This window comes from Natrinema sp. LN54, assembly GCF_052439245.1.
GTDB lineage: Archaea > Halobacteriota > Halobacteria > Halobacteriales > Natrialbaceae > Natrinema > Natrinema versiforme_A.
This window is the reverse complement of the sequence record NZ_JBQVRP010000002.1, coordinates 110734-165660: the sequence shown is the minus strand read 5'-3', so window position 1 is coordinate 165660 and position 54927 is coordinate 110734. Positions and strand designations below refer to the sequence as shown.

The 54927-nt window shown below is 67.2% G+C and carries 58 protein-coding genes and 1 pseudogene (2 of these 59 cut by a window edge); 30 read left to right on the top strand and 29 right to left on the bottom strand.

All coding sequences use genetic code 11. The features are described from left to right. Positions 1–803, bottom strand: partial view of a D-aminoacyl-tRNA deacylase gene (locus tag ACT4ML_RS05935; RefSeq protein WP_444720035.1) — the 5' portion only. Its footprint begins 580 nt before the window's first position; only the first 803 of its 1383 coding nucleotides appear in the window; its start codon is at positions 801–803; its stop codon lies off the left edge, out of view. Between the two features lie 143 nt (positions 804–946). Here ACT4ML_RS05935 and ACT4ML_RS05930 point away from each other — a divergent pair, with 143 nt between their 5' ends. Beyond that, positions 947–3388, top strand: coding sequence for a PAS domain S-box protein (locus ACT4ML_RS05930; RefSeq protein ID WP_444720034.1), 2442 nt, complete (start codon positions 947–949; stop codon positions 3386–3388). Between the two features lie 67 nt (positions 3389–3455). Further along, a complete protein-coding gene (locus ACT4ML_RS05925; RefSeq protein WP_444720033.1) occupies positions 3456–4799 on the top strand; it encodes a DUF7344 domain-containing protein in 1344 nt (447 codons plus the stop codon). Between the two features lie 52 nt (positions 4800–4851). Here the strand turns inward: ACT4ML_RS05925 and ACT4ML_RS05920 are convergent, their stop codons facing one another. Continuing rightward, a complete protein-coding gene (locus ACT4ML_RS05920) occupies positions 4852–5796 on the bottom strand; it encodes a calcium/sodium antiporter (RefSeq protein WP_444720032.1) in 945 nt (314 codons plus the stop codon). Between the two features lie 159 nt (positions 5797–5955). Here ACT4ML_RS05920 and ACT4ML_RS05915 point away from each other — a divergent pair, with 159 nt between their 5' ends. From ACT4ML_RS05915 to ACT4ML_RS05895, 5 genes are all read left to right on the top strand, one after another. Next, positions 5956–6759 (top strand): shikimate dehydrogenase, encoded by an 804-nt coding sequence (locus ACT4ML_RS05915; RefSeq protein ID WP_444720031.1) that lies wholly within the window; start codon positions 5956–5958, stop codon positions 6757–6759. 75 nt (positions 6760–6834) lie between these two features. Next, positions 6835–7650 (top strand): helix-hairpin-helix domain-containing protein, encoded by an 816-nt coding sequence (locus ACT4ML_RS05910; protein ID WP_444720030.1) that lies wholly within the window; start codon positions 6835–6837, stop codon positions 7648–7650. A 159-nt stretch (positions 7651–7809) separates the two neighbouring features. Continuing rightward, positions 7810–9408: an aminodeoxychorismate synthase, component I gene (gene pabB, locus ACT4ML_RS05905; protein WP_444720029.1), complete on the top strand. Its 1599-nt coding sequence runs from the start codon at positions 7810–7812 to the stop codon at positions 9406–9408. Beyond that, positions 9401–10117, top strand: coding sequence for an anthranilate synthase component II (locus ACT4ML_RS05900; RefSeq protein WP_444720028.1), 717 nt, complete (start codon positions 9401–9403; stop codon positions 10115–10117). Before pabB ends, ACT4ML_RS05900 begins: the two co-directional genes overlap by 8 nt. Further along, on the top strand, positions 10114–10986 hold the full coding sequence (locus tag ACT4ML_RS05895) for an aminotransferase class IV (RefSeq protein WP_444720027.1): 873 nt from the start codon (positions 10114–10116) through the stop codon (positions 10984–10986). Before ACT4ML_RS05900 ends, ACT4ML_RS05895 begins: the two co-directional genes overlap by 4 nt. A gap of 24 nt (positions 10987–11010) precedes the next feature. Here the strand turns inward: ACT4ML_RS05895 and ACT4ML_RS05890 are convergent, their stop codons facing one another. Then, positions 11011–11397, bottom strand: coding sequence for a hypothetical protein (locus ACT4ML_RS05890; protein WP_444720026.1), 387 nt, complete (start codon positions 11395–11397; stop codon positions 11011–11013). A gap of 104 nt (positions 11398–11501) precedes the next feature. Continuing rightward, positions 11502–12605 (bottom strand): saccharopine dehydrogenase family protein, encoded by a 1104-nt coding sequence (locus tag ACT4ML_RS05885; RefSeq protein WP_444720025.1) that lies wholly within the window; start codon positions 12603–12605, stop codon positions 11502–11504. A 96-nt stretch (positions 12606–12701) separates the two neighbouring features. Here ACT4ML_RS05885 and ACT4ML_RS05880 point away from each other — a divergent pair, with 96 nt between their 5' ends. Next, complete coding sequence (locus ACT4ML_RS05880) at positions 12702–13163, top strand: Rieske (2Fe-2S) protein (RefSeq protein ID WP_444720024.1); 462 nt, start codon at positions 12702–12704, stop codon at positions 13161–13163. On the opposite strand, the gene ACT4ML_RS05875 is transcribed toward ACT4ML_RS05880, so the two are convergent. Together ACT4ML_RS05875 and ACT4ML_RS05870 are read right to left on the bottom strand one after the other, a co-directional pair. Continuing rightward, positions 13160–13528: a DUF7344 domain-containing protein gene (locus tag ACT4ML_RS05875; protein WP_138246166.1), complete on the bottom strand. Its 369-nt coding sequence runs from the start codon at positions 13526–13528 to the stop codon at positions 13160–13162. The genes ACT4ML_RS05880 and ACT4ML_RS05875 overlap by 4 nt on opposite strands. A gap of 186 nt (positions 13529–13714) precedes the next feature. After that, on the bottom strand, positions 13715–14005 hold the full coding sequence (locus tag ACT4ML_RS05870; protein ID WP_444720023.1) for a transcriptional regulator: 291 nt from the start codon (positions 14003–14005) through the stop codon (positions 13715–13717). A 151-nt stretch (positions 14006–14156) separates the two neighbouring features. Here ACT4ML_RS05870 and ACT4ML_RS05865 point away from each other — a divergent pair, with 151 nt between their 5' ends. Together ACT4ML_RS05865 and ACT4ML_RS05860 are read left to right on the top strand one after the other, a co-directional pair. Then, entirely contained in the window at positions 14157–15131 is a 975-nt protein-coding gene (locus tag ACT4ML_RS05865) for a sugar phosphate nucleotidyltransferase (RefSeq protein ID WP_444720022.1), read from the top strand. Between the two features lie 65 nt (positions 15132–15196). Continuing rightward, positions 15197–15946 (top strand): hypothetical protein, encoded by a 750-nt coding sequence (locus tag ACT4ML_RS05860; protein WP_444720021.1) that lies wholly within the window; start codon positions 15197–15199, stop codon positions 15944–15946. On the opposite strand, the gene ACT4ML_RS05855 is transcribed toward ACT4ML_RS05860, so the two are convergent. The 6 genes and pseudogenes from ACT4ML_RS05855 to sppA all read right to left on the bottom strand — a co-directional run bounded on the left by ACT4ML_RS05855 (position 15935) and on the right by sppA (position 20923). Then, positions 15935–16399 (bottom strand): YciE/YciF ferroxidase family protein, encoded by a 465-nt coding sequence (locus tag ACT4ML_RS05855; protein ID WP_444720020.1) that lies wholly within the window; start codon positions 16397–16399, stop codon positions 15935–15937. The two genes, ACT4ML_RS05860 and ACT4ML_RS05855, sit on opposite strands and share 12 nt — an antisense overlap. A gap of 115 nt (positions 16400–16514) precedes the next feature. After that, positions 16515–17411 carry a hypothetical protein gene (locus tag ACT4ML_RS05850; RefSeq protein WP_444720019.1) on the bottom strand — a complete coding sequence of 299 codons (897 nt, stop codon included), beginning with the start codon at positions 17409–17411 and terminating at the stop codon, positions 16515–16517. Between the two features lie 89 nt (positions 17412–17500). Beyond that, a pseudogene (locus tag ACT4ML_RS05845) lies at positions 17501–17593 on the bottom strand (diphthine--ammonia ligase); the annotation flags it as partial. 128 nt (positions 17594–17721) lie between these two features. Further along, positions 17722–18447, bottom strand: coding sequence for a diphthine--ammonia ligase (locus ACT4ML_RS05840; RefSeq protein ID WP_444720018.1), 726 nt, complete (start codon positions 18445–18447; stop codon positions 17722–17724). 49 nt (positions 18448–18496) lie between these two features. After that, positions 18497–19825, bottom strand: a complete 1329-nt coding sequence (locus ACT4ML_RS05835) for a DUF373 family protein (protein WP_444720017.1) — start codon at positions 19823–19825, stop codon at positions 18497–18499. Positions 19826–19927: 102 nt separating this feature from the next. After that, entirely contained in the window at positions 19928–20923 is a 996-nt protein-coding gene (gene sppA, locus ACT4ML_RS05830; protein ID WP_444720016.1) for a signal peptide peptidase SppA, read from the bottom strand. A gap of 113 nt (positions 20924–21036) precedes the next feature. Between sppA and ACT4ML_RS05825 the strand changes: the two genes are divergently transcribed. Then, positions 21037–21390 (top strand): hypothetical protein, encoded by a 354-nt coding sequence (locus ACT4ML_RS05825; protein WP_444720015.1) that lies wholly within the window; start codon positions 21037–21039, stop codon positions 21388–21390. Between the two features lie 46 nt (positions 21391–21436). On the opposite strand, the gene ACT4ML_RS05820 is transcribed toward ACT4ML_RS05825, so the two are convergent. From ACT4ML_RS05820 to ACT4ML_RS05800, 5 genes are all read right to left on the bottom strand, one after another. Next, positions 21437–22810, bottom strand: a complete 1374-nt coding sequence (locus tag ACT4ML_RS05820; RefSeq protein WP_444720601.1) for a carboxylate--amine ligase — start codon at positions 22808–22810, stop codon at positions 21437–21439. 90 nt (positions 22811–22900) lie between these two features. Further along, on the bottom strand, positions 22901–23335 hold the full coding sequence (locus tag ACT4ML_RS05815) for a nuclear transport factor 2 family protein (protein ID WP_444720014.1): 435 nt from the start codon (positions 23333–23335) through the stop codon (positions 22901–22903). A gap of 212 nt (positions 23336–23547) precedes the next feature. After that, entirely contained in the window at positions 23548–24429 is an 882-nt protein-coding gene (locus ACT4ML_RS05810) for a coiled-coil protein (protein WP_138246178.1), read from the bottom strand. 311 nt (positions 24430–24740) lie between these two features. Continuing rightward, positions 24741–26663, bottom strand: a complete 1923-nt coding sequence (locus ACT4ML_RS05805; protein WP_444720013.1) for a glycoside hydrolase family 2 — start codon at positions 26661–26663, stop codon at positions 24741–24743. A gap of 53 nt (positions 26664–26716) precedes the next feature. Continuing rightward, positions 26717–27799: a tubulin/FtsZ family protein gene (locus ACT4ML_RS05800; protein WP_138246180.1), complete on the bottom strand. Its 1083-nt coding sequence runs from the start codon at positions 27797–27799 to the stop codon at positions 26717–26719. A gap of 166 nt (positions 27800–27965) precedes the next feature. On the opposite strand from ACT4ML_RS05800, the gene ACT4ML_RS05795 reads away from it, so the two are divergent. The 4 genes from ACT4ML_RS05795 to ACT4ML_RS05780 all read left to right on the top strand — a co-directional run bounded on the left by ACT4ML_RS05795 (position 27966) and on the right by ACT4ML_RS05780 (position 32074). Further along, entirely contained in the window at positions 27966–28391 is a 426-nt protein-coding gene (locus ACT4ML_RS05795) for a DUF5791 family protein (protein ID WP_444720012.1), read from the top strand. A gap of 90 nt (positions 28392–28481) precedes the next feature. Further along, the gene (locus ACT4ML_RS05790) at positions 28482–29741 is read left to right on the top strand and encodes a sulfite oxidase (RefSeq protein ID WP_444720011.1); all 1260 of its coding nucleotides are present in this window, start codon (positions 28482–28484) and stop codon (positions 29739–29741) included. A gap of 127 nt (positions 29742–29868) precedes the next feature. Then, complete coding sequence (locus ACT4ML_RS05785; protein ID WP_444720010.1) at positions 29869–30819, top strand: NAD-dependent epimerase/dehydratase family protein; 951 nt, start codon at positions 29869–29871, stop codon at positions 30817–30819. A 64-nt stretch (positions 30820–30883) separates the two neighbouring features. Beyond that, positions 30884–32074 carry a DHH family phosphoesterase gene (locus ACT4ML_RS05780; protein WP_444720009.1) on the top strand — a complete coding sequence of 397 codons (1191 nt, stop codon included), beginning with the start codon at positions 30884–30886 and terminating at the stop codon, positions 32072–32074. A gap of 3 nt (positions 32075–32077) precedes the next feature. Here ACT4ML_RS05780 and ACT4ML_RS05775 read toward each other — a convergent pair whose 3' ends face one another. Next, entirely contained in the window at positions 32078–33133 is a 1056-nt protein-coding gene (locus ACT4ML_RS05775) for a PfkB family carbohydrate kinase (protein ID WP_444720008.1), read from the bottom strand. A gap of 93 nt (positions 33134–33226) precedes the next feature. Then, positions 33227–33397 (bottom strand): HVO_0758 family zinc finger protein, encoded by a 171-nt coding sequence (locus ACT4ML_RS05770; protein WP_444720007.1) that lies wholly within the window; start codon positions 33395–33397, stop codon positions 33227–33229. 172 nt (positions 33398–33569) lie between these two features. Here ACT4ML_RS05770 and ACT4ML_RS05765 point away from each other — a divergent pair, with 172 nt between their 5' ends. The 4 genes from ACT4ML_RS05765 (at position 33570) to ACT4ML_RS05750 (ending at position 36723) form a co-directional block, all read left to right on the top strand. Further along, entirely contained in the window at positions 33570–34718 is a 1149-nt protein-coding gene (locus tag ACT4ML_RS05765) for a glycosyl transferase family 2 (protein ID WP_444720006.1), read from the top strand. 33 nt (positions 34719–34751) lie between these two features. Continuing rightward, positions 34752–35252, top strand: a complete 501-nt coding sequence (locus tag ACT4ML_RS05760) for a DUF7109 family protein (protein WP_444720005.1) — start codon at positions 34752–34754, stop codon at positions 35250–35252. Next, positions 35249–35842, top strand: a complete 594-nt coding sequence (locus ACT4ML_RS05755; RefSeq protein ID WP_444720004.1) for an NUDIX hydrolase — start codon at positions 35249–35251, stop codon at positions 35840–35842. The genes ACT4ML_RS05760 and ACT4ML_RS05755 overlap by 4 nt, the downstream gene beginning before the upstream one ends. A gap of 170 nt (positions 35843–36012) precedes the next feature. Further along, complete coding sequence (locus ACT4ML_RS05750; protein WP_444720003.1) at positions 36013–36723, top strand: hypothetical protein; 711 nt, start codon at positions 36013–36015, stop codon at positions 36721–36723. A 201-nt stretch (positions 36724–36924) separates the two neighbouring features. Here ACT4ML_RS05750 and ACT4ML_RS05745 read toward each other — a convergent pair whose 3' ends face one another. Beyond that, complete coding sequence (locus tag ACT4ML_RS05745) at positions 36925–37395, bottom strand: MGMT family protein (RefSeq protein WP_444720002.1); 471 nt, start codon at positions 37393–37395, stop codon at positions 36925–36927. A gap of 186 nt (positions 37396–37581) precedes the next feature. Here ACT4ML_RS05745 and trpC point away from each other — a divergent pair, with 186 nt between their 5' ends. From trpC to ACT4ML_RS05725, 4 genes are read left to right on the top strand one after another with little or no spacing between them, the layout of a single operon-like run. After that, positions 37582–38409 (top strand): indole-3-glycerol phosphate synthase, encoded by an 828-nt coding sequence (trpC, locus tag ACT4ML_RS05740; protein WP_444720001.1) that lies wholly within the window; start codon positions 37582–37584, stop codon positions 38407–38409. Continuing rightward, on the top strand, positions 38406–39722 hold the full coding sequence (trpB, locus tag ACT4ML_RS05735) for a tryptophan synthase subunit beta (RefSeq protein WP_444720000.1): 1317 nt from the start codon (positions 38406–38408) through the stop codon (positions 39720–39722). Before trpC ends, trpB begins: the two co-directional genes overlap by 4 nt. Then, positions 39719–40576 (top strand): tryptophan synthase subunit alpha, encoded by an 858-nt coding sequence (gene trpA / locus ACT4ML_RS05730; RefSeq protein WP_444719999.1) that lies wholly within the window; start codon positions 39719–39721, stop codon positions 40574–40576. The genes trpB and trpA overlap by 4 nt, the downstream gene beginning before the upstream one ends. A gap of 24 nt (positions 40577–40600) precedes the next feature. Beyond that, the gene (locus ACT4ML_RS05725; RefSeq protein ID WP_444719998.1) at positions 40601–41395 is read left to right on the top strand and encodes a 2-amino-3,7-dideoxy-D-threo-hept-6-ulosonate synthase; all 795 of its coding nucleotides are present in this window, start codon (positions 40601–40603) and stop codon (positions 41393–41395) included. 98 nt (positions 41396–41493) lie between these two features. Here ACT4ML_RS05725 and ACT4ML_RS05720 read toward each other — a convergent pair whose 3' ends face one another. Then, positions 41494–42459 carry a cation diffusion facilitator family transporter gene (locus ACT4ML_RS05720; protein ID WP_444719997.1) on the bottom strand — a complete coding sequence of 322 codons (966 nt, stop codon included), beginning with the start codon at positions 42457–42459 and terminating at the stop codon, positions 41494–41496. A gap of 184 nt (positions 42460–42643) precedes the next feature. Between ACT4ML_RS05720 and ACT4ML_RS05715 the strand changes: the two genes are divergently transcribed. After that, a complete protein-coding gene (locus tag ACT4ML_RS05715) occupies positions 42644–43216 on the top strand; it encodes a SprT family zinc-dependent metalloprotease (RefSeq protein WP_138246194.1) in 573 nt (190 codons plus the stop codon). Positions 43217–43286: 70 nt separating this feature from the next. After that, positions 43287–43826 (top strand): hypothetical protein, encoded by a 540-nt coding sequence (locus tag ACT4ML_RS05710; RefSeq protein WP_444719996.1) that lies wholly within the window; start codon positions 43287–43289, stop codon positions 43824–43826. A 35-nt stretch (positions 43827–43861) separates the two neighbouring features. Here ACT4ML_RS05710 and ACT4ML_RS05705 read toward each other — a convergent pair whose 3' ends face one another. Then, positions 43862–44536, bottom strand: coding sequence for an HAD family hydrolase (locus tag ACT4ML_RS05705; protein ID WP_138246195.1), 675 nt, complete (start codon positions 44534–44536; stop codon positions 43862–43864). A 331-nt stretch (positions 44537–44867) separates the two neighbouring features. Between ACT4ML_RS05705 and ACT4ML_RS05700 the strand changes: the two genes are divergently transcribed. After that, positions 44868–45731: an HFX_2341 family transcriptional regulator domain-containing protein gene (locus tag ACT4ML_RS05700; protein WP_444719995.1), complete on the top strand. Its 864-nt coding sequence runs from the start codon at positions 44868–44870 to the stop codon at positions 45729–45731. A 159-nt stretch (positions 45732–45890) separates the two neighbouring features. Here ACT4ML_RS05700 and ACT4ML_RS05695 read toward each other — a convergent pair whose 3' ends face one another. Then, positions 45891–46472, bottom strand: a complete 582-nt coding sequence (locus tag ACT4ML_RS05695) for a hypothetical protein (RefSeq protein ID WP_444719994.1) — start codon at positions 46470–46472, stop codon at positions 45891–45893. Between the two features lie 233 nt (positions 46473–46705). Between ACT4ML_RS05695 and ACT4ML_RS05690 the strand changes: the two genes are divergently transcribed. Continuing rightward, positions 46706–47911 (top strand): 3-dehydroquinate synthase II, encoded by a 1206-nt coding sequence (locus tag ACT4ML_RS05690; protein WP_444719993.1) that lies wholly within the window; start codon positions 46706–46708, stop codon positions 47909–47911. 77 nt (positions 47912–47988) lie between these two features. Here ACT4ML_RS05690 and ACT4ML_RS05685 read toward each other — a convergent pair whose 3' ends face one another. From ACT4ML_RS05685 to ACT4ML_RS05675, 3 genes are all read right to left on the bottom strand, one after another. Continuing rightward, positions 47989–48426 (bottom strand): DUF7575 domain-containing protein, encoded by a 438-nt coding sequence (locus tag ACT4ML_RS05685; protein WP_444719992.1) that lies wholly within the window; start codon positions 48424–48426, stop codon positions 47989–47991. 60 nt (positions 48427–48486) lie between these two features. After that, positions 48487–49161: a type I 3-dehydroquinate dehydratase gene (locus tag ACT4ML_RS05680; protein ID WP_444719991.1), complete on the bottom strand. Its 675-nt coding sequence runs from the start codon at positions 49159–49161 to the stop codon at positions 48487–48489. Between the two features lie 70 nt (positions 49162–49231). Next, entirely contained in the window at positions 49232–50215 is a 984-nt protein-coding gene (locus ACT4ML_RS05675) for a transcription initiation factor IIB (RefSeq protein WP_444719990.1), read from the bottom strand. Positions 50216–50445: 230 nt separating this feature from the next. On the opposite strand from ACT4ML_RS05675, the gene yjjX reads away from it, so the two are divergent. From yjjX to ACT4ML_RS05660, 3 genes are all read left to right on the top strand, one after another. After that, on the top strand, positions 50446–50970 hold the full coding sequence (gene yjjX, locus ACT4ML_RS05670) for an inosine/xanthosine triphosphatase (RefSeq protein ID WP_444719989.1): 525 nt from the start codon (positions 50446–50448) through the stop codon (positions 50968–50970). Between the two features lie 254 nt (positions 50971–51224). Beyond that, positions 51225–51446 (top strand): DUF7123 family protein, encoded by a 222-nt coding sequence (locus tag ACT4ML_RS05665; protein WP_006429128.1) that lies wholly within the window; start codon positions 51225–51227, stop codon positions 51444–51446. Between the two features lie 118 nt (positions 51447–51564). Beyond that, positions 51565–52230: an HAD family hydrolase gene (locus ACT4ML_RS05660; RefSeq protein WP_444719988.1), complete on the top strand. Its 666-nt coding sequence runs from the start codon at positions 51565–51567 to the stop codon at positions 52228–52230. 36 nt (positions 52231–52266) lie between these two features. Here ACT4ML_RS05660 and ACT4ML_RS05655 read toward each other — a convergent pair whose 3' ends face one another. The 3 genes from ACT4ML_RS05655 to ACT4ML_RS05645 all read right to left on the bottom strand — a co-directional run. Then, positions 52267–52884 carry a winged helix-turn-helix transcriptional regulator gene (locus tag ACT4ML_RS05655; protein ID WP_444719987.1) on the bottom strand — a complete coding sequence of 206 codons (618 nt, stop codon included), beginning with the start codon at positions 52882–52884 and terminating at the stop codon, positions 52267–52269. A gap of 209 nt (positions 52885–53093) precedes the next feature. Continuing rightward, positions 53094–54275: an SPFH domain-containing protein gene (locus ACT4ML_RS05650; protein WP_444719986.1), complete on the bottom strand. Its 1182-nt coding sequence runs from the start codon at positions 54273–54275 to the stop codon at positions 53094–53096. A gap of 72 nt (positions 54276–54347) precedes the next feature. Then, positions 54348–54927, bottom strand: the 3' portion of a protein-coding gene (locus ACT4ML_RS05645; protein WP_444719985.1) for an NfeD family protein. 14 nt of this gene lie beyond the right edge of the window; 580 of the gene's 594 nt are visible here — the last part of the coding sequence; the start codon falls outside the window, past its right edge; it ends in the stop codon at positions 54348–54350.

Genomic DNA, 54927 nt, shown 5'->3' with positions numbered 1-54927 from the left:
ACGATCCGGCAGTCCATCGACTCGAGGGTCTCCTCGAGAACCGGCCACTCGCCGTCGAGCAGCGCGATCTCCGCCTCGCTGGCGTCGAAGGCGCGCTCGAGGACGCCGCGGTGGGCCGTCGGGTGGTCCATCGCCTCGAGGGCCCAGTCGGCCGCGACGTGGCCGACCGCCCACGACGTCTTCCGAACGATTCGCTCGAATCGCGGGGCGTAGTGGTTGCCGCCGAAGCCGACGACCTGTCTCGATCGGTGGGGGTCAGCGTCTCGAAGCTCGAGGATTGCGCGAGCGACGGCGTCGGCACCGCCGGGGTCGTCCCACTGCTCGTCGCCGCTACCCAGCTCCGCGAACAGCGACGGACAGCCGACGTCGGTGGGGCCGTGGTGGGTGGCCTCCATGCCGACCTCGTACTCCTCGGGAGCGTACTCGTCGAACGCGGCCAGCAGGCGGGCGAGCGCATTCGGGGCCGCGTCGGCGACGGCGTCGGGCTCGCCGCCGAACTCGGCCGGGCCGAAGTTCCCCGTGAAGTGGCCCGTCAGCAGCGCGCCGGTGTCGCCGGAGTGGCGCGAGGCGAAGACGAGCAGGTCGGGATCGCAGTCGAAGGCGTCGGCGGGGCGCTCGAGGTCGATGTGGAGGTCGTCGAACGACCGGAGTTCGGCGTCCTCGAGTCGGTAGTAGGTCCCGCCGCCGTCGGCGTCGGGCCTGGAGTCGTCGGTCCGTTCCGTCCAGTCGGCGCACTCGCGGAGGCGGTCGCAGATATGCGTCGAGGCGCGGTCGGCGCGGCTCTCGACGATGGCGAGGGTCATACTCCTTGCTCGAGGGTTGAGACCGTTAACGTCGCCGGTTCGCGACGCGTCGACGCAGTCGACGCTAAAAAGCCGCGGCGCAAGCTACCAGTGGTTTTTCGGCCGTGGGAAGAGTGAACATGCCATGGTGGTTGGTGGCCGCAATGAGGGATAATCCGTGTGACCACGCGGCGTCGCCGGACGAGACGAGTCGCGCCGCAGAACGAAGCGACCGACAGATCGATTGCATCGATGTCAGCGAGCTGAGCGGCGTCATCAGCGACGCCGCCATCGCGCTGCTGGACGCCGGTGGACGCGTCACCGCGTGGAACGACGGTGCGTATCAACTCATGGGATACGACGAAGCGACGATCGGCGGCTCGCACTACCGGACGTGCTTTCCGGCGGACGCCCGCGAGTCCGGTCGGCCGGAGCGGATACTCGAGCGAGCGCGCGCGGACGGGAAAGCCGAGGACGACGGCTGGCGAGTCCGGAGCGACGGCAGCCGGTTCTGGGCCCACGAGGAAATTGCACCGATCCGCGAGGGCGGCGCGGTCGGAGGCGACGCGGCCGACGAAACCGACCTGCAGGGGTACGTCTGGTTCGTCCACGACCGCACCGAGGAGCGCGAGCGAAACCGACAGCTCCGCGAGGAGAAGGCGTTCACGGAGAGCGTCTTCGAGGCACAACCGGACATCGTCTACGCGTTCGATGCGGACGAGAACTACCTCGAGTGGAACGATCGGGCGCCGGAGGTGACGGGGTACACCGAGTCCGAGCTAGCCGAGATGCGCCCGCTCGAGTTCGTCGTCCCGGAACACCGCGAGCGGATCGACGAGGCGGTCCAGCGGGTCCTCGAGGAAGACGAGTACGTCGCCGTCGAAGCGGACCTCCTCACGAAAGACGGGCGTCGAATCCCCCACGAGTTCAACAGCGCCCGGATTACCGGCATCGACGGGAGCGTGCTGGGATTTACCGGGACCGCCCGCGACATCACCGACCGCAAGGCCCGCGAGCGGGAACTCCGCGAGGAGAAGGCGTTCACGGAGAGCGTCCTCGAGGCCCAGCCGGACATCCTCTACGCGTACGACCCGGAGGGGAACCTGATCGAGTGGAACGAGCAGTTCCAGCGCGTCACCGGCTACGAACCGGACGACCTCACCGGGATGCATCCGCTCAAATTCATCGCGCCGGAGGATCGGGATGGGATCGGCGATGCCATCGACCGAATCCTCGAGGAAGGCGAGCGCATCACGGCCGAAGGGCAGATCCTCACCGAAGACGGGCGTCGAATCCCCTACGAGTTCAACAGCGCCCGGATCACCGACGACGACGGGAGCGTGCTGGGGTTTACCGGCGTCGGTCGGGACATCACCGACCGCAAGGCCCGCGAGCGGGAACTCGAGCGCCTCGAGCGGCTCAACGCGATCGTTCGGACGATCGACGAGACGATGGTCGCGGCGGAGACCCGCGAGGAGATCGAAACGGCGATCGTCGAGGAGTTCGCGGCCGCGGACGTGTATCGGTTCGCGGTCATCGGGCGGGCCGACCCCGCGACGACGAGCGACGGCTACTCGTGGGAGCCCGCGGCCCGGGCGGGAATCGACGCGGCGACGGTCGAGGAGGTGCTTCCGTCGTTCGTCGACCCGCCGGCCGACGGGTCCGGTACGTCGCCGTTCGAGACGCGGACCGTCCAGTGCTACCGGCACCTCCACGAGAGCCCGATCGACGAGTGGCGAGCCGGCGCCGACGACCGGGGCTACGGCTCGGTCGCCGTCGTGCCGATCACTGCGAGCGATCGGTCCTTCGGCGCGCTCGTGATCGGTGCCGACGAACCGTCGGCCTTCGCCGACCGGGAGCGGGAGGTGCTCCAGGAGTTCGGCGGCACGATCGGCCACGCGATCAACGCGATGGCGGTCCGTCGCCTCCTCTACACGGACACCGTCGTCGAACTCGAGTTCGAGTCGACCGACCGCGGGGACGTCTGTATCGACCTCTCGCAGCGAGGCTCCTGTACCCTCTCGATCGATCACGTCCTGCCGCTGACCGACGAGGTGTTCGTCTACTACCTCACCGTCACCGACATCGATCCGGAGGAGGTTCGAAACGTCGCGCGGGATGACCCCGCGATCACGGAACTGCGCCGCATCGATGAGACCGAAGACGAAAGCTACTGGGAGGTCGTCGTCCGCAGTTCGACGATCACCGACCTGCTCGGGGAGTACGGCGCGCGGCTGCAGTCGAAGGTCGTCCGCGACGGCGTCGCGGAGTTCACGGTACAGGTGAGCCCCGACGTGAACCTGCGCGAACTCGTCGGCGCGGTCACGTCGGCCTACCCCGACACCCGGCTCGTCTCGAAGCGAACCGTCGACCGCCCGGTCGAGACGCGCGGCGACTTCCGGCGGACCGTCGAGTCGCTGCTGACCGAGAAACAGCGACTGGCGCTCGAGGCGGCCTACCACGGCGGCTACTTCGAGTGGCCGACTCGAAACAGCGACGCGAGCGAGATCGCGGATCGGCTCGGTATCGCTCGCCAGACGTTCCACCAGCATCTGCGAGTGGCCCAGGCGAAGCTTCTCTCGGCGTATTTCGGCGGGGACGAGTAACCACCACTCGGCGATACCAGAGCATGCTGGTACAGTTCTTTCCCCCGGCAACCGTCTCTAGCAAGCAATGAGTTCACCCCCGGACACCGAGACGACGACAACTGCGTTGGACATCCTCGCGGAGCCGCAGCGACGATACCTGCTCGCGACGCTGCTCGACCGCGAGGGCTCGTCCGCCGTCGTCGGGTCGACGGCGTCGGAACCGATGTCGATCGCCGCGCTCGCGACCGAGGTCGCGACCGTCGAACACGACTGTCCCATCGTCACCGACGACCAGTGCGAACGGGTTCACGTCTCGCTGGTTCACAAACACGTCCCGCGGCTGGTCGACACCGGCGTGCTGTGCGAGATCGCCGGTGAGGACGCGACGACGGTCGCGCTCACCGACCATCCGATTCTGGAAACCGAGTGGGTCCGGACGCTCCTCGACGACCCGACCGGCGACGCGTTCGCCGTCAGCGAGGCGACGCTGAACCGGACGCTCGCGGCACTTCGGAACCCGCGCAGCCGTGCCGTCTGCGCCGCGCTCGCGAGGCGTCGCGGAGCCGTCCCTGTCGCCGACCTCGCCGCGGCGGTCGTCGCACGGGAGGCGAGTGACGGAACCCGACTGGTCGACATCAGCGAGGCGGAGTGTCGGACGGTCACCGCGGCGCTCGCCCACGAGCACCTTCCCGCGCTTTCGGATGCCGGCCTCGTGGCGTACGACGATATCGCGAACGGTGTCGAACTGGCGACCGACGCGCCGCAGTGGCGGGTCGACTGGATCGCCGAGGGGCTGCTCGGGGAGGCCGCCGATCTCGTCCGGGCGGCATCGGAACGGCGGGCCAGCGCGGGCGAAACGGGGGCCGCGATCGAGGCGACGGCGACGCCGTCGACCGCGCCGGAAGCGGGCGAGAGCGGCGACGGAACGGGCGTCCGCACCGATACCTGCTGGACGCTCGAGGGGCGGACGAACGTCTTCGACAGGGGGCACGAAATCGCCGACGGTGCCGACGAGGAACTGTTCGTCATGGTCCCGAACGCCGAGATGATCCGACCGGCGTGTCTCGAGCGCTGGCGGGCGGCGGCCGACCGGGGCGTCGACGTCTACGTCGGATCGCGGTCGCCGCGGGTCCGCGACACCGTCCGGTCGGCGGTGCCGACCGCGACCGTCTGCAAGCCCCAGTTCGACTGGCTCAACTTCCCGATGGAGGCGACGTACCACGGGTACGTGGTCTTCGCCGATCGCGAGTCGGCCATGCTCGTGACGATCGACGACTCGAGGCCCGACGGGGAGCCGTGGATCGGCGCGATCACCGGCGACGGGCGGGCGAACGCGCTGGTCTCGGTCGTGTGCGAACAACTGGGACCGCGCCTCGATCGGCTGACGCCGACCGGCGACGCGCGCGACGGAAGGCCGCTGCCGATGTGACTCCAGCCGAAGCGACGCGTCGATTCGGTCGGTGGACCCGTCCGAGTCGACCTCAGGGTATCAGCAGGTAGATGAATCCGAGATAGCCGGCGATGAGGACCGCGCCGTCGATCCGGGTGAGCCGCCGGCCGTATCCCATCAGTCCGACCAGGAGGACGGTAAAGGCGACCATGATCGGGAGTTCGAACCGGAGCGTCGCGGGTTGGATCTCGATCGGGGTGATCAGGGCCACGATTCCCAACACGGCGAGGATGTTGTAGATGTTCGAGCCGACGACGTTGCCGACCGCGAACTCGGTCTCGCCGCGGACGGCCCCGACGACCGAGGCGGCCAGTTCCGGAAGCGACGTTCCGAGCGCGAGCACCGTCAGGCCGATAACGAGGTCCGAGACGCCGAGCGCCGACAGCAGCCCCGTCCCGCCGGCGACGAGCCACCGCGAGCCGACGACGAGCGTGACCAACCCGCCGACGACGAGCGCGATATCTCGGATCGAGACCCCGGCACCGGCATCGGGGTCGTCGGCCATCGGTGCGGGATCCGCGTTGACGTAATAGAGGAGGAAGGCCGTGAATCCCCCGAGGACGAGCAGGAAGATCGCTCCCTCGAGGCGGCCGATCCGGCCGTTCGCACCGAGTCCGACGAGGAGGATCGCGGCGAGTACCATCGTGGGGACGTGTCGGCGCATGACCCGGTCGGCGATCGGGAGCGGTTTGATCAGCGCGGCGGCCCCGAGCACCAGCCCGATGTTCGCGATGTTCGAGCCGACGACCGCACCCAGACCGATATCGGTCGAGACGTTCAACGCGCCGATCGTCGAGACGAACAGTTCCGGCGCGGTCGTCGCGAACGCGATCACCGTCACGCCGACGGTCGTCGCCCGAAGCCCGATCCCGAGCGCCAGCCGACCCGCGCCCGCGACCAGCAACTCGGCACCGCCGTACAGCGCGACGATCCCGCCGGCCAGCAAGAGGAGAAACAACGGGGTTCCGGAGAGCATGCGGCCGGCTACTCAGGACGCGGTGAAAAGCGACCCGAAACGGAACCGGTCCGCGCGACCACCCGTCGAGCCGATCGAGAGAGTACTCGGCGAACGGCGGGTCCGCCCGAAGCCAGACGGATTATAGTCCCGCCGCCTCGAGTGTCGAGCGAGATGGCTATGGACGTATACGGTCTGCTCGGCAACCCGGTCGGCCACTCGCTGTCGCCGCCGATGCACGAGGCAGCCTACGACGAACTCGGGCTCGAGGCGCGCTACGTGACCTTCGAGCCCGACGTGGACGACATCGAAGACGCCGTTCACGGAGCCGATGCGCTCGGCGTCGCGGGGCTGAACGTGACGATCCCGTTCAAGCAGGACGCCCTCGAGATCGTCGCGCCCGAGGATCTGGCGACACGGATCGGCGCGGTCAACACGATCGACTTCTCGGGGTCGGGGCCGCCGACGGGGTACAACACCGACGCCGTCGGCGCGTTGCGCGCGTTGCGCGATCACGACGTGGCAGTCGAAGATGCCCGGGCGGTCGTCGTCGGTGCTGGCGGCGCCGGCCGGGCGGTCGCCTTCGGCCTCGCGGACGCCGGCGCGACGGTCGCGATCGCCAATCGAACCGAGCCGACGGCCCACGAACTGGCCGACGAGGTGCCCCGCGCGACCGGCCACGGGCTCGGGGACCTCGAGAAACTTGTCGGAAACGCCGACATCCTGATCAACGCCACGAGCGTGGGGATGGAAGAGGACGCGACGCCGGTCCCCGCCGACGCGCTCCACGAGGAGCTGGCGGTTCTGGACGCGGTCTACCGGCCCCTCGAGACGCGGCTCCTGGCCGACGCGGCCGAGGCCGGGGCGACGACCGTCGACGGCGCGTGGATGCTGCTCTATCAGGGCGTCGAGGCCTTCGAGATCTGGACCGGTCGGGACGCGCCGGTCGCGGTGATGAACGAGGCGCTGCGCTCGCGGCTGTAAGCGAGCGGACACGATAGCTGTCCTCCCTGTCAGTATCAGGCGAATTTAAGTGTCGGAGCCGACTACATCGAGATAATGGCAATCCTCCAAAAGCTGAAGTCCCTGTTGGGGTTCGACGAGTCGGACTCGGAGCGGGGAGGCGCTCGAGAGGTCGGGGTAACGGTCGAACGGGAAGGGTCGACGGACGACGGGAGCGGCGTCGACGCGGATCGAAACGAATCGGCGACCGGCGGACGAACGACCGGAACCACAGAGCCGCCGCAGTCGGCCGCAACGGACTCGAGTGCGTCGAAATCGACCGAGCCGGAGCCGGAGACGGAATCGGCGGACGGTTCGGCCGAAACCGCCGAACCGGCGGAATCGATCGGCTCAAGCGCAGCCGAAACTCCGACGGCAGAGGAGACGCCGGACCAACCCGCAGAATCGTCTCCGGTCGAGGAGGCCGAACCCGACGTCGAACCGGCCGCGGACGCCGAGGCGGACGAGACTGAGACGGTCGCCGAGAGCGAGCCGGACGCCACAGCCGACACCGACGGAGACGTGGCCTCGAGCGATGCCGGCGCCGACGCTGACATCGACGCGACTGTCGACGAACCCGACGAGGAATCGGACGCCGGCACTGGGGCGGCCGAAGCGGCCGAGACCGAATCCGAGGAACCCGCGGAAACCGAGTCGGCCGAGACCGAAGCCGACGCCGAGACCGAGGAATCCAACGGGGAGTCCGTCGACGTGATCAAGGGAATCGGCCCGGCCTACGCCGACCGGCTCGCCGGGGCGGGCGTCGACACCGTCGGCGAACTCGCCGCCGCGGACGCCGCCGAACTGGCCGAACAGACCGACATCTCCGAGAAGCGCATTCAAGGCTGGATCGACCGCGCCGAAGTCCGATAATCGATCCGATCGTCGAACCCGCGTTCTCTCATCTCCGTTCTCTCTCTTCGACGCGATTTTCGCTCGTTCGTCCGCGCTGTTTTCACCCGTTGGCTAGCTCTCCCGTCGTCGGGGCCCGGAACCGCAAGCGAATTACTGGCCCGGTCCGTCTCGAGGCACATGAGCGATCCGCGCGTCGTGACGACGCTCGACTCGTTTCGCGCCGCCGCTCGCGACGGCGACGGTGCGTCGGCCGCGGACGAGGAGGAGTGCACGTCGGCGACACAGGCCGGACTCCGCGTTCCCGTCGAAGCCCGCGTGACCGTCGACGATCCGTTTCTCGCCTATCGGCGAGCACGCGACGGCGACGGGGGTGCCTTCCTCGAGACGACCGGCGGCCAGCCCGGCTGGGGCTACTTCGGCGTCGACCCCGTCGACCGGCTCACCGTCGGTGCCGACGCAGTCCCGCGGGCTCGAGACGGCGACCGGTCGCCGAGCCTCGCCGCGCTCCAGGGGCTGCTCGCGGGTGATCGGCTCGCACGCGGCGACTGCGACGTGCCCTATCCCTGCGGCGCCGTCGGCTGGCTCGCCTACGATATCGCCCGCGAACTCGAGTCGCTGCCCGACTCGGCCGTCGACGATCGGGGATTGCCCCGGCTCGAGGTCGCGGTCTACGACCGGCTCGTCGCGTGGGAGGAACCGACTGAAGGCGACGTGACGCTGCGGATTACGTCCTGTCCGCGGATTCCCGTCGGTGGTACCGACGGCGACCTCGAGGCGGCCTACGAGCGCGGCCGCGAGCGGGCGCTGGACCTCGCGCGGGCCGTCCGCGAGGGCGACAAGGGGATCGGCGAACCGCCGGTCTCGAGCCCGGAAGCGACCTTCGAGAGCGACTGCGGTCGCGAGGCATTCGCCGACCGCGTGCGCCGAGTCAAGGAGTACGTCCGCGACGGCGACACCTTTCAGGCGAACGTCTCGCAGCGGCTGGTCGCGCCCGCCGCGGTCCATCCCGTCGCCGCCTACGACGCCCTGCGGCGGGTCAATCCGGCCCCCTACTCCTGTCTGCTCGAGTTCCGGGCGGCCGATCTGGTGAGCGCGAGCCCCGAACTGCTGCTCGAGCGCGAGGGGGAGTCCGTCCGAACCGAACCCATCGCCGGCACGCGCCCGCGCGGAGACACGCCCGAAGAAGACGACGCGCTCGAGGCGGATCTGCTGACGGACGAAAAGGAACGCGCCGAGCACGCGATGTTGGTCGATCTCGAGCGCAACGACCTCGGGAAGGTCTGTACCTACGGCTCCGTCGACGTCGAGGAGTACCGCCGGATCGACCGCTACGCCGAGGTGATGCACCTCGTGTCGAACGTCACCGGCCGACTGCGACCAGACGCGACCCTCGCCGACGCCGTCGCGGCGACGTTCCCCGGCGGCACGATCACCGGCGCGCCGAAGCCGCGGACGATGGCGATCATCGACGAACTCGAGGCGACCCGTCGCGGCCCCTACACGGGTAGCGTCGGTATCTTCGGCTTCGACGGCCGAGCCACCCTCAATATCGTCATTCGGACGCTGGTCCGCCACGCCGACGAGTACCACCTGCGGGTCGGCGCGGGCATCGTCCACGACTCCGATCCCGATCGCGAGTACGACGAAACCCTCGACAAGGCCCGCGCGCTCATCGCGGCCGTCGACGACGCGCTCGGTCAGCGGGCCGATATGGGACTCGAGGCGGACGGCGAAGCGGACTCAAAGCGAGCCGACGGAGGTGAGACCGGTGACTGAGTCCGCACCCGAAACCCGAATCCTCGTCGTGGACAACTACGACTCGTTCGCGTACAATCTCGTCCAGTACGTGGGCGAGATCGCGGACGACGTGATCGTCCGGCGGAACGACGACATCGACGTCGCGGGCGTTCGCGACCTCGAGCCGACCGGGATCGTCGTCTCGCCGGGTCCCGGAACGCCACAGGAGGCGGGCATCTCGATGCCGCTGTTCGCCGAGACCGAGATCCCGATCCTCGGCGTTTGCCTCGGTCATCAGGCGCTGTGTGCGGCCAACGGCGCGCCGGTCGTCCACGCACCCGACGTCGTCCACGGGAAACCGTCGGCGATCACCCACGGCGGCGAGGGCCTGTTCGCCGGGCTCCCCGAGACGTTTCAGGTCGGTCGCTACCACTCGCTGTCGGTCCAGCGCGCGGACCTGCCGGAATCGCTCGCGGAGACCGCCCGAACGACGGACGAACGCGGCGTCCTGATGGCGGTCCGCCACCGCGAGAAGCCCCATCTCGGCGTGCAGTTCCACCCCGAGAGCATACTTACGCGGGCCCAGCCCGACGCGGCGACCGGATCGGATGGGGCGGACGGTACAGATGGTACGAACGGTACGGACGACGGCTCCGGCGACGACATCTCGCTCGAGCTCGGCAAGCGGCTGATCGAGAACTTCTGTCGGTTCGCCGCGGCGGCCGATCGGGGTGAAAACCGAGCATGAGCGACGAACTGCACTACCACGTCGACGGTGACCTCGTCCCCGCGAGCGACGCCACCGTCAGCGTCGACGACCGCGGCTTCCGGTACGGCGACGCCGCCTTCGAGACGCTCCGGGCCTACGGCGGGACCGTCTTCGCGTGGGACGACCACGCCGAGCGACTCGAGCGGACCTGCGAGTCCCTCTCGCTCGAGCACGGGCTGTCGGCCGCGGACCTGCGCTCGCGGATCGACGAGACGCTCGCGGCCAACGACCTCGCGGACGCCTACGTCCGCCTCTCGATCACGCGCGGGGTGCAGCCGGGCAAACTCACGCCCCAGCCCGTGGTCGATCCGACGGTCGTCGTCTACGTCAAGCCGCTTCCGCGCGGTGGTCTCGAGGGCAAGTCCGTCTGGGACGGCCCGGCGACGGTCCAGACGGTCGAAACGCGACGGGTCCCCGACGAGGCGATCCCGGCCGGGGCCAAGACGCACAACTACCTGAACGGAATCCTCGCTCGCGGAGACCTCGAGGGCGACGCGGACGAGGCGCTCATGTGCGATCTCGACGGCGCAATTGCGGAAGGGGCCACGAGCAACCTGTTTTTCGTCCGCAACGGGACGGTACACGCGCCGTCGACCGACGGCCCCGTGCTGCCGGGAATCACGCGGGGAATCGTCCTCGAGATGGCTCGTGACGCCGGGATCTCGGTCCGCGAAGGGCGGTACGAGCCGGCGGCCGTGCTCGAGGCCGATGAAGCGTTTCTCACGAATCGGACGTGGGAACTCCGGCCGATCGAGACGCTCGACGGGCACGCCATTGGCGGCGGGCCCGTGACTGACCGGCTGTCGCGCCTGTACGACGAACGCGTCGAGGAGTCGTGTTACCGGTAGAGCTGAGAACGATCACTGACTGCGTCAGCGCAGCCAGAATAGGGTGCTGCCGCCGCCAAGGTACGTCAACAGGAACGCGATCGTCGCGCGGTAGATCGACTGTGTGAGCAGGGTTCCGGCGATCAGATAGCCACACGTGAACAGGCCGGTGGCGACGGCCGATGCGGCGATCGTCCACAGGACGTCTCGCGACCACGACTGACCTCGAGGCCCGTACTCTTCGTGTGCGGAGGGAACGAGCACGCCGATCGTGACGAGCAGCAGAAAGCCGCCCGCGAACTCGTCCCAGTACCACGCGCTGCCCGTGCCGACCGCCATCGCGATCGGGACCGCCGTGAGAAGGACCGGCAGGGATCCGGAGCGGAGATCGTCGCGGAACCGGTCGCGAAGGGAGGGCTGAGTTGAGGACATCTATATCGAGTGAGATGACCGAGAGGATAAAAACCTATTCAGCGATTGAACGGTTTCGATTCCGATTCCGCGCCGTGTGGTTCGACGCGATAGCGACGGGCGACTCAGTCGTCGGACTCGGCGACCGAGGGACTCGCCTCGCCCGATTCGAGCGGTGACTCTAGTAGTTCGCGCTCGGTTCCCGTGAGCTCGAGCGCGAACTCGCTCCCGAACGCGCTCGCGGGCGTCTGGAAGCCGGCCGGCATCCCGTCGCTCTCGAGCACTCGCTCGGCGGCCGTCACCGCGGACTCGACCGTGAGCGCGTAGGGATTCGGCGTTCGGAGTCGGGCGCGGGCGCACCGGTCGCCGGTCTCGTCGCGGACCTCGCCCCAGACGACGGCGCTGCCGGTCGCCAACTGCTGTTCGTCCGGCCCGTTGAGGCGGGCATCGATCAGCCGCTTCAACAGCCCCTCGACGGGCCGGCTCTCGAGGAGCCACTCGAGGGAGTCGACGGCCGACAGGACGCTGGTCGCCCACGGCGGGGCGGCTGCGTAGACCTCGACCGACTCGATACCGGTGCTGTGGGCGGCGGTGACGACGTCGCCCCACGGGACCGTGACGGCGTGCTCGGGACCGTCGCCGAAGTCGACCTCGCGCGTTCGGAACGCGGTCGGGACCTGAATGAGTCGGCCGTTCCGCCGGACGACGCCGCCGCCGAGGTGCTCGACGAGCGTCCGGGCGGTGCCCCGCGAGATCCCCTCGCCGCCTTTGATCCCGAGCGCCAACCGGTCGGCGTCGGGGAGCTGTTCGGCGAGAAAGGCCGCCAGACAGTCCGAGGGAACGACGTCGAAGCCGACGCCGGGAAGCAGCGTGATCCCCGCCGCTCGAGCCGCGGGGTCGCGCTGGCGCAGACACTCGAACACCGGAAACTCGCCCGTGATATCCAGATAGTCCGTGTCCGTCTCGAGACAGGCCTCGACCAGCGGCTCGGCCGTCTCGACGAACGGCCCGGCGCAATTGAGAACGGCATCGAACGTCGCGAGATGGGAGGCGATGTCGGCCGACTCGAGGTCGAAGGTTCGGCCCTCGACGCCGAGTTCGTCGGCTCGGGCGGCGACGGCGCGGCCGTTCCGGCCGGCGAGAGCGGGCGAGCCGCCGCGAGCGACGGCCTCGCGTGCGATCAGCCGCCCCGTGTAGCCGTAGGAGCCGTAGATGAGAAGGGAGTCCATAGGCGGCGTTTGGCGGAGAGTGGGTTAAAACTCCGTCAGACATTTGCTCGCTCGTTGTCGTAACGTTCAGGGCGACCGACCCGTAACCGGAGGGTGATGCAGACAGGACGGATCACGGCGCTTTCGGACGTTCCCGACGACTCGACGTTTCTATTTCGCGTCGCCGACGAGGCCGGCGAGGAGCTGGAAGCGATCCTCGTCGCGGACGCGGCGACGGACGCAGACGGCGGCGAGTCGTCGCCCGACACTGACACGGACGAGGGAATCGCCTGCTGGCTGAACTACTGCCAGCATCTCACGCACATCAAACTCGACAAGGGGTCGGGCGCGCCGATGCGAGACGGCGAACTCGTCTGTGCGAACCACGGCGCGTACTTCGAGGCCGACTCCGGGCGCTGTACGTTCGGCCCCTGTGAGGGCGCGTACCTCACCGATCTCGAGGTCGCCGTGTCCGACGGCGACGTCTACCTGACCGACGAGGCCTACGAGTTCGTCGGGACCGGCCCGCTCGAGGGCGACGACCTCGATCGGACCTCGACCTCGAACGTGGAGTTCTAGACCGCGTCGGGCGCGACGAGGTCTCGCTCCTGATCGTACTCGAGCAGTCCGGCGTCGACGAGCCGCGGGAGGTGGTCGTGGTACAGGGAGAGATAGACCTCCTGGACCCGTTCGGCCGAGATGTTCGTCACGCTGTGGCCCGTCTCGCGAACGGCGACTTCCTCGGCCGCGTCCGGAAGCGTCAGTTCCTCGCCGTAGGTCTGCATGACCGCGAGCAACAGCCGACGGCGCTGGTCCGCGAGGAGTGCGAACGCGTCGTCGAGCGACTCGGCCGACGCGTCGGACTCGTCGTGCTCGTCGAGCCAGTCGAGTACCGTTCGGACGAACTCGACGCAGTCGCGCTCCGAGTGGGATTTGGAAGTCATGTGTTCGGTGGTCTCGAGTCGAACGGCCGCAGCGGAGAACGGAACGACATCGCGGCGGTTCGGCGGCCGCCGTTCGCTCGAGTGTTCGTGTCGGGTTCTCGCCTGCGCCCTAAATATTAGTATCGGATTGGTCCCGGAATTATCAGCAGTTGATTACAGTCCGGGAGTGGCGACTGTCAGTCGCGCTCACTCGATCGTGAACGTCGGCTCGTCGATCGACTCGCTCTTGCAGTCGGGACACCGCGAGGGGAGGTTCAGCAGGTCGTCGTAGTCGTCGAACCCGCAGTCACGACAGGTCGGCGGTGCGACGAGCAGCTGTTCGTCGGTCCCGTCGACCGACTGGGAGACGTGTTCGACGTGGCGGATCACCGCGTGTGGCGTGAGATCGAGCCGGGTGGCCAGTTCGCTCGGCGTCGCGGGTTCGGTGCGGAGGGAGTCGGCGAGTCGCTGTCGCGTCGTTTCGTCGGCCTCTCGCATACGTTGGCTCACGAGGGTCGTGCATTTATACTGTCGGCCGTCAGCCAGCGCGGCGAGAATCACTCTGTGGAGTCTCGCGTCGGCGACTCGAGCGTCACAGCAAACCGGTGAAAGGGCAAGTAACTTACCCGGTGCAGGTGAACATCGGGTCATGAAGGCCGTCGTCCTTGCAGGCGGGTACGCGACGCGAATGTGGCCGATTACCAAACACCGGCCCAAGATGTTCCTCCCGATCGGCGAGTCGACCGTCGTCGATCGCATCTTCGCCGAACTCGAGGCTGACGATCGGATCGAGGAGGTCTACGTCAGCACGAACGAGCGGTTCGCCCCCGACTTCGAGGCCCACCTCGCCGACAGCGACTTCGACAAGCCACAGCTCTCGATCGAGGAGACGACCGAAGAAGACGACAAGTTCGGCGTCGTCGGCGCGCTCGCACAGCTGATCGACCGCGAGGACGTCGACGACGACCTGTTGATCATCGCCGGCGACAACCTGATGAGCTTCGACGTCGCCGACTTCCTCGACTACTTTCAGGAGCGAGACGCGCCCACCCTCGCCGCCTACGACGTCGGCTCCCGCGAGAAGGCCAAGTCCTACGGGCTGGTCGAACTCGAGGGCGACCGCATCGTCGATTTTCAGGAGAAGCCGGACGATCCCAAGAGCACGCTCGTCTCCATCGCCTGCTACGCGTTCCCCCGCGAGTCGCTCGACCTCCTCCCGACCTACCTCGAGGACGGGAACAATCCCGACGAGCCGGGCTGGTTCGTTCAGTGGCTACAAAACCGCGAGACCACCTACGCCTACACGTTCGAGGGCGCGTGGTTCGACATCGGGACCCCCGAGAGCTACCTCGACGCCGTCGCGTGGCACCTAGACGGCGAATCGTTGGTCGCCGACTCGGCGACGCTCGAGGACACTACGATCGGCGAGAACGTCCACGTCATGGACGGCGTCACGCTCGAGGGCACCGACCTCGAGCACACGGTCATCTTCCCGGAGGCGACGGTCCAGAACGGCGACATCCGCCGCTCGATCATCGATCAGGGGACCCACATCGAGGAGTTGGACCTCGCCGGTGCGCTCATCGGGGCCCACACGACGATTACGAACGGCGCGGACCAGTAACGGGCTCGAGCGCGTTTCTACCCGTACAGCTATACGTCTCCCGTGTGACGTGTGCGGACAACGCGATGAGTTCCGACCAGACGGTCCGGGCGGTCCTCGAGCCGTACGCCGACGGGGTACCCGCTGGGGAACTCGCGGCCGACTGCCGCGAGTACCGGCGCTGGACCGGTGACGATCCCGTGTTGCTCCTCGCCGAGGCCGCGGCCTCGACGACCGGACGGGACTTTCTCGACGGCATCGTCCCGGCCGTGACCCGGTTTCACGAGACCGTCGTCGCGACCGGTTCCGTCGACTCGTTTGCGGACCTCGCCGCGCTCGACCGCGAGGACGAGGCGCTCGCGGCCGCCTTCGGTGCCGAGCGAAACCGACGCGTCCTGCTCGAGGCCGCTCGCGTCCTCGCAGCGCGGCCGGAAACCGCCGATTTAGACGCGCTGTTCGCGTGGGCGAGCGCGGCGGATCACTACCGATACGCCGAGGATCCCGTCGGCTCGATCGCCGGTGTCGGCCCCTCGAGTTTCCAGTACCTGCGCCAGCTCGCCGGCGTCGAGACGATCAGACCCGGACCGGCGGTCGCGGCCCTGATCGACGCCGTCGACGCCGAACTCGCGTCGTCGCCGCTCGACACGGCGACCGACTTGCGGACGATCGCGTCCGGCGAGTGGCTGTCGATCACGTCGCCGTATACGGCCCTCGAGATCGATCGCCTCGCGTGGTGGGCGGCGACGGACCCGGACGAACGCGAGGCGGTGGTCCGGAGGCACGGAACACCGATCGACGCGGCGGCCCGTTCGGACTCTGCGGACTCACGCGGTTAGCTCCCGCACTTCGGCGAGGCCGGTCTCCGCCTCCGCCTTCGTCGTCTCGAGCGGTTCGACGATTTCCGCGGGCAGGTTCATCCGATCGGCCAGCGTCAACAGCGTCTCGAGTTTCGTGATCTCGAGGCGTTCGATGCCCCGACCCAGTTCGGTCTCGACGAGGTCACCGAGCACCGGATCGGTCAGGTCGTCGACGATCTCCTCGCGGTCGGTCCGCAGCCCCTCGAGCGCCGGGTTCTCGACCGGTGCGGGTTCGGCCTCGATCCCCTCGAAGATGGGCTCGAGACGGGCGATCTGTTCGGTCGTCGCCTCGCTGTGGGCCATGAAGAACTCCTCGAGGTCCTCGTCGGTCGCGGCCTCGGCCAGCCCCGACTGGAGTTCCTCGAGTTCGCGCTCGATGTGGTAGAGTTCCCGCAGTTCTCGGACGAACAGGTCTCGATCGCTTTCGATCATAGCGGAGGCGTCGACGCACGAGCGCATAGCGGTTGGCCCGTCACTCGAAACGTCGCCCTCGAGCGCGGCAGCGAGCAGTCGCCGGAGTCGCCGTCACCAATCGTCGCAACGAGTCTCAGGGGAGATTCAACGTCATGTCCTCGGGCGCTGTTTCGACGGTGACGGTCACCGTTCGACCCTCCTGTGCGATTTCGGTGACAGCGGCGGTCTCCACAGTGAAGTCATCGGCCGCCGTCTCGAGGTCGGCGGCGTCGGCCGCGTCCTCGTCCGCGTATCGGATCACTCCACCGGTGATCAACCGATCGTCGGAGAGTCGCTGTGACGTGCCGACGCCGACGCGACGGTCGTTCCCACCGGTCCCCGCGTCGGGTTCGGTCGAGACGGTCCCGCTCACGACCGCGCCGGCCGGTAACTCCGCGACCAGCCGCGAGAATTCGTCGCTCTCGTCGACGAACCGATCGCCGTCGCCGTTGGCGGCGTCGATCGCCGACTCGAGGGCCGCTCGGGGACCGCGCTCCCGGCCGGTCGGATCGGTGGCGGCGACGAGATACTCGTCGGTCGCCGCGAACGCGAACCCGCCGGGAGCGCCGGTATAGATGTCGAACTCCCCATACCGCCCGTCGTCCTCGAGGCCGCGGTCGGCCGCGATCGTACTCCCGTCGAACTCGCCCGACAGAACGAACAGCCGGTCGACGGTGAGCGAGTAGGCTACGGACTCGATGTCGAACCGCTCGCCGAACACGTCTCGATAGGACTCCCGCATCGTGTCGGCTTTCACGAACGCGTCGTCCTCGAGGAGCCCGGCGACGTCCGTGTACCCGAACTGGACCTCGCCGACATCGCGGTCGGTCGGGTCGGACAGCCACTCGGTGTAGCTCGTGGGCCCACCGTCGGTCTCGGTTTCGGACTCGGTGTCGCCCGCCGTAGTATCGTTACAGCCGGCGAGGCTCGCGACGCCGCCGGCCGCTCCGAGTCCGACTCCTTGCCGAAGGAGATTCCGTCTCGAGATCATGAGTTGCTACTAGGCTAGTCGTCTTATAAAACACGTTCGGAGCATGACAGCTTTCGCGAGGCGGGTTCGACGCGATTCCCTTCGAACCGTCACTCTAGTCGCGCGTCGGTAATCCGCACCCGCCCTCGGGTTCCCTCCCACTCCGTCTCGTGCTCGAGGTCGATCCGCCGATCCATGTGCGGCCGTCCCCACGAACGTCTCAGAACCACCTTTTTCCGCTCGGATTCGGTCGCGTCGCTCCCTCACCGCTCGCGCAAAAATCTGGACCAAAAAGCCGCTCGCTCACGTCGTTCGCTCGCGGTACAGTACCCTACTCCAACTGCGCGTCCGTAATCCGCACCTGTCCCCGTGTTCCCTCCCATTCCGTCTCGTATTCGAGGTCGATCCGCCGATCCATGTGCGATCCGTCCACTACGAACGTCTCGAACTCGCCGCCCTCACCCAAGATGTGGACGCCGTACTCCTCGTTGAGCACCTCGAGTTCTTCGATCGCCTCGCGGTCGAGGGTCCGGCCCAGCCACGACTCGTCGAGTCCGCGGGCCGCGACCTGAATGATCTCGATCTCGAAGCCGGCCTCGAGCATCGCGTCGGCCAGTTCTCGGGGCTCCTCCTGCCAGAGCGGGGCGAAGAGGTCGCAGCCGAGCCGGTCGCACATGCCCTGAATACGGCTCGTCTGGTACTCGCTCTCGACGGCCCCCGCCGTGACGCCCGCGATGCCCCCCGCGAGTTCGCGGTCGAGGTCTGCGAGTGCGGCCTCCAGGGGCTCGAGTTCGTCGTCGCCCTGGGCGCTCGAATCGGTGGCCGCGTCGGCCGCGAAGTCGTCGGGTTCGATGTCGATCAGTTCGATACCGATGCTCTCGGCGGCCAGCGCCGCCAACTCGGTCGCGGGGACGTGATACATGTAGGAGTCGCCCGCGGGGTGGACCGTGACCAGCCGCTCGACCGACAGCCCCGCCTCGAGGGCGCGGTACAGCGCCCACGACGAGTCCTTGCCGCCCGAAAAGAGGCTCACCCACGCGCCGTCTGCGTCGCTCATAGTCGATGGTCGGCGGGAACTGATAAATGAATACCGAGTCCGAGACGAGTTAGCGGTCTCGCTCCCCGGACGACTCCGGATTCGCGTTCGCGTCTGCGCCGCCGTCGGTGCGCTCGGGATCAGTCACGTCTGGAACCGGTTCGACCTCGGGGTTCGCGCCCGCGTCGGCACCGGAGTCCGGTTCGCGGTCGCCGCTCGCATCGGTCGCGCCGCCGTTTGCGAGCGTCGTGTCCGAGCCGCCGTCGCTGCGTTCGGCGGCGTCGCTCGAGCCGCTGACCGACGACGCGATTCTGGCCCCGACGAGGCTCACGACGATGGCGGTGACGACGAACAGCGCGAGTCGTTCGCCGGCGCCCATCACGAACCGCTCGTTCGAGAGAATGCCGAGTTCGTACGCCGAGACCACGAACGGCTCGATCACGTCCTGTTGCTCGAGGAAGTACGCGGCGAACCCGCGGACGACGAGCCCCACGGCGACGACGATAAACGGCAGGTTGAGAAAGGACGTCCGGATCGGATCGTCGCCGATCGCCTCGTCGAGCAGTCGGCCGGCGCTGGCGGTCAGCGCGGCCATCGCGAGCCACGGGACGCTGTCGAAGGCGAACCGGGTCGCCGGGATCACGACCCCCGGCGTGTCGCCGAGGTTCGAGACGCCGAGCGCGCCGACGAACAGGCCGACGAACGTGAGCCCGGCAGCGACCACGTAGGTGACGACCGAGACCTGCCCGGAGTACAGCGATTCCCGCGTCTGGTGGGCGAATCTGGTCAGGAATTCGTCGACGTTGAAGCCCTTGTAGAGCAGAAACAGACCGATGACGGTGGTGATCGCGGCCGCGCCCGTCGCGGGGCCGACGGTGGTCGCGAGCAGCGGAAAGACCAGGAGCGTCAACCCGATCGGAACGAGGACGGTCTGGCGGAGTTCCTCGTCCGCGAGGAACTGCTTGAGCAGGTAGTAGGTCGACTCGATGTCGCGGGCCTGCCGGACGACCACGCGATCGACGGAGTCGACTCGAACCCGGCTCTCGACGATCGGAATCAACCGCTCGTCTTCGGCGCTGTCGGTCACCACGACCGCCGAGTCCGGCTCGTAGTCGGCGATGAGGTCGTCGAGTTGCTCGGCGACCGCCCGATCCGCCGACACCATCGATTCGTGATCCCCGGAGACGACCGCGACGACCACCTCCTCGTTCTCGTCGCGCAGGTTCTGGGCGACCCGCAGCGACTCGAGCAAGGTATTGACTCCCGAGTCCTCCGGATCCGCGAGGCCGACATCGGTCACGAGCGCACGAACTGCCTCCCAGCCGACGATGGGCGAGCGGAGGCCGGTCTTGCGGCCCACGTCGTCGGTCCGGTCGAGACAGACGACCAGCGTTGTCACGGTAGCCGATCCATTCTGTGCAACGATAAAACCACTTACTCGTTCGAACGGTCCCGTCCGTCTCGACCGCGATGACGACCGCTCGAGCGGCCGACCTCGGGATTAGCTCCGCAGTCGGAAGCCGCGCCCGTCACCGAGACCCGCGATACCGGCCCCGAAGGCGTAGGCGACCTGCTGGGCACCCGCGCCGACGCGGGCCATCAGCGGCCGCTCGGGTTCGAACTCCTCGACTGTCACCTCGTCCGTCTCGAGGCGGTCGGCCAGTTCGGTCTCGATCTCCCGGCGCGTGCCGAGGTGGTCGACCAGTTCCATCTCGTAGGCCTCCTCGCCGAGGTAGATCCGCGCCTCGGTGTCGCGGACGAACTCGGGCTCGAGATCGCGGCCGTCGCTAACCCGCTCGACGAAGGTGTCGTAGTAGTCGTCGATCAGTCCCTGCAAGTACGCGCGTTCCTCCTCTTCGAGTTCCTTCAGCGGGGTGCCGGCGTCCTTGTAGTCGCCGGCGGCGAAGCGCTCGTAGGAGAGGCCGACCTTCTCGGCGAGGTCGCTGGCGTTGACCCGGGAGCCGATGACCCCGATCGAGCCGACGATCGAGCCCTCGCGGGCCCAGAGTTCGTCACAGCCGCTGGCGATCCAGTAGCCGCCGCTGGCACAGACGTCGGTCGCGTAGGCGACGGTCGGGCCGTCGAAGCGCTCGGCCGCGAGACGGATGTCGTCGCTGGGAACGACCTCGCCGCCGGGCGTGTTCAGCTTCAGGAGGAGTGCTCGCACGCTCTCGTCCTCGTTCGCGCGGTCGATCTGGTCGACGACGTCGTCTGCCGGCGTCGAGCCGGGACTGGTCGGGAGCGGCCCGCCGCCGCCGTCGCGACTGATCGGCCCCTCGACGGCGACCTCGGCGACGTCGTAGGTCGGAAACAGCGACTCGGCAGCGTTGCTCGTGAGCCGCAGGCCGAGGAGGACGACCGCGAGCGCGACCAGCACGCCCAACAGATCCGTCAGCGTCTCCGGGTAGATGATAAAGAGGGCGATGGCGACCGCCGCGGACGCGAGTCCGCCGAGGACGACCGTCAGGAGTCGATCGAGACCGTCGCTACTGACCACGGATAGCACCTCGAGTCATATCGATACCTCGGAGCGGGTCCCGTTAAGCGTTGACGTTCTGAGGAGAAACCCATCAGATGGTTTTAATTAACGGTGAACAGTATTACCAATCGATGGACCAGCGCAGGAGGGACCTACTCGTCGCAGGCGGCGGGATGCTCGTCCTCGGAACGTATGCCGTCATCACCGGTCGAGCCGGGGAAATCGAGACGAATGCGGGCGTTCTCCTCGTCGCGGCCGGTCTCGGAACGGGAGGCGCTGTCATCGAGCACGCGTGGGATCGGACGATACCGACGATAGTCGTGGGAGCCGTGATCGGCGGTTTCATCGGCGCGCTTGGCACCGACGAAACGTGGGTCGAACTCCTCGTTGCGCTGTTTGCCGGCGGGTTCCTCGGAACGGTCGGCTGGGACGTACTCGAGTCGTGGCTCTCGGACTCGCGTCCGGAGTCCGCTCCCGCTCGGTAACCCGTCCGCCCGGCGGTCGAACGTGAAAAAGTGTAGATTCGTCCAGTTAGCGCCGCCTCGAGTCGGATCGGGATCCGCCGTCGGTCTGGGCCGACCGCGTCGGGTCGCCGTCCGCTGACGGCCCCGCCTCGGTCGGGTCCGCGCCGCCGTCCCCGAGTTCCGTCTCGATCTCGGCCCGGGTTTCGGCGTCCCGCTCGGTCTCGGTCGCGTGATCCTCGTCGGACCGGCTATCCAGCCACGCCCGGACGAGGTTCACGCCGTCCTGGAAGAACGGCACCGGATCGTCGGTGACCGCGTAATCGAATCGCGGGTGGTCGACGAGCGACGTGGCCACCTCGCGTACGGCCGTCCCGAGCGACGGCCGGTCGACGAGCGGGTACTCCTCGGTCGCGACGCTGTGTAAGTAGCTGAGTTCGCCCCGGAGGAGGTGGCCGCCCATCTCAACCTCGTACGTCGGGTCCGTAGCGATCGGCTCGTCCATCGCCAACTGCCAGTAGTAGTACGGGAAGTCCGCGCCCGCGCGCACCGAAAACGGGAGCGACGACCAGAACCGCGGGTTGATCTCCATCAGTTTGAACTCGCCGTCGCTGGGGTCGCGCAGGAACTCGACCATCGCGAGCCCGTGCCAGTCGAGTTCGCTGAGCAGGGCGCGGCCGGCGGTCTCGAGTTCGGGAATGTGGACCGATTCCCGGTAGGCGCTGGGGCCGCCGCAGTACTTCCAGCCCCTGCGCTGGCAGTGCTGGAAGGTCGCGACCGGCGTTCCGTGGTCGTAGAGCGCGAAGAACCCGAACTCCCGCGAGTCGGGGACCCGCTCCTGGACGATCGGGACGTGACCGCGCTTCTCGAGGGCCGCCTGCGGATCCGGCCGGGTGTCCGGGCGCTGGTACTCCGTCGAGCCGATCTCGGCGTCGTCGAACCGCGAGCCGAGGTAGGCGGGCGAGGCCACGGTGTAACGCGGTTTCACGATCGTCTCCCGACTCCAGTCGTCCCACTGATCGAGGAGTTCGGTCTCGGGGGAACCGACCCCGGCCGCGTCGGCGGCCGCGAAGAGGTCGACTCGGTCTTGAACCCGTCGGAGGGTCTCGAACTCCGGCCACGGCGTCGCGATCTCGTCGGCGAACTCCTCTTTGCGTTGTGCGAGGACGTAGACGTCTTCCTCGCGGACCGGAATAATCGTCTGCACGTCCGGGCGCTCGGCAAGCGAGAGCAGCGCGTCCCCGTATTCAGTGAGGTCCGTTTCCGGATCCGGGAGGCGAACGAACTCGTCGCGATAGGCCGAGCTGGCCGCCGGGGTCGACCGTGACTCGGAGCCCACGATAGTCCGGACGCCGCGCGGGTTGAGTGAGCGGAGACAGGCAACGGTGCTCGGTGCGTCGATCCCGGGCACGAGCACGCTCGCGTCGTCCCTGTGTCGTTGCATGACCGATAGGTGGGGGTCTTGTTGCATTGTTATAGATCGGATAACTGACGGTGTCGAACCGCGCTCCCGTTTCGCCCCGAATACACGGCGTTAGGCATCGAATACCCGCTCTTCGAGCGCGGTATCCCTGTAGGCCGTACACCGCCGTATCCGTCCGTCTCGCAGGTCGAACACGTGGGCGAACGCGATATCGAAGGAATTCTCGCCGACCGTGCCGACGTAGGCTCCCGCTACGATCATCGTGTCACCCGCGTCGATGAACCGCTCCGGGAGCGCCTGGAGGTGATCGGCTCGCCGGCCCGGAGCCCGCACCGCGTTCTCGAGGACGCTCTCGATCCCCGAACTGGTCCGTTCGCCCCGTTCGCCGGTCGTGGCGTCGACCCACGTGATATCGTCCGTCAGTAGCGATGCCAGTTCGTCCGTACCGCCCCGATCCGTGACGACGTGATTGAAGGCAGCGTAGAACTCGGTGAGTCGCTCTCGAGGAGTCGTCTGTTCGGCCGAGCGCTGTTCGTTGGCTGTCATGTCTGTGCTCGATCGGATCGAAGACGCGTGCGGAGAAAAGAGCACGATTCGATCACACGAAATGAGAACGTCACCGGAACTGTCACGACGGAGCGACCGGCCGCAGGAGCGACGCGCTCGGCCGTGTCAGAACGGGTCGCAGAGCCGTCACTATACGAAGGCTCGAGAAACCCGAAAACTCGGGAAGAGAAATCGCGGTAGACGGAATCGACTTAGAGCAGTCCTGTCTTCTGGAGCTTCATCAGGTCCTCGGTGTCGAGGGTCTCGCCTTCCTTGAACTTCTGATAGATCTCCTCGGCCTCCTCTTTGGCCTCTTCTTTCTTCTTGTCGCGCTCGGACTTGCGCTCTTCCTCTTCCTTCTTGTCCAGTTCGCGCAGGCGCTTCTGGACGCGGACGAAGTCCTCGTGGTGGCGGTCGGCGGCCTCCTGGGCCTCGACGAACTTCTCGTGCATCTCGTCGGCTTCGTCACGGATGTCGTCGGCCTCCCGATAGGCCTCGATCATCTGGTTGTGGTGTTCCTGGGCCTTGTCCGCGAGCTCCGTGACCTTCTGGTGGTGCTGGGAGGCGTCCGATCGGACTTGCTCGGCTTCCTCGACGAGCTCCTCGAGGTCCTCGTTCTGATCGAGTTTCTGCTTGCGCTCCTCGTACTCCTCGCGCTTGTTCTCGATCTTCTCGATGAGTTCCTTCTCGTCCTCGCTCGAGAGAACCTCGGTCTGCTGTTTGAACTCGAGTTCCTCGATCTCTTCTTCGAGCTCCTCGAGGTCCTTGCCCTCGTCGAGCTCCATGTCCGATTTGAGCTCCTCGACCTTGTCGAACAGCTCGTTGGCCTCGGCGTTGAGCTCGTTGCGGCTCTCCTTGTGTTCTTGGACCTGCTCGTTGAGCTCGTCGCGTTTCTCGCGGTGCTCTTGGGCCTCGTCGACTTTCTCGCGGGTCTTCGCGTTGAGATCGTCGCGTTTGGAGGCCCGGTCGGAGGCCATCTGGTTCAGCTCGTTTCGCCGGTCTCGCAGTTGACCGGCCATCTTGATGAGCTGTCCCTTCGATTTGTTTTCTAAGTCGTCCTCTGTCAGTTCGATGTTCTTCGATTCGTCTACCATGTTAGTCAAACCTCTGTGCCATACCCGCACCGGGGAAACAGTCCGACGGCCGCTCGAGTCGGTCGCCGACGGCTCGGCGACTGACTCGGGAGAGACCGATCAACTGTTCGGAGCGACTGCTCACGATCTGCGAAACCTCGGTGAATAAGATTTCCTGTCATCGATCGTCGAGCGATACGCGCCCCGGTGGCGTTCTGGTGACAGATACTATTGGCCCCTATAATTTAAATGTACCGGTCGCCAGACCCCTGAAACCGGTTAGCAGGGGCCTCGTTCGCCTATGTTGGCCACTGTCATGATATGTAGATGGCTTATAAACGATACCGGTTACGAACCGTCTCGTCGCCGACCGAGACCTCGAGGTCGACCCGGTCTGCGTCCCGCGGAATCCGGGCCGTTCCGGCGGCTGCCGTCTCGAGCGGCCCGACGCCGACCCGTTCCGTCTCCGTCGTCTCGCCGGCCCGCCAGCCGACGACGGCCTCGAGTTCTTCGTGGGTATCGTTACAGAGCGTAATGCCGACCGTTCCGGGGGCAGCCGGCCCATCGAGGACGGCCTGAATCGGTTCGTACGACTGCGCGATCGCCTCGGCGGCCGGCTTCGGCTCGCCGTCAGCTGTGTGGACGCCCATCCCGCCGCCCGGCGCGCCGTCCCGGAGCGTCGACGCCGCGAAGACGCCACAGCCCCGCCGCCGGAGCCCCTCCGCGACCGTCTTCAGCGTTCGCGCCTGCTCGCGCTGTGACCCCGCCACGTCGGCGGCCCCTCGCTCGAGCAGGGCCGACTCGAGACCCGGAATCGCCGCGGGGTCGGCGTCGTCCGCGGCGAGCGAGCCGGCCCCGAAGCCGCCGACGAGATCGCCGAGCGACGGGTAGGTCTCGAGCAGCCAGTCGATGTCTCCGGCCTCGAGGTACTGCCAGCCCGGAAAAAGCCGGGCGGCGTCCGGATCGGTCCCCGGCGGACCCGTTACCGGAACGATCGGGAACTCGTCGGGGAGCCCCTCGGTGATCGCGGCGGCGGGGTCGCGATCGACCGCGGTCTGCCACGCCCGGTATCTCACGGCGAGTTTGGCGAGCAGGCCGCTCCCGAGGGGGTCGGCGTACGGGTCCGTCGGGAGGTCCCGAACGCCGTACATCGCGAGGCTGGGGTGGGTTCCGTACTCGCGGGCCAGTGTAGCCGCCAGTTCCGTTCCCCGGTCGGCCGGAAGATCGGACCCGCTCGCGGGCAGGTCCTGCCAGACGAGGACCCCGGCCTCGTCGCAGGCCTCGTAGAACGATCGCGGCGGGACGTGTGCACGCGGCCGAAGCAGCGTCGCGTTCGCGTCGACGGCGCGGCGGACATCCTCGCGCGGGTCGCCGCCGGGCAGGCGCGTAAAGCCGCGGGCCCGGACGCCTCGACCGTTGACCAGGAGGCCGTCATCGTCGCGCTCGACGTGACGGAGGCCGACGGTCCGTTCGACGGTGTCACCGCCGAGTTTCGCGCGGACGGTGTACCGATTCTGCGGGCCGTACTCGCGGGGCCACCACAGCGACGGCTCCCGGATCGGAATCGTCTTCGATACCGTCGTTCGCTCGCCCGCGTCGGCCGCGACCGGGACGCGCTCCATCGACGCGCCGCCGCGGAACCCCTCCGGACGCAGCGACAGCGTCACCGCGTCGTCGATCGACGCACCGGCGTCGACCTCGAGGGTCACGTCGATCGCGGCACCCGCGCCGTCGGTGATCGCGTTCGGCGCTGTGGCCGCGGTCGCGTCGGCGTCCGTCGCCGACGTCGAATCCGTCCCCAATCGGGGGCGAGCCTCGAACTCCCGGAGGAAGGTTCGCGGTCGCGACTCGACCTCGAGCCCCCACCAGATCCCGGGCGTTCCGAGCCGGTCGGGAACCGCGTCGGTACCGTAGACGCCGGCGAAGGTCTCCGGGCGCTCGCAGACGACGAGCAGTTCGTTCTCGGGTTCGGGATCGAACTCGAGGCAGGCCGGGACGAAGTGTGGCTCGTGTACGGCAAGCCGCGTGCCGTTCATCCAGATCGTCGCGCGGTCGTAGGCGCCGCGAACGTCGAGGAGCGCGCGCTCGGTGGCGTCAGTTCGGGGGTCCGCGACCGTCGTTCGGTACGCGATCGGTCCCTCGCCGGCGACCGCCGCCGGTCGACCGGGGACCGAAACCGGTCGCCACTCCGCGACGGTCGGGGGGTCATCACCGCCGCGATCCGTGACGATCCCGGCAGTCCACTCGTCAGTCATTACGACCGTCAGCGAACCCGAGGTAAAAAGCCCTTCCGACGGTTCAGAACGGTCTAAAAGAGGTTCTCGAGCCGGTCATCGGCGAACTGGTCGGCGTGATCGGTCGATTCCGTCTCCTGTTCTTGCTTGGCCTCCCGGGCGCGGTCCATGAACCGCTGGATGCGATCCGAGCGCTCCGCGCCGCCGAGCAGGACCAGCGCGCCGAGACGGTCGCTATCGAGCGGGAAATCGCCGCCGCGGACCTGCATGCTGCCGGTCTCGTCTTCGAGCCAGTGGCGGGCCTTCTCGACGCCCTTGCGCGGGATCGCGTCGGGATCGCCGGCGATGACCAGCAGCGCCGAATCGGCCTCCGTCGCGTCCGGCAGGCTCGTCCCCGTCAGCAGCGCCTGCCGCGAGACGGTCATGGTCGTGGTGATGTTCTCGCTGCTATCCTCGCTCGCGATTTCGGTGGCATAGCCGAGCGCTGCGACGCCGCCCGCGCGGAGGGTATTGATGACTTCGCTCGAGTCGACGACGCTCTCGCCGACGCCCTCGACGGCCTCGCCGGAGGCGAAGAGCAGGCCGACTCGCTTCGCGATCTTCTCGTTGATCGTGTCAAACGCACCTTCGACGCTCTCGCCTTGTTCGTGCCACGAGTCGTTGTCGATCAGCAGCGTCGAGTCGGCCTCCCGCAGCAGCGTCTTCAGCGAGCGGCCGGCGTTGGCCTGATAGAGCGCCCCCTCGTTGCGGCCCGGCAACACGCCGAGCGCGTAGACGGGAACGTCGTAGATCTGTTTGAGGTGGTGGACGAGCACGGGCGCGCCGCCGCTGCCGGTGCCGCCGCCGAGGCCGGCGACCACGAAAATCGCCTCGGATTTCGAGCTCACGCGGCCGTCCAGCGAGTTCAGGACCTGCTGGATGTCCGACTGCATCACTTCCGTGCCGAGTTCGTTGTCGGCACCGACGCCGTGGCCGTTGACGCGGTCGGCGCCGATCAGTTGCGTGTCGACGAACTGGAGGGACTGGAGGTCGGCTTCCGCGGAGTTGACGGCCAGCGCACCTTGGACGGCTCCGAAACCCATGTCCGCGTCGAACCGGGCGAGCCGTTCGGTGACGTTTCCGCCGGCCTGACCGACTCCGATCAGGGAGACTTTCATATCACTCTCATGTGAGCGGCACCTGTTTAACGTTCCGGTGATCTGATACGCCGTTTTTACGCTCGAGCGGGCGTCCGACCCCGGTCTCCGGGAGGACCAACGCGTTCCCGACCGACGATCGGCGAAGGTCACAATACCTTTCTGCCGTATTCCCGTCGTGTCCGGTATGTTCTACGAACAGCGGATGACCGTCCCCGACTCGCCCGCCGATCTCCGGGCCGAGTACGAGGACGATCTCGCAGCGGTCGTCGAGCAGCGCGGGGCCGCGGACGCGGCCGCCGAAACCGATCTCGAGCCGACCGTCCTCGAGGCGCTCTCGGCGGGCGACTCGCCCGACCTCACGCTCGAGGAAGCGGCGCAGGTGCAGGCGCTCGCGGCGGACACGCCCGATCCGGACACGATCGTGACGATGGCGCTCGAGCACCTGCTGCTGGGGATGTCGACGGCGGTGCTCGACGTCGACGCGGTCGAGAGCGAACTCGAGATCGATCTGGACGCCAAGGAGATCCACCAGAAGATCGAGGGCCGAGCGCCGATGTCGTTCGGGGAGTTCGTCCACGTCCAGTACGTGATCGCGGACGGCGCGCCGTAGGCACTCGCCCGTAGCGGAGAGCGCCACTGAGACGCGTGATGGGTGGTACCGTCACCCGGGATTTATCGCGGTCGGCGATGTCCGAACGGCATGTCGAATTCGGAGCGGAGCGAGAACCGGCGCCGCGAGATCGACGCGATGCTGGATCACAAAGCCGGCACCGAGGCCGTCACCGACCTCGCGGATCGGTACCGTGTCGTCGGGGCCGCCGACCGGAGCACCTACGCGAACTGGCTCACGCCCGTCGAAGATCACTACGTCTGCCACCGCAACGAGACGCTCGATCCCGAGGTCGACTCGTGGACGGTTTCGCTGACCGGTGCGGTCGATCGGGAAAGCGACCTCGAGATGGACGCGATTCGGGACGAGTACCCCACGGTCGCGGTCGCGCACACGATGGAGTGTGCCGGCAACGGACGCGGCTACTTCGACCCCGAAACGGGAAGCGTCCAGTGGGAGTACGGAGCCGCGAGCACCGCGTTCTGGACGGGAACGCCGCTGCGATCGATCCTGTCCGATCACGGCGCGGCGACCGACGACGGCACGTGGCTCACCGCGGTCGGCGGCGACCGCCCCGAGGTCGACGGCGAGAACGACCTGTTCGCTCGCTCGATTCCGATGGCCAAGATCCTCGAGGACTGCATCCTCGCCTACGAGATCAACGGGCGGCCGCTGCCCCCCGAACACGGGCGGCCGGTCCGGTTGCTCGTCCCCGGCTGGTACGGCGTCAACAGCGTCAAGTGGGTCACCGAACTCCGCGTGATGGATCAGATGGTCCACGGCCCGGACTGGACGGACCGCGACGGGGACGATTACACTCGCTGGCAGCAGTCGTCCTACCGCATCCACCCCGAGGGGGTCGAGCCGGAGTCCAACGCGACCGTCTCGACGTTCGACACGTGGGACCAGTGGGAGTCCGACGAGATCGACCATCCCTACACCTTCGACGAAAACGTCAAGTCCACGATCGGCTTCCCCGAGGACGGCGCGACCGTCTCTCCGCGTGCGGACGGCGTGATCGAGGTCGTCGGCGTCGCGTGGGCCGGCGACGACGACGTGACGGTAATCGAGGTTTCGACCGACGGCGGCGATAACTGGGCGGAGGGGTCGTTCTTCGGCCCTGACTACGACTGCGCGTGGCGGCTGTTTCGCTACCCGTGGGAGCCCGAGGAGGGCTCGTACACGCTGGTCTCCCGCGCGACGGACGAGCGTGGCCGTCGACAGCCCGCACGGATCTCGCAACCTGACGACGCTGCCGACGCCGACGGCAGCGAGGACTACCCGTGGAACGAGGGCGGCTACGCGGAGAATGCGTTTCTCCCCCACGCGGTCGAGGTCATCGTCGAGTGATTGTGGGCGTGGCTCTCACCGACGAGGCGGTCTCGAGCGAGTTTGGATTCTCGAGAAACAGCGCGGTATCATTCGAGAACCCGCCCTCGAGCGGTGAAATTATGTGCGGTCGACAACGAGAACGGGTATGAAGGTTGCAATTCTCGGCTGCGGACACGTCGGCATCGAACTGGGCCGACAGCTCGCGGCACGGGACCACGACCCGATCGGCGTGCGCCGGTCGGACGACGGCCTCGAGCGGATCAGGGACGCCGGCTTCGAGGCGGTCCGAGCGGACGTCACCGACCGCGAGGCGCTCGCGGCGGTCCCGGCCGTCGACGCGATCGTCTTCGCCGCCAGCAGCGGTGGCCGCGGGGCCGACGCCGCACGAGAGGTCTACGTGGAGGGGTTACGGACAGCGATCGAGGCATTCGGCGAGCGAGAGAACGCCCCCGACAGGCTCGTCTACACCTCCTCGACGGGCGTCCACGGCGACCACGACGGCGACTGGGTCGACGAGGAGACACCGCTCGAGCCGACCACCGAAAAGACCGAGGTGCTCGCCGAGGCCGAGCGGATCGCGCTCGAACTCCCCGCGGAGTACGGCTTCGACGGCACCGTGGCGCGCTACGCCGGGCTCTACGGCCCCGGCCGGTACCGCCTCGAGCGCTACCTCGAGGGGCCCGTCACGGAGGGCTACCTGAACATGGTTCACCGGGACGACGCCGCCGGTGCGGTCCGGTACCTGCTCGCCGAAGACCTCGCGCGCGGCGAGGTCGTCCAGGTGGTCGACGACGAACCGGCCTCGAAGTGGGACTTCGCGGACTGGCTGGCCGACGAGTGCCGTAGTCAGACTGCGTCTGACAGGCAGTCAGAACGCGAGCGTTCTGACGACGGCGTCGAACAGCCGCCGAAGCAGACGAAAGCCGAGCGGCTCGAGGACGGCGATCTCTCCGAGGCGGGGCGACGGCGCATCCTGACGAGCAAGCGGTGCTCGAACGAGAAACTTCGGAGCCTCGGCTACGAGTTCGCCTACCCCACCTTTCGCGAGGGCTATCGCGATGCGATCGAAACGTACCGCGACGCGTCCGCTGACTGAGGATTCCCACCTATCGGGGCGAAATCGGGGCAAATTTCATGGTGGTTGGATTTGATTTGCCGATATGAGCTATCGGCGCGCCTCGGCGGGCGGTGCATTCGTCGGGGCGAACCCGTTGGTGGCCGAGTCGCTCGGCGACTCGGTCCGGTCCCTCGAGCCGCTCGTTCTCTCGCTTCTCGTTCTCGTCGTCGTCGGCCTCGTCCTCGGCGGCTGGTGGGTAATTCGCTGGTTCCGTCGGCCGCCGGGCGCTCGGCTCCAGCGCGTCCTCGCCGGGCACGACGCGGTGACGGTGTTGATGCACCCGAACCCGGATCCGGACGCCATGTCGTGTGCGATGGGCGTCGCGCGGATCGCGGCGTCGGTCGAGACCGACGCGGCGCTGCAGTTCTCCGGCGAAATTCGCCATCAGGAGAATCGCGCGTTCCGGACCGTCCTCGATCTGGACCTCGAGTCGATCGAGGCGAGTTCACAGCTGGCCGCCGACCCCGTGGTGTTGGTCGATCACAACACGCCGCGGGGGTTCACCGGAGCCCAGACCGTCGAACCGATCGCGGTCGTCGACCACCACCCCGGCAACGGGGCCGGGACGAAGTTCACGGACGTGCGAACCGACTACGGCGCGGCCTCGACGATCATCGTCGAATACCTGAACGATATCGGCGCGACGATGGCCGACGAGGACGGCTCGAGCGGGTTTCAGGTATCACAGGAGTTAGCGACGGGACTGCTCTACGGCATCCAGTCGGACACGAACCACCTGACCAACGGCTGTTCGCGGGCCGAATTCGACGCCTGCGCCGCGCTGTTTTCCGGCATCGACGAGGACCTGCTCGATCGGATCGCCAACCCGCAGGTCAGCGACGACGTGTTACAGGTCAAGGCGACGGCGATCACCGAAAAGCGGGTCGAAGGGCCCTTCGCGGTCTGTGACGTCGGCGAGGTCGGCAACGTCGACGCGATCCCCCAAGCCGCGGACGAACTCATGCACCTCGAGGGGGTCACGGCGGTCGTCGTCTACGGCGAACACGACGGCACGCTCCACCTCTCCGGGCGCTCGCGTGACGATCGGGTTCACATGGGCGAGACGCTACGCCACGCCATCAGCGACATCCCGATGGCGAGCGCCGGCGGTCACGCGCGGATGGGCGGCGGCCAACTCTCGGTCGATCACATGAACGGGATCGGCCCCTCCGACGGGATCAGCCGCGAGGAGTTCGAACAGCGGCTCTTCTCCGCGATGTCCGGCGAACGGTAACGCTCAGTCACCGGACTCGAGCAGCGATCGCAGCGCCGCCGGATCGGCCGTCTCGCCGGTTCCGACGAAGTGTGCCGCACAGGCGTTGCCGAGCGCGAGCGCCGTCTCGAGGCCCCAGTCGCGGGCCAGCCCGCAGGCAAGCCCCGCTGAGAACCGGTCGCCGGCACCGGTCGTGCGCCGGGGCTCGCCGAGATCGATCATGTCGACGGCGACGGTGTCGTCCCGCGTCGCTCCGGTAGCGGCGTCCGCGCCGTGGGAGACGACCGCGGTGAGTCCGGTGGCCGATCGGAGCCCCGCAACTCGATCTCGAGTACTGTGCCGGTCGGATTCCGCGGCTCCGACCCGTTCCGAGATGTCGGCGGCCGACGCGGCGGCCTCGAGTTCAGTCGGGTTCACGCTCAGGACGAACTCGAGGGAGTCGGCGGCCGAATCGGCCCGCGAGAGCGCGTGCAACAAATCCGCGAGCGCCGCGGGCTCGACGGTCTCGATCGGACCGGGATCGACTATCACCGGAAGCGGTTCGGCCGGCGGCTCCGACGCCAGTCGGTCGAACACCGCGGTGAGGCCGCGGATCGAGACCCAGTTCGCACAGCAGAGCGCGTCCGCGCCGACGAGCCGGTCCCAGTCGACGACCGCGAGCAGGTCCTCGAGTCCCCAGTTTTCGGCCGGCCCGGGTTCCGAGAAGAGGAGTTCGTCCGCGTCGAATTCGACGACTCGGATCGTCGCCGGCGTCCCCATCGAGTGCGTCTCGAACGGGAGTTCGGAGAGCACCGGATGGTCGAGGTGGCCGACGAGCGCCGCTTCCTCGCCGAGCGCGTGGACCTGCGTCGCCGCGTTGACCGCCTGCCCGCCGGGCCGGACCGCGGTCGGCTCGAGCGAAAACGCGCGACCGCCGTCCGCGAGCTGGTCGGCGAACGCGTCGGCCGCCTCGAGGCGGTCACCGCCCGTTCCCGAGAGCGTATACCAGCGGTCGATGCTGCCGTCGGGCAGCGAGACGACGCCCCGGTCAGTACCGGTCTCGAGGTCGTCGAGCCGGTCGCGGAGTTCGTCGTAGCACACGGTCCGGAGTGAGCCGTTCGTCGGCAAAAAGGAACGGCCGGCACGACCGCTCGAGTCACGGCGGGTCGTCTCGCCGCCGGACGGTCGGTTCGCCTATCGGATCTCCTTCCACTCGGAGCCGCATTCCGGACAGATGCGGACCGTCTTGATCTCGTCCGGGTCGTTTTCGGTCTTCAGCGGCTTCTCGCACTCGCCACAGACGAGTCGATCGTAGGTATCCTTCTCGAGGTCGCCGGCGCGGAGTGCCTTCCGGACTGATTTCATGTTCGCCCTGTAGGCAGGAGGGGAAGAAAAAGACCGGTGCTTTATCGAGTCTCGAGTCGGTTCCCGCGTTCCGACCGCGGTCGGCTCCCGTTGGCGACGATTTCGCCGCTGCCGGTTGGCCTATCTGGCCGCATTCGTGGCCGTTTTACCGGTCCGCTCGAACACCCCACCGATGGAGTACGTCCAGGAGCGGATCGCCACGCTCCACGAGTTCGGCGAGGGAGACGGGGGCACGGGGAGCGACCTCGCCCGCGACGCCGCCGCTGCGGTCGCCGACACGGCCGTCGTCGTCCCGATGACCGGTCGCGAGTACGAGAGCCCCGCCGCCGAACGCGTGCTTCGCGAACTCGCGTCCCTCGAGCCGGGGCCGGCCGCGGTCTTCGTTCCCGTCCGCGCCGAGCCCGACCGGATCGGCCCGTTTCGCGAATGGCTCGACGCGTTCGCGCTGCCGACGCGCGTGCTCTGGTGTAACGCGCCGGCCGTCGACGCGCTGCTCGCCGACGCGGGGCTGGGCGGCGAGTTCGGCAAGGGCCGGGACGTCTGGCTCGCGCTCGGTCCCGCCGCCGACGCCGCCGACGCCGTCGTCGTCCACGACGCCGACGCGCGGAGCTACGAGGCCGACCACGTCCGCCGGCTGCTCGCGCCCCTGACGATGGACTTCGACTTCGCGAAGGGATACTACGCCCGCGTCGAGCGCGGGCGACTCTACGGACGCCTCTTCCGACTGTTCTACGAACCGCTGTTGCGGACCCTCGCGGACGCCCACGACGCGCCGATCGTCGACTACCTCGGCGCGTTCCGGTACGCGCTGGCCGGCGAGTTCGCCGCGACCGCCGGCCTCGCCCGACGGCTCCGCGCGCCCCGAGCGTGGGGCCTCGAGGTCGGGACGCTCGGCGACGCCTACGAGGTCGCCGGCTTCGGCGGGACCGCACAGGTCGACCTCGGCCGCCACGAGCACGACCACCGCGCCGTCGCCGGCGACGCCGGCCTCGAGGGGATGAGCCGCGAGGTCGCCGCCGAACTCCTGCGGGTGCTCGAGGAACACGGGGTCGCCCCCGAGTACGGGACCTTACCCGAGCGATATCGGGCCGTCGGCGACGACCTGATCGACCAGTACCGCGCGGACGCGGCGTTCAACGGGCTCGAGTACGACCCCGCGGGTGAACGGGACCAACTGGCCCGCTACGCCGAGTCGATCGCGCCGCCGGGTCCCGACGCGCGTCTCCCCCGGTGGATAGACGCCCCGTTCGCGCCGGCGGACGTCCTCGCGGCGGCCCGGCCGTGGCGCGAACGGCGGCTCGGATCGCGCTCGCAAGACTAAAGACTAATCCCGTCACCCGCCGTTGGACCGCGTATGGACGCGACCGCCGACGAACTGGCCGGCGTGGTCGACCTCTTCGGTGGGGTGACCCGCGCGGAGTTAGAGCGGGCGCTCGCCGAGGCCGCCTACCGCGCCGACGGGCAGTCCGTCGACGACGACGCCCTCGGGGCGGCGATCGACGAGGCGATCGAGTCGTTCGCGCTCGTTCGGTACGAGCCCGGCGAGGACGCCGCGGCGGCGTCGACCGCGGACGGCGAGGCGCTGCTGGTCGCCGGCCCGACGGCCTTTCCGACGGTGCCGGAGCACGCGGAGGACGTCCCGCACATTCTCGATATCGAGCGCCGACGACTCGACCGCGACGCGCTGGGAGCGGCGACCCGCACGCGCCTGATCGACGCCGCCGACGAAGCCATCGCGGCGGCCGACACGGAGCGGCTCCGGACCCTGATCGACATCAGTTACGACATCGAGGCATGGGCCCCGGTCGATCTCGCGGACGAACGGACGCGGCTGGAGGACGCGCTCGAGGAATGACGGCGCGGAGACTGACTCTCGAGCCGGTCGCGAACTACGAGCCCACCGAGATCGGCGATCAGGAGTTCGACGCGGCGGTCCTCGCGCCGATCGTCGATCGCGACGGCGAGGACCACCTGCTCTTTACCCGACGGGCCGACCACCTCGGCGAACACCCCGGGCAGATGAGCTTCCCCGGCGGCGGGGCCGAACCGGAGGACGACACCATCCTCGAGACGGCGCTCCGGGAGGCAAACGAGGAGATCGGCCTCGAGCGCAACGAGGCCGAAGTCGTCGGCCAGCTCGACGACATCCGGACGGTCACGGAGTACGCGGTCACGCCCTTCGTCGCGCACGTCCCCGATCGAGAGTACGTCCGCGACGACAGCGAGGTCGCCGAAATCGTCGTGCTGCCGCTCTCGGGACTGCTCGATCCGGACAACTACGAGTACGAACGACGATCGCATCCCTACTACGGCGAGATCGTCATCCACTACTTCCGCGTGAACGGCTACACCGTCTGGGGCGCGACCGGTCGGATTCTGGTGCAGTTACTCGAGTTGGCGACCGATTTCGAAGCGCCCGAGAAAGTCGATCGATCGGAGTTCTAATTCTCGCAAATCGGCGTCGAGCCATCGAGAACCGAGCGGGTCTAGCAGGTCGGCCGCCACGTTACCAGTTCTGGATGTGCGGAGGTACAGTAATGCGATGAGACAGTTCTCATGTGCTAACTCACCACAAAGATTTATCAGTCATATCGGTGGAGTGACTCGCTGTAGCCATGAGTGATCCAACCCGCCGGGCAATCCTCACGGGTGGTACAGTAGTTCTCATCAGCGGCAGCGTCCTAAGCCCAGTCGTAGCACAAGACGACAGTGAAAGGACTAATGGTGAGGACGGAGATGACGGGTTTGACCCAGATTACGAGTTTGAGGGGACGGGTCAGGGAGTCACCGACGAGATTGAACTGAACGACGGCGTGACGATTGGCCAGTTCGAGTACAGCGGTGGCGCGTCAATGACCGTCTCAGCAATTCCACAGAGCGACGACGACTACGAACGGCCAATCGTAATGACAGACGAAGGGGAAGCCGGTGTTGGTGGAATATTGGCATCTGAGGGGTCGTATCTGTTTGAAATCGAACCGCTATTCGTGGACATCGATCTCGATGAGTCAGATATTGAATGGCGCTTGGCAATCACGCAACCCGAAGTCAACGACGAAGACGACGTGGCAACTCCACCACTTGAGACCGACGGCGATGGGAGTACGGTCCTCGGGCCAATCGAATGTGAAGGGACCGAAACAGCCGCTGTTACTCACGACGGCGAGGGAAGCTTTGCGGTCGACATTTTACCAAGCGAGGCAGACTATCCTGACTCACTGTTCTTCGAATCCGGCGAGTTCGAAGGCGAAACCACGGTGAGTACCGAGGGTACTGGGTGGATTACCGTACAAGCGACCGATACATGGACACTCGAAATCGAATAACACAGGTTATTACGGGGGTCGAGTCCGCTCGAGTGTCGACGTCTCGGGTTATCTCAATGTTCGTCGGTGAGCAGATCGTCTTCGAGGACATGCGTCACCTGATCGGGGTCGATAGTCGCTCCGATAACTCCTTCACCTATATTTATCGGGTTTTCGCGCCCTCTTCTGAATAAGAAACCGTGCTACTCGCTACTGGGTCGGTTACAACCCCTCGAGCGAGCGCAACTTCTGCTCGACGTCCGGCGGCGCGGCGCTCGGACCGTCGCGCACGCGATGGTCCGGAATGAGGATCGGGGCCGGATTCTCGGCGAGCGCGGTCCGGACGAGGATGATGTCGTCTTCGTCCTCGTGATCGAGCCCCGAGGTCATCCGGGCGAGCGTCTCGACGGTCACTTGATCGCCGTAGGGAATCTCTCGGACTCCCTCGAGGACCGCCCGCTGATCGGTCGGCATGGTCATCGCGACCGTGACGTCGTCGAAGGTGACCGGCTCGAGCCCGTCGAGGTACTCGAATAGCTGATCGAGCACGTCGTGGTCGTCCCCGGCGTCGTCGTCGGGGATCTCGGGAAACGAAACGCTCAGGACCCGCCCGCTGGCGGCTCCGAGCTGGACGTACCGATCGAGATACGGCGAGTTCCGTGCGTAGATTCCAGCGTCCGTAACGTCCTCCATAGCCGTCCGTAGGCGATCCGGGCTTGAATAGCCGCCGGTCCTCCGCTCGAGTCGCGGTTCCCGCCGCGGACTCGAGTTTCGGGCCTCGGTGCGGTCGGGCTCGCATCGCCCGTCGCTGCCCAGCGTGCGCTACCGACTGGCAATGACGCAAGCCTTATGTACATATGAGTACGTCGATGTACAATAATGAACTCCGATACGGAGCTCGCTCCCGCGGTGCAGTCGATACTCGAGGCGGCACGGGAGCGGTCGGGCGGGGAGGGCGTCGTTGATGTCGACGCGCGCTCGCTGGCCGACGCGCTGGCCGCCGCCGAGGCCGACGGGCGAGTCCCAGTGATCGCGGAGGTGAAACCGACGAGTCCGACGGCCGACGGGGCTCGAGAGGACGATCCCGTCGAACTCGCCGAGGCGATGGTCGCGGGCGGCGCGGCGGCGATTTCGGTCCTCACGGAGCCGACCCACTTCGGCGGCTCGCCCGAGGCGCTGACTCGCATCCGCGAGGCCGTCGACGTGCCCGTGTTGCGCAAGGACTTCGTCCTCGACGAATCGGGGATGGACGTCGTCGAAGCGGACCTCCTCTTGCTGATCGTCAGGTTCGTCGACGATCTCGAGGCGCTCGTCACGGCCGCCCGCGAGCGCGGCTTTCAGCCCCTCGTGGAGGTCCACGACCGCGAGGAACTCGAGACCGCGCTCGAGGCGGGGGCCGACATCATCGGCGTGAACAACCGCGATCTGGGGCGGCTCGAGGTCGACCTCGAAACCTTCGAGTCGGTCGCGCCCGAGGTGCCGGACGACGTGACGCTGATCGCCGAGAGCGGCGTGTCGTCGCCGGCGGACGTCCGACGGATGCGCGCGGCGGGTGCCGACGCCCTGCTGGTCGGTAGCGCCATCATGGACCACGGCGCGGGCGACAGTGACGTGACCGAGAACACGCGTCGGCTCACCCGAGCGGACGCGACGGCGTCAACGGAACCGGAGCCGACAAGCGAGTACGACGGAGACACACAGACATGAGCACGGAACGCGAACGAGACGACGAGCGGCGATCCGACCGGGCGGGCACGTTCGGGGACTACGGCGGCCAGTACGTCCCCGAGGCCCTGATGCCGGCGCTACAGGAACTCGAGGACGCCTACCAGCGGTACGTCTTGGAGAACGAGGACGGCTTCATGGACGAGTTCCGCGAGCGGATGCGCGATTTCGGCGGGCGGCCGACGCCGCTCCAGCGCGCGGATCGGCTGAGCGAGCGCTACGACCGCGAGATCTATCTCAAGCGCGAGGATCTCGTCCACGGCGGGGCCCACAAGCTGAACAACGCGCTCGGACAGGTCCTGCTCGCGAAATATATGGGCAAAGAGCGGATCATCGCCGAGACCGGCGCGGGCCAACACGGCACCGCGACGGCGATGGCGGCGGCCCACCTCGACATGCCCTGCGAGATCTACATGGGACGGACCGATGTCAACCGCCAGCGGCCCAACGTCTACCGCATGCGCATGAACGGGGCCGAGGTGAACCCGGTCGAAGCCGGCAGCGGAACCCTCAAGGAGGCGATCAACGAGACGATGCGCGACTGGGCGACCACGGTCGAGCGGACCCACTACGTCATCGGCTCCGTCGTCGGCCCGCACCCCTTCCCGCAGATGGTCCGGGACTTTCAGGCGGTCATCGGCGACGAGATCCGTGACCAGATCCAGGAGAAGGCGGGGCGACTGCCCGATAGCGTCGTCGCCTGCGCCGGCGGCGGCTCGAACACGATGGGCACCTTCCACGCGTTCGTCCCCGACTGCGCGAACCCACGGTTCGCGGACGGCTCGAGCGGCGACGAGCCGCGAGAGCACGTCGATCTGTACGCGGTCGAGGCCGGCGGCTCGAGCCTCGAGATCAACGAAACTGAGGGCGTCGCACCCAACTCCGCGACGCTCTCGACGGGCACCGACGGCGTCCTCCACGGCGCGATGACGAAGCTCCTCCAGAGCACCGACGGCCAGATCATGGAGTCCCACAGCGTCAGCGCGGGACTTGACTACGCCGGCGTCGGGCCCGAACTCTCGCATCTCGTCGAGACGGGACGGGTCACGCCCGCGAGCGTCGACGACGAGGACGCGCTCAACGGCTTCCACCGGCTCTCGCGACTCGAGGGGATCATCCCCGCCCTCGAGTCGAGTCACGCGCTAGGCTATTTAGAGAAACACACAGACGAGTTGGGCGACCTCGTCGTCGTCAACGTCTCCGGCCGCGGCGACAAGGACCTCGAAACGGTACTCGAGGAGACCGAGAAACGCGATCTCGAGGCCGCACCCGACGTGGAGGTGTTCGACCAGTGAGCGAGTACGACAGCGACATCGAGGCCGCGATTCGGGAGGACCACCCCGCGCTGATCACCTACATCACGGCGGGCGATCCCTCGCTCGAGGACACCAAGGCGTACGTCGAGGCCCTCGATCGCGGCGGCTCGGACCTGATCGAACTCGGGCTTCCCTTCTCGGAACCGATCGCCGAAGGCCAGACGATTCAGGCCGCGATCAACCGCGCGCTCGCGGCCGGGACGACCCCCGAGGGCTTCTTCGAGTTGGTCGACGACCTCGAGACCGAGGCACCGCTGCTGGTGATGACCTATTATAACATGATCTTGCAATACGGCGACGAGCCCGATGTTCGACCGTTCGTCGAACGGGCTGCGGAGGCCGGCCTCTCGGGTATCATCGTCCCCGACCTCCCCGCCGAGGAGGCCGAGCCGCTGCGGGCGGCCTGTGACGACCACGGGCTCGATCTCGTCTTCATCATCGCGCCGACGACCGAGGGCGAGCGCCTCGAGACCATCATGTCCCACGTCTCGGGCTTTGCCTACGTGCAGGCCCGTCTCGGGACGACGGGCGCGCGTGCGAACGTCTCGGGTGCGACCCACGACAGCCTCGCGCGGCTGTCCGAGTACGACGTGCCCAAGGCCGTCGGCTTCGGCGTCAGCGAGGGCGACCACGCCGCCGAAATCATCGAGGCGGGCGCCGACGGCGTCATCGTCGGCAGCGCGCTCGTCGAGATAATCGCCGACGCCGACACGCCCGAGGCGGCGGTCGACCGCCTCGAGGCCAAAGCCCGCGAACTCAAGCGAGGTGCACGCCGCGGCGCGGACTCTATCACGGTCGACCCCGAAGATACACCGGAACCAGAACAGCCATAACGGCAAGCTTGCTACACTCCCGCAATGACTACAGGAATCGACGCACGACTCGAACGAATCGGGACAGACGGATCGTACGTGATCGTCCCCATGGACCACGGCGTCACGATGGGTGCCGTTCAGGGACTGAAAGATATCGAATCGACGATCGACGGCGTGACCAGCGGCGGTGCGGACGCGGTCCTCACGCAGAAGGGGATCGCGCCCCGCGTCCACGAGAACAAGAACGACAAGGGCTACATCGTCCACCTCAACGGTTCGACCACGATCGGACCCGACGAAGAGGACAAGCGGATGACGGGCACCGTCGAGGAAGCCATCCGGGTCGGTGCCGACGCCGTCTCCTTCCACATCAACGTCGGCTCGAACCACGAACCGGACCAGATCAGTCAGCTCTCGGAGGTCACCGAGACCGCCGAGCGCTTCGGCATTCCGGTGCTCGCGATGGCCTACGCCCGCGGCCCCGGCGTCGATCCCGAGGACCCCGAAGCGCTCGGCCACGCGGTTCGACTCGCCGAGGAACTCGGCGCTGACATCGTCAAGACCGGCTACAGCGGCGACGCCGAGAGCTTCCGGCACGTCGTCGAGTCGACCCGGCTCCCGGTCGTCATCGCCGGCGGCTCGCGGGGCACCGACCGCGAGACGATCGATATGGTCCGCGGCGTGATGGACGCCGGCGGTGCCGGGATCTCCATGGGTCGCTCGATCTTCCAGCACGAGAACCCAGAGGCCATCGCGCGAGCGGTTGCCGGCGTCGTCCACGACGACCTTTCGACCGACGAGGCGCTGGCCGAAGCGGGACTGGCGCTCGAGGCCTAATTCTCGGATTCTCTCTCGTCGCGTTTAGCTTGGACTGCCACAGCGTCGGCTGCGTTCTGTACCGAGCAGGCACCATTCATCCCGTCGGCGGCCGACGCTCAGTGACAGTGCGTGTCGAGATGCACGTCGCGATCGGCGTAGCGCGGGGAGAGCTCGACGGTGGCGTGATCGACGCCGTGGCCGGCGAGTTCATCGTGGACGCGGCCGACGACCGCGTCGGCTTCGGCCATCGTCTCGACGCCCGTTTCGACGTGGACCGTCGCGACCGTGATCTGGCTGCAGATCTGCCACGCGTGGAAGTCGTCCACCCGGTCGACGCCGTCGATTTCGGTGAGATGCGATCGAATGTCGTCGGTCTCGAGCGGCGTCTTGAGGAAGAAGATCTCGCCGCTGCCGCGCAAGACCGTGATCGCGGACCACGTGACGACGGCAGCGATGAGCGCCGCGGCGATCGGGTCGATCACGCGGATGCCGGTCAGTTCGATGGCGACCACGGAGACGATGACGGCGACCGAGCCGCCGGCGTCGCCGAGCAGGTGATAGAACGCTCCCTTCTCGTTGAGACTCATCGCGTCGCCGTGGAGCACGTACACTGAGCCGAGGTTGACCAGCAGGCCGCCCAGCGCGATTGCGATCGTCGGCCCGGCACCGATGGCGACCGGCTCGAGGAATCGCTGATAGGATTCCCAGAGGATGAACCCGACCATCGGCAGGAGCAACAGGCCGTTGAGGAAGGCGGCGAAGGGCTCGAGGCGGTGGAGACCATAGGACCAGCGGTCGTCCTCGCCGTAGCGTTCGGCGACGTGGGCGGCGGAGAAGGCCATCACGTACGCGAGCGCATCGAACAGCATGTGGACTGCGTCGCTGATGAGCGCGACGGACCCGAACGCCAGCCCGCCCGCGAGTTCGACGAGGAAGCCGACGACGTTGATCAGCGAGACGGCGGCGAGCTTGCGACTGCTCGTCGACTCCCCGCCGTGGCCGTGTCCGTGATCGTGGCTGTGGCCGTGGCCATCGCGGGCGTGTGAGTCGTCGTGGGGGTGTGCCGACTCGTTGCGACTCATCGTAGGTCGAACTCAGTGGACCCGACTTATTAAATCGGCTGCTATAAGGCGATGATTTCTATGCTAATCTTAGCAAGTATTTGCAGATATGTTAATAATGACGCGGTGATTCGTCGTAGTTTGCCCCACGTCTCGGAGCGGGTCGATCGGAAGAATTTCGGCGGCACGCTCCCTCCTCGAGGCCGTGACCGACGGCGAGGAACTAACGCTCGCGGACGAAATCGTCGCCCGGGCGCGGATTCACGCCCGCGAGGTCGTCGATGAGCACGAACTGGCGATCGATCTCGCATCCCTCGAGTGGGACGTCTCGGCGCGAGCGCGCCGTCGCGCGGGCCTCTGTCGCTGGCACGCCGACCGCGAAGTGGCGACGATCGTGCTCGCGCGGCGGGCCTACGAACGGTACGACTGGCCCGACTTCGCGGGGATCGTCCGCCACGAGCTCGTCCACGCGTGGGAGTTCCAGCAGTTCGGCGAGTCCGGCCACGGCGACCGGTTTCGCGAGCGGGCCGCGGCGCTCGAGGCCCCGCGTTACTGCGAGGCGTTCGCGCGGCCGCGGTACGTCCTTCGGTGTCTCGCGGCCGACTGCGACTGGCGGGCGAAGCGCCACCGCGCGTCGAAACCGGTGAAGTCGCCGGACCAGTACCGGTGTGGGGGCTGTGGCGGTTCCTACGAGGTCGAGCATACGGAAAGCGGCCGAACGTGGACGACCGCGAGCGGCTACGGCGGCGCGAAGGCGGCGCTCGGAGAGGACTGGTAGGACGCGTCGATCGCGACCCACTCGAGTCGAGCGCGGAACACTTATTCGCCTCACCATACCTGTTTCGGGTATGGGAATACTCGATCTGATGCTGGGCAAGTCCGGACCCGGCGAGCAGGGCGTCGAGGCGACGTCGTACACCCTGCCGAAGGACACGCACGACTTCGTCTACCCCGTCGCGGTCCGTCGCGAGGAGGTCGAGGCGTTCGCCGAGTTGCTCGAGGCCGAAGCCGAAGCGCCGGCCCTCGAGGCGGAGGCCGACGATCTGGAGGCGGCCTTCGAGGGACTGACCGGCGAGGGCGGACCCGATATCGACACGGACGAACTCGCCGAGCGGATGCGACGGCCCCGGAACGCGGCGGAACCGGTGATCGAGTCGTGGCGCGACTCCCTCGAGCGCGATATCGGCGTGGTCTACGCCCGGCCGAACACCTACGACGCGCTGGTGGCGTTCGTCAAACTCTGCAAGCAACGCGACGAGGACGAGGCCGACGCGTTCGACCTCCCCGAGAGCTTTCCGAACGCGGCGGCCCTGCTCAAGCGACTCGAGGAGGGGACCGATACCCAGTATCGCGCCGTGGTGCACACCGATCTGCTGCCCGATGAGTAGGGCGGACAGCCCGGCAATCGGTTCGCTTGGCGGACTTAGACGATCGTCTCGAACGCCTCGAGCGACGCGAGTTCGTAGGTCGGCACGTGCTCGCTGGGCCCGTCGTCGCGCCCGGTATCGAGCCACGCCGAATCGATCCCCATCGCGTTGGCGCCCGCGATGTCGGCGTGGAGCGAGTCCCCGACGTGAATCGCCGCGTCCGGCGCGACCTCGAGCTCACCGAGCGCGCGTTCGAAGGGTGCCGCGTTCGGTTTCGGCAGGATCCCCGCGCTCGGCTCCGTGAACACCCGCACGTCGAAGGCGTCCTCGATTCCCAACGCCCGGAGTTTCTGTGTCTGTGTTTTCCGACCGCCGTTGGTGATGAGCCCGACCCGACTTCGGTCGCGAGCGTGCTCGAGCGCCGCTTTCGCGCCGGGTCGAAATCTGACGGCGGTCGGGTCCTGCACCGCGAGGTATTCGGCTGCGAGCGTCGGCGCGATATCGGGAGCGACGCCGGCTCGCTGTGCGACTTCGGTAAAGAGGTGCTCGTAGAACTCGCGATCGGTCTCGGCGGTCGGCAGATGAGGCACGGCGGCCCGCAGTTCCGCGGGCGTACAGAACTGCTCGCAGCCGGCGCGTTCGAAGGCGGACTCGAGCAGGGTCGCGGCGTCCTGGGTCGGCTCGCAGAGTGTGCTATCGAGATCGAAACAGATCGCGTCGTAGGCGGCCATCTGCATCGTTGTACGAGCGCGGGCGTTCTCAACGTTTCGCCGATGTGGTGGATCCATTCGAACTAGTTTCGGTGTCGCTGCTGAGAACAGCCCGAAAGCCCCGACGTGGCTCGAGTCGGAGGACTCGCTGCGCGCTTCACTCGCTCACGTCGTTCGCTCGCTCCAGTGCTTGCGTCGTCCGCCGTCCCCGAGCCCCGTCGCCCCTTTCAGTCCCGCCCGGCGGTGGTTTGGCCGGATGGCCGACACTCGGCAGTTGACCGGGGGCGGTTTCGGCTCGAGCGGCCACTCCCGATTCCGCAGCAGTTATTTTTGCTGACACGCCTCTCGGCGTATGGAGGTCGTCAAGCGAGTTCACGTCGTGCCGTTGGGCTACGAGTTCGATCGGATCCTCGAGCCGATCCGGACCCAGCGGGCGGATCTGGTCTACCTGCTCGAGGACGACAGCGCAGGCGATGGGGAGACCGACGGCGAACAGGACGGGGAGGACGGACGCGGGGAGCGAAACGCGACCGCGGCCGCCGACTATCACGACGAGTTACGCGAGGAACTCGAGTCGATCGTCCCCGAGGTGCGGACCAGAGCGTGCGATCTGACGGACGTGTACGCCGTCCTCGGCGACGTGACGACGATCGCCGATATCCACGCCGAGGATCAGGTGTACGTCAACGTCTCCGGGGCCGGCACGATTCCGGCGATCGGGGCGACGATCGCGTGTATGGACGTCTCGACGGACGCCCACGCCTACTACGTCGAGCCGTCGGAGTACGCCCACGACGGGACGGCCGAACCCGGCTCGTTCGGCCTCGACGAGATGGAAGAGGTGCCGACCTATCCCATCGAGTCGCCGACGCGCGAGCAGGTCGCGATCATGGAGTTCCTCGCCGATCCGGCCGCGTGGGACGGCTTTCACGACGACCGGACGGCACCGCCGAAAAAGAAGGACCTCATCGAGTACGCTCGAGAGCAGGAACTCGCCTTCATGGCCGATCGACGGTCGCCGGACGAGCGCTCCGGCGAGGACAAGGGCGCGTTTCGGGTCCTCGACACCCACGTCCTCGAGCCGCTCGCCGAGGACGGCTACGTGACGATCGAGTCGGTCGGCCGCCGGCGCGTCGTCGAGTTGACCGAACGGGGCGAAAACGCCTACCGGGCGTTCCGACACAAGCTCATGGACGAGGCCGGCGAGACACGATAGCGGTGTCGCGGACGGCGGTATCGGTGGTGGAACGGCGTCAACGGAGGGGTGAACGTCAGCGGTGGGGCGGTCGGAGGGGCGACGTCAGCGGAGGGGACGGCGTCAGTCGGGGAGCAATCAACGGAGGGGTGCCGTCAGCAGACGTGGGCCGACGGCGGTTCAGTGCTCGTCGTAGACCCGCGCGTACAGTTCCGTTCCCAGTCGAGCCAGCTCGAGGTCGGCCTCGAGGCGCTCGATGTGGTCGCGAAGCGCCGCCGCCTCGAGTCCCGGGAACTCGCGGTCGGTGCGGGAATCGAGGTGGCTGCTCGCCCGCGCGAGCAGGAAGGGCGCGGCGTCAGCGAGGTGCGAGCCCGGGAGCTCGGGGCCAGCGCCGCGGCCGCGCTCGACCGCGGCCAGTACTTCCTGTGCCGCGATGAGCGTTCGGCGCAGCGAGCGGATCTCGGCGTCGTCGGCGGGCGGCGTCAGGTACTGCGTTAGCAGTTCGTCGGCCGCGACGACTCGATCCGGAGCGATGTCGAACGCGTCCTCGAGCCGCTCGAGGGCGGGTTCGGTGACGTCCGTGCGCCGACACGCGAGCCGGACGGCACCCAGTACGGTCGCCGGTCGGCCGTACTCGAGGACCGCCAACTCGCCCGCGTGCTCGAACGCCGCGCGGGCGATCTCGGCCGCGGGTTCCACCTCGAGCCGGTGGGCGGCGCAGTCGATCGTCAGTTCGGCGTCGTCGAGGTGGCGCTGACCCATACCAGAACATTCGTTCGGACGGTTATTATCAACTTCCGAGAAAGTATTCTAACTATCGTTACTATCGTTACCCACAATACTATCATAACTATTCGAACAGTACTAGCAGTTACGACGGTACTGGACTCGAAGACGGGATCGGAACAACGGCCGCTGTTCCGATATCGATCGGTCTGTCTGACGTTCCTGCCCGATTCGCCACGTTCAAGCCGGTTCCCTCCGAGGGTCGATTTATGACGCGAGCTGTCTGGGTAAAAGCCGACGATACAGTCGGTGACTGGGACGACCGCCGGGCGCGGATCACCGCCGCACTCGAGGCGGGTGCAGACTGGGTACTGGTCGACGAGGACGACGTGTCCCGCGTTCGGGAACTCGGCGATATCAACGTCGCCGCGTTCCGGACCGACGGGGACGTAACGCTCGTCGACGACATCGACGACGCCGAGGCCGGCGGCGCGAGCGACGACGCGGAGTCGGACGCGCAGGCGGACGCGATCGTCGTCGGGAAAGCGGGCGAGGGCGACGCCACGATCGACCTGCCCGAGGACTTCTCGGGGTCGGCGGACCTCTCGACGCTGCGCCGGAACGGCGACTTCGAGCGCGGCGCGTACGTCCGCATCCTCGGCAAGGAGTACGAGCGCTTCGCCGAGACCGCCGCCGAGGAAGCCGACCACACGATCGTCGTCGGCGAGGACTGGACGATCATCCCCCTCGAGAACCTGATCGCCCGCATCGGCGACGAGACCGACCTCGTCGCGGGCGTCACCAGCGCCGAGGAAGCCAAGACGGCCTTCGAAACCCTCGAGATCGGGTCCGACGCCGTCCTGCTCGACTCCGGCGATCCCGACGAGATCCGCAAGACCGTCGAGATGCGCGACCAGGCCGCACGCGAGCGCCTCGAGCTGGAGTACGCCGAAGTGCTCGACATCGAGCGCGCCGGCAGCGCCGACCGGGTCTGTGTCGACACCGGTAGCCTCCTCGAGCACGACGAGGGAATGCTCGTCGGGTCGATGTCCCGCGGACTGGTCTTCGTCCACGCCGAGACCGCCGAGTCGCCCTACGTCGCCTCGCGGCCCTTTAGAGTCAACGCGGGCGCGGTCCACGCCTACGTCCGGACCCCCGACGGCGGCACGAAGTACCTCTCGGAACTCCAGAGCGGCGACGAAGTACAAGTCGTCGACACCGACGGCAACACCCGCGAGGCCATCGTCGGCCGGGTCAAGATCGAGCAGCGGCCGATGTTCCGGATCGCCCTCGAGACCGAGGACGGCGACCGCGTCGAGACGCTGCTCCAGAACGCCGAGACGATCAAGGTCGCCGCAGAAGAGGGCCGCAAGGCCGTGACGGACCTCGAGGCCGGCGACGAGATCCTGCTGTACGCCGAGAACACGGCCCGCCACTTCGGCGAACCCGTCGAAGAGAGCATCATCGAGAAGTAGCGTCGCGGAATCGGTACGGAACGGCACCCGAGACCGGCACCGAATCCGAACGTCGACGTGCGAATCAGTCGCTCGCTTCAGAGATCGTTCGTCTCCGCCTCGGGGTCGACGGGCTCGAGGCGCGTCGTACACCAGTGACAGAACTCGAGGTCCGCGTCGATTTCTTTGCCACACTCGGGACAGGTCGGCCCCTCCGCGGCGTCGGCCCCGACGGCCGGGTGGCCGAGCGCGCGGAACGTCGCGTCGATCGCGGCGAACAGGGCGATAAACGAGAGGAGGAACTGCGCTATCGCGTCGGTCTCCGCGGCCATGATATCCGCGTACGCGGTGATATCATCGACGCTCGTTACCGGTCCGGCGGCCGTCAGCTGGTCGATCGGAAGAAAGAGGGCGCTCGCCGACACGAAAAGACCCGCGAACGCGGCGGCGCGGAGCCAGTCCCGGATGAGAACGTGACCCGCGCCGGGCATGATCACGGAGAGACCGGCGGCGAGAAGCGCACGGAGCCATGTCATTGTACGTGAGGATGTAGGGACCCCCTGCCCTTAACATTCCGATTCTCGTTGTTTTTCAGCTCAGTCGAGTCGTGCGACCAGTTCGGCGAGCGTCTCGAGGTCGTACTGGCCCGGCGCGGTCGCCTCCGACGGGTCCACGGGCGCGTAGCCGATCTTCGAGCCGTAGACCGGAGCCACCGCGCGCGTGTGGCTGCCGACTTCGCCCATCGCCATCGTGGCGACCGCGTCGCCGTGGGTGGTCAGCTGCTCGGTCGCGGACAGGAGCGCGAGCGCGTCCGCCGTCGACTGGGCGGTCACCGCCAGTTTCGCCACGTCGGCGTACTTGCCCGCCTCGGTCAGCGTTCGAACCATCTCTTTGCGAGCCGGTGTTCCGTCGAAGTCGTGGGCCGACGCGATGATCGACACGTCGCGATCGCGAGCCGTCTCGAGGACGTCCTCGGCGTCCCCCTCGAGGATCGACTCGAGTTCGACGTCGATGGCCGCGACGGCATCGAACGCGGTCGCCCCCGCCAGCGCCTCGAGTCGGCCGTCGTCGGTTGCGTCTCCGCCTTCCCAGTCGGCGCGATTCGTCGCGATGATCGGCAACTCGCCCTCGTAGGCCTCGAGCGCGGCCAGCGGCTCGTCGGCCAGGTCCATTCGGAATTCGATCGCGTCCGCGTGCTCGCGGGCCGCGGGTTCGTCGGCGAGCGTCGCCGTCGCGGCCGTGAGCACGAACGAGTCGAAAGTCAAGCCCATTGGCTACCAGTGGGAGCGAGAGCGACAAAAACGGTATCGTTTCGGCAGCTGTAGTCCGTCGAGAACCGCGTTATGCCATCCCGATGGTCTCCTCGGCCTCAAGGAGCTCGTGATAGCGGTTCCGAATCGTCACTTCGGAGATGTCGGCGACGTCGCTGACGGCGGCCTGCGTGGTCTTCTCGTTGGTCAGGAGCGCGGCAGCGTAGACCGCGGCGGCCGCGAGGCCGACCGGCGACTTGCCGCTGTGGACGCCCTTCTCCTTGGCGTTCTGGAGCAGGCTCCGCGCACGGTGTTCGGCCTCGTCGGAGAGCTCGAGTCCCGAGGCGAAGCGGGGGACGTAGCTCTCGGGGTCGGCCGGCTGGACCTCGAGGCCCAGTTCGCGGACCACGTAGCGGTAGGTGCGCGCGATCTCGTTTTTCTCGACGCGGGAGACGTCGGCGATCTCGTCGAGGCTCCGGGGGACGCCGGCCTGTCGGGCGGCGGCGTAGACACAGGCCGTCGAGACGCCCTCGATGGAGCGGCCCGGCAGCAGGTCCTCGTCGAGCGCGCGGCGGTAGATGACCGACGCGGTCTCGCGGACGTTCGTCGGGAGGCCCAGCGCGGAGGCCATCCGGTCGATCTCACCCAGTGCCTGTTTCAGGTTGCGCTCCTTGGAGTCGCGGGTGCGGAAGCGCTCGTTCCACTTGCGCAGGCGCTGCATCTTCTCGCGCTGGCGGGAGCCGAGCGAGTTGCCGTAGGCGTCCTTATTTCGCCAGTCGATGTTCGTCGAGAGCCCCTTGTCGTGCATCGTGTTCGTCGTGGGTGCGCCCACGCGGGACTTCTCGTTCTTCTCGGCGGCGTCGAAGGCTCGCCACTCGGGGCCGCGGTCGACGGAGTCCTCCTCGACGACCAGTCCGCAGTCCTCACAGACGGTCTCGCCGTGCTCGTCGTCGACGACGAGGTTGCCGGCACACTCGGGACAGACCAGATCCTGCTCTTCCTCGCTCTCGGTCTCCTGTTCGTTCGTTTCGGGTTCGCTACGTCGTACTCTCGTGTTCGATGGTGCGTTAGTCATACGATGGCGATTGCTGCCCGGCCGAACCGATTGCAAAAGCCCGGACGGATCCGTTACCTCTCACGTTCAGAGACTCGAGGTTTAATGGTTTCGAAATCTCGGCCCCAGATCCCTCGAAAACGGGTAATTCAGGCGAACGAGCATGATAAATGGAAACATTAAAGCAGAGAAGGACGACCGCCACAGCCGGAAACGGAGGCCCCAACTTCGTTCCGTGCGAAGGCCCCGGTATGAAACTCGCAGTCGGCAGCACGAACCCGGTCAAGATCGATGCGGTCGAACGCACGCTCGAGCGGTACGAGCCGACCGTGACCGCCGTCGACGTCGACTCCGGGGTGAGCGAACAGCCGCGATCGCTCGAGGAGACCGTGTCCGGTGCCGAGAACCGCGCCCGGCGCGCGCTCGCGGCGACCGACGCCGACTACGGTGTCGGCCTCGAGGGCGGGGTCGCTCGGCTTGGAGCGACACCGGGCCTGTCCCTGATCATGTGGGGAGCCGTCACCGACGGCGACCGACTCGAGCGAGGTGGCGGGCCGACGCTTCGGCTTCCCGACCGGGTCGCCGAGCGGGTCTCGGACGGCGCGGAACTGGGGCCAGTCATGGACGACGTGCTCGGAACGGAGAACGTCGCCGAGGCGGAGGGGGCCGCGGGTGCGCTCACCGACGGGCTGACGAACCGGACGCGAGCGTTAGGCGAGGCGGTTGCGTCTTCGTTCGGACCGTTCGTAACAGGATATTACGACACCGGCGCGTGACTCTCGGCCGCTGTGACGGGTCCCGCTTCCGTCACGGCTGTCGAAATCGCCGCTCCGATCCCGTCGGCCGGAAACCGTCACGAACAAACGACAGTCCGAGCCCGGTATATATTAACCGCACGTACCAACGAAACCTTTCCACCCGGTTAGTATCTCATTACGCCCCGGGAAAACCGCACGACGGGGGCGGGTTAACCGCACGTACCAAACCCCCTAAGGGTGTTCCTGTCATCCGACCGTGTATGAGCACTGCAATGGCCCCCGACCTCACGAGCAAACAACAGCGGATTCTGGAGTACCTCCGGAACAACGCGGCGACGAAGACGTACTTCAAATCCCGCCTCATCGGCAAGGAGCTCGGCATGACGGCAAAAGAGGTCGGCTCGAACATCACCGCACTTCAAGAGGGCGACTACGACGTCGAGATCGAGAAGTGGGGGTATTCGTCGAGTACCACCTGGAAAGTCGACGCGTAACAGTCGACTGCGGTCGCGCGGTCCGTTTCTGCTCTCGGTTTACCGATCGTAACGAGTGACGAACGGCAGCCGATAGCGACGCGAACGCTCTTCTATCGCGAGCCCTCAATATCGGGACATGACGGCAGTACTGTTCGATATGGACGGCGTCATCCTCGAGGGACCGCAAACGCACCCGCAGGTCTACGCCGACGCCGCCGACGCGGCGCTTGCCGAACTGGAGGTCGACCCGACGGCGTCGCAGCGGCGCGATTTCAGGGATCACGACCACGAACGGATTCGGAGACACTGTCAGGACCTCGGGATCGACCTCGCGGAGTTCTGGGACCGAAAGGAAGCACACGCCTCGAGCGGAACCCACGAGCGGCTTCGGTCGGGCGAGCGCGGCACCTACGACGATATCGACGCGATTCGCGACCTCGGCGAACGGACGACGACCGGACTCGTCACCAACAATCGCCACGAGACCGCCGAATTCGTCGTCGACTACTACGGGTTCGATTTCGACGTCGTCCGCGGCCGTGACCCGACGGTCGAGGGCTACGAGCGACGCAAGCCCGACCCCTCCTACATCGAGGAGGCACTCGAGGCCCTCGGCATCGCGAGCGGCATCTACGTCGGCGATTCGAAAAAAGACGTGACCGCCGGGCGCGCGGCCGGCCTCGAGACCGCGTTCCTCCGTCGGCCGCACAACCGCGACCGAGAGCGACCGGCGAACGCGACGCACGAACTCGAGTCGCTGACCGAACTGCTGTCGCTCGTCTCGTCGACTGACTCGTCGTGACGGAGTAATACGGTCTTACCGTCGAGTAATAGTCTCTTAGCCCTCGTACGTGAGGAACTGATCCGCGTCTCGAGCGAGCGTCCGCGCGCGGTCGCCGAAGGAGTCCGCGTGGCGGACGACCAGTACGAGCACCGTCTCGGGTCGTTCGACGGCGTAGCCGTCGTCCCGGGAAAGCAGTCCGGCCTCCTCGAGTTCGCCGGCGTACTTACTGACCGTCGGCGGGGAGACCTCGAGGGCCGTCGCGAGGTCGCCCGCGGTGGCGTCCGAGTTCAGGAGGAGTTCGATCAGCATGCCGCGTGGAGTCTCCCGGCGGAGGTAGCCGAGTGCGCGTTTCTCGAACTCGTCGAACCGGCCGGCCGTGACGAACCGCTTGTAGTCGCCGTCGCGGTAGCGCTCGATGGCCTCGAGTTCCTCGAGCCGGCGCAGGTGATGTTGGGTTTCGCCGGTCCCGAGTTGTAAGTCGTCGCGGATCTTCGAGAAGTGCGCGCCGGGCGTCGTGGAGAGATAGCCCGCGATGGCGTCGCGCGCGTCGCTTTCACCCGTGTCAGCCGCCGCTGAATCGGAGCGTCCAACCAGCGGGGAGGCGGCACCGAGGGCGGCAAATCGGCGCAGGGTCGCTCGTTTTTCGTCGTCGACCCCATCGGGTGCTGTCATACCTACTACTGTCTCCAAGGGCGCGATACGTAAAACAGGTTTCGCTCCGCTTTGTTCACCGATTATTACTGGTTAGGGATCCAATACGTGTCCTCGAGCGGCGATGGAGACGAGAGTGAGCACAATCGACGTACAGACGATTATAGGGCGAGAAATAAGACGTAAACCGATGGCACCGAGACGAATCGACGGCGACTGAACGGAGACAGTCAGTCGCTCGAGGAGGGCTCGTCGTCCTCGTCGGCTGCCATCTCAGTGCCGCCGTCGGTCTGGCCTTGGAAGTCTTGGTCCATCTCCTCGATGACCTCGTCCGGATCCGAGATATCCGCCGGATCCTTGCCTTCCTTGATCGCTTGGGCCTCCTGTTCCATCGCTTCGACGTCCATGTCCGCTTCCTGATCGATCTCGCCGATGATCTCGGCGATGTCGTCTAGCCCGATCAGTTCGCGGGTCTCGTCGTCGAATTCGCGGCTCTCGAGGTCGGTACCGTTCCCCTCGACATCGCTGCCCGAGAGGTGCTTGCCGTAGCGGCCGACCAGCGAGGTGAGTTCCTGGGGCATGACGAACGTCGTCGACTCGCCCTGCCCGATGTCGCCGAGCGTCTCCATCCCCTTGTCGATGATGGCGCGCTCGCCCATCGATTCGGCGGATCGTGCACGCAGCACGGTCGAGATCGAGTCACCCTGGGCCTCGAGGATCTGGCTCTGTTTCTCACCCTGTGCGCGGATGATTTCGCTCTGTTTGTCACCTTCCGCTTTCTCGACGGCACTGCGGCGTTCACCCTGTGCCTCGAGGATCATCGCGCGGCGTTTCCGCTCGGCGGAGGTCTGTTGCTCCATCGCGCGCTGGACGTCCTTCGAGGGGTTGACCTCGCGGACCTCGACCGACTCCACTCGAATGCCCCACTCGTCGGTGGGTTCGTCGAGTTCCTCGCGGATGCGGGCGTTGATCTCTTGGCGCTTGTTCAGCGTGTCGTCCAGTTCCATGTCGCCCAGCACGGCGCGCAGGGTGGTCTGGGCGAGGTTCGAGACGGCTTTCTTGTAGTCGTCGACCTGCAGGAACGCCTTCTTGGCGTCCATCACCTTGATGTAGACGACGGCGTCGGCGGTCACCGGCGAGTTGTCGCGGGTGATCGCTTCCTGCCGAGGCACGTCCAGGGTCTGGGTACGCATATCGAACGCGTACGTGTTCGAGACGAACGGCGGGACGAAGTTGATCCCCGGCTCGAGCAGTTTGCGGTACTCGCCGAAGACGGTCAGGGCGCGTTTCTCGTAGGCGTCGACGATCTCGATCGCGCTCAGCAGCGCGGCGATCACGAGGACGAGGACGATGGCACCGACGAGCAACACGGCTGCGCCGGTCGTTTGCATCGGGAACAGTTGTAACACCATATTTCGGCCTTACGGCGGTGGGGAGAAAAGCGTTCCCTTATTTCGTCAACATGTGAGTGATGATCCCACGGATCAGCTCGAGCGCTCCGTTTCGGTCTCCGGTTCGGCGTCGGTCGTCGATTCGTCGCCGCCGTCCGTGGGTTCTCGGTCGTCCTGTTGAGCGTCTCGTGCCAGCGCGCGATCGATCTCGTCCTCGCCGATCGCGTCGAGGGATTCGACCGTGAGCACGTTTCCGCCGCCGGGATCGATGACGATGACCTCCTCGCCTTCCTCGATCGTCCCGCTTGTCGTTCGCGCGCTGTAGTAGGGGGCGAACCCGCCCTCCTCGAGTTTGACCTCGCCGCTGCGGTTCGTGACCGTCTCGGTGACGTAGCCGGTCGCCCCGGACAGCGAGTCCGAGTCCGTGGTTCGGGCCGTCCCTTTGCCGCCGTAGAAGTCGAAGCGGTTGTAGACGTAGGCCGCTGCAAGCCCGATCACGAGGGTCAGTCCCGCCAGAATTATCGGGCTAAGCGGGGCCGGGAAGAGCACGCCGATCAACCCCGCGCCGACCAGCGCGATCCCGATGACGATGAGGTGGGCACCCGGTGAGATGGCCTCGAGCACCATCAGTACGAGACCCACCACCAGGAGCAAGAGCGGCACGTTCCCCACG

Coding starts and splice junctions, on each gene's coding strand:
- ACT4ML_RS05685 (WP_444719992.1), bottom strand. CDS start 48,426: ATGACATGGCTCCGTGCGCTTCTCGCCGCCGGTCTCTCCGTGATCATG.
- ACT4ML_RS05915 (WP_444720031.1), top strand. CDS start 5,956: ATGGACGTATACGGTCTGCTCGGCAACCCGGTCGGCCACTCGCTGTCG.
- ACT4ML_RS05825 (WP_444720015.1), top strand. CDS start 21,037: ATGGACCAGCGCAGGAGGGACCTACTCGTCGCAGGCGGCGGGATGCTC.
- ACT4ML_RS05690 (WP_444719993.1), top strand. CDS start 46,706: ATGACGCGAGCTGTCTGGGTAAAAGCCGACGATACAGTCGGTGACTGG.
- ACT4ML_RS05755 (WP_444720004.1), top strand. CDS start 35,249: ATGACGGCGCGGAGACTGACTCTCGAGCCGGTCGCGAACTACGAGCCC.
- ACT4ML_RS05680 (WP_444719991.1), bottom strand. CDS start 49,161: ATGGGCTTGACTTTCGACTCGTTCGTGCTCACGGCCGCGACGGCGACG.
- trpC (WP_444720001.1), top strand. CDS start 37,582: ATGAACTCCGATACGGAGCTCGCTCCCGCGGTGCAGTCGATACTCGAG.
- ACT4ML_RS05850 (WP_444720019.1), bottom strand. CDS start 17,411: ATGATCTCGAGACGGAATCTCCTTCGGCAAGGAGTCGGACTCGGAGCG.
- ACT4ML_RS05745 (WP_444720002.1), bottom strand. CDS start 37,395: ATGGAGGACGTTACGGACGCTGGAATCTACGCACGGAACTCGCCGTAT.
- pabB (WP_444720029.1), top strand. CDS start 7,810: ATGAGCGATCCGCGCGTCGTGACGACGCTCGACTCGTTTCGCGCCGCC.
- ACT4ML_RS05800 (WP_138246180.1), bottom strand. CDS start 27,799: ATGAAAGTCTCCCTGATCGGAGTCGGTCAGGCCGGCGGAAACGTCACC.
- ACT4ML_RS05895 (WP_444720027.1), top strand. CDS start 10,114: ATGAGCGACGAACTGCACTACCACGTCGACGGTGACCTCGTCCCCGCG.
- ACT4ML_RS05770 (WP_444720007.1), bottom strand. CDS start 33,397: ATGAAATCAGTCCGGAAGGCACTCCGCGCCGGCGACCTCGAGAAGGAT.
- ACT4ML_RS05765 (WP_444720006.1), top strand. CDS start 33,570: ATGGAGTACGTCCAGGAGCGGATCGCCACGCTCCACGAGTTCGGCGAG.
- ACT4ML_RS05660 (WP_444719988.1), top strand. CDS start 51,565: ATGACGGCAGTACTGTTCGATATGGACGGCGTCATCCTCGAGGGACCG.
- ACT4ML_RS05840 (WP_444720018.1), bottom strand. CDS start 18,447: ATGAGCGACGCAGACGGCGCGTGGGTGAGCCTCTTTTCGGGCGGCAAG.
- ACT4ML_RS05780 (WP_444720009.1), top strand. CDS start 30,884: ATGAGCTATCGGCGCGCCTCGGCGGGCGGTGCATTCGTCGGGGCGAAC.
- ACT4ML_RS05725 (WP_444719998.1), top strand. CDS start 40,601: ATGACTACAGGAATCGACGCACGACTCGAACGAATCGGGACAGACGGA.
- ACT4ML_RS05885 (WP_444720025.1), bottom strand. CDS start 12,605: ATGGACTCCCTTCTCATCTACGGCTCCTACGGCTACACGGGGCGGCTG.
- ACT4ML_RS05785 (WP_444720010.1), top strand. CDS start 29,869: ATGAAGGTTGCAATTCTCGGCTGCGGACACGTCGGCATCGAACTGGGC.
- ACT4ML_RS05910 (WP_444720030.1), top strand. CDS start 6,835: ATGGCAATCCTCCAAAAGCTGAAGTCCCTGTTGGGGTTCGACGAGTCG.
- ACT4ML_RS05665 (WP_006429128.1), top strand. CDS start 51,225: ATGGCCCCCGACCTCACGAGCAAACAACAGCGGATTCTGGAGTACCTC.
- ACT4ML_RS05750 (WP_444720003.1), top strand. CDS start 36,013: ATGAGTGATCCAACCCGCCGGGCAATCCTCACGGGTGGTACAGTAGTT.
- ACT4ML_RS05760 (WP_444720005.1), top strand. CDS start 34,752: ATGGACGCGACCGCCGACGAACTGGCCGGCGTGGTCGACCTCTTCGGT.
- ACT4ML_RS05930 (WP_444720034.1), top strand. CDS start 947: ATGAGGGATAATCCGTGTGACCACGCGGCGTCGCCGGACGAGACGAGT.
- ACT4ML_RS05810 (WP_138246178.1), bottom strand. CDS start 24,429: ATGGTAGACGAATCGAAGAACATCGAACTGACAGAGGACGACTTAGAA.
- ACT4ML_RS05805 (WP_444720013.1), bottom strand. CDS start 26,663: ATGACTGACGAGTGGACTGCCGGGATCGTCACGGATCGCGGCGGTGAT.
- ACT4ML_RS05920 (WP_444720032.1), bottom strand. CDS start 5,796: ATGCTCTCCGGAACCCCGTTGTTTCTCCTCTTGCTGGCCGGCGGGATC.
- ACT4ML_RS05815 (WP_444720014.1), bottom strand. CDS start 23,335: ATGACAGCCAACGAACAGCGCTCGGCCGAACAGACGACTCCTCGAGAG.
- ACT4ML_RS05925 (WP_444720033.1), top strand. CDS start 3,456: ATGAGTTCACCCCCGGACACCGAGACGACGACAACTGCGTTGGACATC.
- ACT4ML_RS05650 (WP_444719986.1), bottom strand. CDS start 54,275: ATGGTGTTACAACTGTTCCCGATGCAAACGACCGGCGCAGCCGTGTTG.
- ACT4ML_RS05710 (WP_444719996.1), top strand. CDS start 43,287: ATGGGAATACTCGATCTGATGCTGGGCAAGTCCGGACCCGGCGAGCAG.
- ACT4ML_RS05695 (WP_444719994.1), bottom strand. CDS start 46,472: ATGGGTCAGCGCCACCTCGACGACGCCGAACTGACGATCGACTGCGCC.
- ACT4ML_RS05790 (WP_444720011.1), top strand. CDS start 28,482: ATGTCGAATTCGGAGCGGAGCGAGAACCGGCGCCGCGAGATCGACGCG.
- ACT4ML_RS05875 (WP_138246166.1), bottom strand. CDS start 13,528: ATGACTTCCAAATCCCACTCGGAGCGCGACTGCGTCGAGTTCGTCCGA.
- ACT4ML_RS05870 (WP_444720023.1), bottom strand. CDS start 14,005: ATGCGAGAGGCCGACGAAACGACGCGACAGCGACTCGCCGACTCCCTC.
- ACT4ML_RS05820 (WP_444720601.1), bottom strand. CDS start 22,810: ATGCAACGACACAGGGACGACGCGAGCGTGCTCGTGCCCGGGATCGAC.
- ACT4ML_RS05655 (WP_444719987.1), bottom strand. CDS start 52,884: ATGACAGCACCCGATGGGGTCGACGACGAAAAACGAGCGACCCTGCGC.
- ACT4ML_RS05860 (WP_444720021.1), top strand. CDS start 15,197: ATGAGTTCCGACCAGACGGTCCGGGCGGTCCTCGAGCCGTACGCCGAC.
- ACT4ML_RS05720 (WP_444719997.1), bottom strand. CDS start 42,459: ATGAGTCGCAACGAGTCGGCACACCCCCACGACGACTCACACGCCCGC.
- ACT4ML_RS05855 (WP_444720020.1), bottom strand. CDS start 16,399: ATGATCGAAAGCGATCGAGACCTGTTCGTCCGAGAACTGCGGGAACTC.
- ACT4ML_RS05865 (WP_444720022.1), top strand. CDS start 14,157: ATGAAGGCCGTCGTCCTTGCAGGCGGGTACGCGACGCGAATGTGGCCG.
- ACT4ML_RS05880 (WP_444720024.1), top strand. CDS start 12,702: ATGCAGACAGGACGGATCACGGCGCTTTCGGACGTTCCCGACGACTCG.
- yjjX (WP_444719989.1), top strand. CDS start 50,446: ATGAAACTCGCAGTCGGCAGCACGAACCCGGTCAAGATCGATGCGGTC.
- ACT4ML_RS05700 (WP_444719995.1), top strand. CDS start 44,868: ATGGAGGTCGTCAAGCGAGTTCACGTCGTGCCGTTGGGCTACGAGTTC.
- ACT4ML_RS05795 (WP_444720012.1), top strand. CDS start 27,966: ATGTTCTACGAACAGCGGATGACCGTCCCCGACTCGCCCGCCGATCTC.
- ACT4ML_RS05705 (WP_138246195.1), bottom strand. CDS start 44,536: ATGGCCGCCTACGACGCGATCTGTTTCGATCTCGATAGCACACTCTGC.
- ACT4ML_RS05675 (WP_444719990.1), bottom strand. CDS start 50,215: ATGACTAACGCACCATCGAACACGAGAGTACGACGTAGCGAACCCGAA.
- ACT4ML_RS05890 (WP_444720026.1), bottom strand. CDS start 11,397: ATGTCCTCAACTCAGCCCTCCCTTCGCGACCGGTTCCGCGACGATCTC.
- trpB (WP_444720000.1), top strand. CDS start 38,406: ATGAGCACGGAACGCGAACGAGACGACGAGCGGCGATCCGACCGGGCG.